Source organism: Mammaliicoccus sp. C-M13 (assembly GCF_022386845.1).
Classification (GTDB): domain Bacteria; phylum Bacillota; class Bacilli; order Staphylococcales; family Staphylococcaceae; genus Mammaliicoccus; species Mammaliicoccus lentus.
Map to the genome: position 1 here is coordinate 1 of NZ_JAJNHQ010000004.1, position 57671 is coordinate 57671.

The 57671-nt window shown below is 31.9% G+C and carries 57 protein-coding genes (1 of these 57 running past the window's edge); 17 read left to right on the top strand and 40 right to left on the bottom strand.

The window, feature by feature from the left end; translation table 11 throughout:
* Nucleotides 1-242 precede the first annotated feature (242 nt).
* Entirely contained in the window at nucleotides 243-1010 is a 768-nt protein-coding gene (yidC, locus tag LQ615_RS04175; protein ID WP_064205039.1) for a membrane protein insertase YidC, read from the bottom strand.
* Nucleotides 1011-1045: 35 nt separating this feature from the next.
* The gene (locus LQ615_RS04180) at nucleotides 1046-1315 is read right to left on the bottom strand and encodes a hypothetical protein (RefSeq protein WP_016999860.1); all 270 of its coding nucleotides are present in this window, start codon (nucleotides 1313-1315) and stop codon (nucleotides 1046-1048) included.
* Nucleotides 1316-1479: 164 nt separating this feature from the next.
* On the opposite strand from LQ615_RS04180, the gene LQ615_RS04185 reads away from it, so the two are divergent.
* The gene (locus LQ615_RS04185; protein ID WP_016999859.1) at nucleotides 1480-2403 is read left to right on the top strand and encodes an ABC transporter substrate-binding protein; all 924 of its coding nucleotides are present in this window, start codon (nucleotides 1480-1482) and stop codon (nucleotides 2401-2403) included.
* Nucleotides 2404-2527: 124 nt separating this feature from the next.
* Here LQ615_RS04185 and LQ615_RS04190 read toward each other — a convergent pair whose 3' ends face one another.
* From LQ615_RS04190 to LQ615_RS04215, 6 genes are all read right to left on the bottom strand, one after another.
* Nucleotides 2528-3493 (bottom strand): FecCD family ABC transporter permease, encoded by a 966-nt coding sequence (locus LQ615_RS04190; RefSeq protein ID WP_016999858.1) that lies wholly within the window; start codon nucleotides 3491-3493, stop codon nucleotides 2528-2530.
* Nucleotides 3493-4476: a FecCD family ABC transporter permease gene (locus tag LQ615_RS04195; RefSeq protein ID WP_016999853.1), complete on the bottom strand. Its 984-nt coding sequence runs from the start codon at nucleotides 4474-4476 to the stop codon at nucleotides 3493-3495. The genes LQ615_RS04190 and LQ615_RS04195 overlap by 1 nt, the downstream gene beginning before the upstream one ends.
* Before the next feature lie 72 nt (nucleotides 4477-4548).
* Nucleotides 4549-5505, bottom strand: a complete 957-nt coding sequence (locus LQ615_RS04200; RefSeq protein ID WP_064205042.1) for an ABC transporter substrate-binding protein — start codon at nucleotides 5503-5505, stop codon at nucleotides 4549-4551.
* A gap of 221 nt (nucleotides 5506-5726) precedes the next feature.
* The gene (locus LQ615_RS04205; RefSeq protein WP_214269592.1) at nucleotides 5727-6104 is read right to left on the bottom strand and encodes a hypothetical protein; all 378 of its coding nucleotides are present in this window, start codon (nucleotides 6102-6104) and stop codon (nucleotides 5727-5729) included.
* Between the two features lie 387 nt (nucleotides 6105-6491).
* Nucleotides 6492-6788 (bottom strand): NDxxF motif lipoprotein, encoded by a 297-nt coding sequence (locus tag LQ615_RS04210; protein ID WP_064211795.1) that lies wholly within the window; start codon nucleotides 6786-6788, stop codon nucleotides 6492-6494.
* Nucleotides 6789-6826: 38 nt separating this feature from the next.
* Complete coding sequence (locus LQ615_RS04215) at nucleotides 6827-7126, bottom strand: hypothetical protein (protein ID WP_064211794.1); 300 nt, start codon at nucleotides 7124-7126, stop codon at nucleotides 6827-6829.
* A gap of 262 nt (nucleotides 7127-7388) precedes the next feature.
* Here LQ615_RS04215 and LQ615_RS04220 point away from each other — a divergent pair, with 262 nt between their 5' ends.
* The gene (locus LQ615_RS04220; protein WP_239703757.1) at nucleotides 7389-8750 is read left to right on the top strand and encodes a CitMHS family transporter; all 1362 of its coding nucleotides are present in this window, start codon (nucleotides 7389-7391) and stop codon (nucleotides 8748-8750) included.
* Between the two features lie 115 nt (nucleotides 8751-8865).
* On the opposite strand, the gene LQ615_RS04225 is transcribed toward LQ615_RS04220, so the two are convergent.
* From LQ615_RS04225 to LQ615_RS04235, 3 genes are all read right to left on the bottom strand, one after another.
* Nucleotides 8866-9801, bottom strand: a complete 936-nt coding sequence (locus LQ615_RS04225; RefSeq protein WP_016999842.1) for a mechanosensitive ion channel — start codon at nucleotides 9799-9801, stop codon at nucleotides 8866-8868.
* A 209-nt stretch (nucleotides 9802-10010) separates the two neighbouring features.
* Entirely contained in the window at nucleotides 10011-10496 is a 486-nt protein-coding gene (locus LQ615_RS04230) for a GNAT family N-acetyltransferase (protein ID WP_064205047.1), read from the bottom strand.
* 18 nt (nucleotides 10497-10514) lie between these two features.
* Nucleotides 10515-11228: a GntR family transcriptional regulator gene (locus tag LQ615_RS04235; protein ID WP_016999840.1), complete on the bottom strand. Its 714-nt coding sequence runs from the start codon at nucleotides 11226-11228 to the stop codon at nucleotides 10515-10517.
* Nucleotides 11229-11362: 134 nt separating this feature from the next.
* On the opposite strand from LQ615_RS04235, the gene LQ615_RS04240 reads away from it, so the two are divergent.
* The 3 genes from LQ615_RS04240 to LQ615_RS04250 are packed head-to-tail and all read left to right on the top strand — an operon-like array spanning nucleotide 11363 to nucleotide 14859.
* The gene (locus tag LQ615_RS04240) at nucleotides 11363-12706 is read left to right on the top strand and encodes a family 4 glycosyl hydrolase (RefSeq protein WP_016999839.1); all 1344 of its coding nucleotides are present in this window, start codon (nucleotides 11363-11365) and stop codon (nucleotides 12704-12706) included.
* Entirely contained in the window at nucleotides 12703-13434 is a 732-nt protein-coding gene (chbG, locus tag LQ615_RS04245; protein WP_239703756.1) for a chitin disaccharide deacetylase, read from the top strand. Before LQ615_RS04240 ends, chbG begins: the two co-directional genes overlap by 4 nt.
* A 21-nt stretch (nucleotides 13435-13455) precedes the next feature.
* A complete protein-coding gene (locus LQ615_RS04250; RefSeq protein WP_016999837.1) occupies nucleotides 13456-14859 on the top strand; it encodes a PTS transporter subunit EIIC in 1404 nt (467 codons plus the stop codon).
* Between the two features lie 53 nt (nucleotides 14860-14912).
* Here LQ615_RS04250 and LQ615_RS04255 read toward each other — a convergent pair whose 3' ends face one another.
* A complete protein-coding gene (locus tag LQ615_RS04255) occupies nucleotides 14913-15254 on the bottom strand; it encodes a DUF4889 domain-containing protein (RefSeq protein ID WP_070045197.1) in 342 nt (113 codons plus the stop codon).
* A gap of 192 nt (nucleotides 15255-15446) precedes the next feature.
* Between LQ615_RS04255 and LQ615_RS04260 the strand changes: the two genes are divergently transcribed.
* From LQ615_RS04260 to LQ615_RS04285, 6 genes are all read left to right on the top strand, one after another.
* Nucleotides 15447-16337, top strand: a complete 891-nt coding sequence (locus tag LQ615_RS04260; protein WP_016999835.1) for a fructose bisphosphate aldolase — start codon at nucleotides 15447-15449, stop codon at nucleotides 16335-16337.
* A gap of 169 nt (nucleotides 16338-16506) precedes the next feature.
* On the top strand, nucleotides 16507-17796 hold the full coding sequence (locus tag LQ615_RS04265) for an MFS transporter (RefSeq protein ID WP_064205070.1): 1290 nt from the start codon (nucleotides 16507-16509) through the stop codon (nucleotides 17794-17796).
* Nucleotides 17797-17801: 5 nt separating this feature from the next.
* On the top strand, nucleotides 17802-19229 hold the full coding sequence (locus tag LQ615_RS04270; RefSeq protein ID WP_016999833.1) for a glycoside hydrolase family 32 protein: 1428 nt from the start codon (nucleotides 17802-17804) through the stop codon (nucleotides 19227-19229).
* Nucleotides 19230-19415: 186 nt separating this feature from the next.
* Complete coding sequence (locus LQ615_RS04275) at nucleotides 19416-20393, top strand: LacI family DNA-binding transcriptional regulator (protein WP_016999832.1); 978 nt, start codon at nucleotides 19416-19418, stop codon at nucleotides 20391-20393.
* 135 nt (nucleotides 20394-20528) lie between these two features.
* Nucleotides 20529-20783 (top strand): autorepressor SdpR family transcription factor, encoded by a 255-nt coding sequence (locus LQ615_RS04280; protein WP_016999831.1) that lies wholly within the window; start codon nucleotides 20529-20531, stop codon nucleotides 20781-20783.
* 19 nt (nucleotides 20784-20802) lie between these two features.
* Nucleotides 20803-21444: an SdpI family protein gene (locus LQ615_RS04285; protein WP_016999830.1), complete on the top strand. Its 642-nt coding sequence runs from the start codon at nucleotides 20803-20805 to the stop codon at nucleotides 21442-21444.
* A 636-nt stretch (nucleotides 21445-22080) separates the two neighbouring features.
* On the opposite strand, the gene LQ615_RS04290 is transcribed toward LQ615_RS04285, so the two are convergent.
* The 3 genes from LQ615_RS04290 to LQ615_RS04300 all read right to left on the bottom strand — a co-directional run bounded on the left by LQ615_RS04290 (nucleotide 22081) and on the right by LQ615_RS04300 (nucleotide 24352).
* On the bottom strand, nucleotides 22081-22350 hold the full coding sequence (locus LQ615_RS04290; protein WP_239703755.1) for a hypothetical protein: 270 nt from the start codon (nucleotides 22348-22350) through the stop codon (nucleotides 22081-22083).
* A 125-nt stretch (nucleotides 22351-22475) separates the two neighbouring features.
* Complete coding sequence (locus LQ615_RS04295) at nucleotides 22476-22880, bottom strand: universal stress protein (RefSeq protein ID WP_017000093.1); 405 nt, start codon at nucleotides 22878-22880, stop codon at nucleotides 22476-22478.
* A gap of 20 nt (nucleotides 22881-22900) precedes the next feature.
* The gene (locus LQ615_RS04300; protein WP_239703754.1) at nucleotides 22901-24352 is read right to left on the bottom strand and encodes a SulP family inorganic anion transporter; all 1452 of its coding nucleotides are present in this window, start codon (nucleotides 24350-24352) and stop codon (nucleotides 22901-22903) included.
* A 93-nt stretch (nucleotides 24353-24445) separates the two neighbouring features.
* Between LQ615_RS04300 and LQ615_RS04305 the strand changes: the two genes are divergently transcribed.
* Nucleotides 24446-24988: a recombinase family protein gene (locus tag LQ615_RS04305; RefSeq protein ID WP_017000092.1), complete on the top strand. Its 543-nt coding sequence runs from the start codon at nucleotides 24446-24448 to the stop codon at nucleotides 24986-24988.
* Nucleotides 24989-25100: 112 nt separating this feature from the next.
* Here the strand turns inward: LQ615_RS04305 and betA are convergent, their stop codons facing one another.
* Both betA and betB read right to left on the bottom strand, forming a co-directional pair.
* On the bottom strand, nucleotides 25101-26783 hold the full coding sequence (gene betA / locus LQ615_RS04310; RefSeq protein WP_153021222.1) for a choline dehydrogenase: 1683 nt from the start codon (nucleotides 26781-26783) through the stop codon (nucleotides 25101-25103).
* Between the two features lie 39 nt (nucleotides 26784-26822).
* A complete protein-coding gene (betB, locus tag LQ615_RS04315) occupies nucleotides 26823-28313 on the bottom strand; it encodes a betaine-aldehyde dehydrogenase (protein ID WP_017000090.1) in 1491 nt (496 codons plus the stop codon).
* A 207-nt stretch (nucleotides 28314-28520) separates the two neighbouring features.
* Here betB and cudC point away from each other — a divergent pair, with 207 nt between their 5' ends.
* Nucleotides 28521-29078: a choline uptake/conversion transcriptional regulator CudC gene (gene cudC / locus LQ615_RS04320; RefSeq protein ID WP_017000089.1), complete on the top strand. Its 558-nt coding sequence runs from the start codon at nucleotides 28521-28523 to the stop codon at nucleotides 29076-29078.
* 435 nt (nucleotides 29079-29513) lie between these two features.
* Here the strand turns inward: cudC and cysC are convergent, their stop codons facing one another.
* The 13 genes from cysC to LQ615_RS04385 form a co-directional block, all read right to left on the bottom strand.
* Nucleotides 29514-30113: an adenylyl-sulfate kinase gene (gene cysC, locus LQ615_RS04325; RefSeq protein WP_017000088.1), complete on the bottom strand. Its 600-nt coding sequence runs from the start codon at nucleotides 30111-30113 to the stop codon at nucleotides 29514-29516.
* 24 nt (nucleotides 30114-30137) lie between these two features.
* A complete protein-coding gene (gene sat, locus LQ615_RS04330) occupies nucleotides 30138-31316 on the bottom strand; it encodes a sulfate adenylyltransferase (RefSeq protein WP_064211723.1) in 1179 nt (392 codons plus the stop codon).
* A gap of 15 nt (nucleotides 31317-31331) precedes the next feature.
* Entirely contained in the window at nucleotides 31332-32240 is a 909-nt protein-coding gene (locus LQ615_RS04335; protein WP_017000086.1) for a sulfite exporter TauE/SafE family protein, read from the bottom strand.
* Nucleotides 32228-32875: an NAD(P)-binding protein gene (locus LQ615_RS04340; RefSeq protein WP_017000085.1), complete on the bottom strand. Its 648-nt coding sequence runs from the start codon at nucleotides 32873-32875 to the stop codon at nucleotides 32228-32230. Before LQ615_RS04340 ends, LQ615_RS04335 begins: the two co-directional genes overlap by 13 nt.
* Nucleotides 32876-32880: 5 nt before the next feature.
* On the bottom strand, nucleotides 32881-33645 hold the full coding sequence (locus LQ615_RS04345) for a sirohydrochlorin chelatase (RefSeq protein ID WP_017000084.1): 765 nt from the start codon (nucleotides 33643-33645) through the stop codon (nucleotides 32881-32883).
* 14 nt (nucleotides 33646-33659) lie between these two features.
* The gene (gene cobA / locus LQ615_RS04350; protein ID WP_017000083.1) at nucleotides 33660-34430 is read right to left on the bottom strand and encodes a uroporphyrinogen-III C-methyltransferase; all 771 of its coding nucleotides are present in this window, start codon (nucleotides 34428-34430) and stop codon (nucleotides 33660-33662) included.
* Between the two features lie 14 nt (nucleotides 34431-34444).
* A complete protein-coding gene (cysI, locus tag LQ615_RS04355; RefSeq protein ID WP_239703753.1) occupies nucleotides 34445-36151 on the bottom strand; it encodes an assimilatory sulfite reductase (NADPH) hemoprotein subunit in 1707 nt (568 codons plus the stop codon).
* Between the two features lie 15 nt (nucleotides 36152-36166).
* Nucleotides 36167-37984 carry an assimilatory sulfite reductase (NADPH) flavoprotein subunit gene (locus LQ615_RS04360; protein WP_239703752.1) on the bottom strand — a complete coding sequence of 606 codons (1818 nt, stop codon included), beginning with the start codon at nucleotides 37982-37984 and terminating at the stop codon, nucleotides 36167-36169.
* A 94-nt stretch (nucleotides 37985-38078) separates the two neighbouring features.
* The gene (locus tag LQ615_RS04365; RefSeq protein ID WP_070045207.1) at nucleotides 38079-38795 is read right to left on the bottom strand and encodes a phosphoadenylyl-sulfate reductase; all 717 of its coding nucleotides are present in this window, start codon (nucleotides 38793-38795) and stop codon (nucleotides 38079-38081) included.
* A 234-nt stretch (nucleotides 38796-39029) separates the two neighbouring features.
* Nucleotides 39030-40652 carry a BCCT family transporter gene (locus tag LQ615_RS04370; protein ID WP_017000079.1) on the bottom strand — a complete coding sequence of 541 codons (1623 nt, stop codon included), beginning with the start codon at nucleotides 40650-40652 and terminating at the stop codon, nucleotides 39030-39032.
* A 330-nt stretch (nucleotides 40653-40982) separates the two neighbouring features.
* Nucleotides 40983-41684: an acetolactate decarboxylase gene (gene budA, locus LQ615_RS04375; RefSeq protein ID WP_017000078.1), complete on the bottom strand. Its 702-nt coding sequence runs from the start codon at nucleotides 41682-41684 to the stop codon at nucleotides 40983-40985.
* A gap of 28 nt (nucleotides 41685-41712) precedes the next feature.
* On the bottom strand, nucleotides 41713-42402 hold the full coding sequence (locus LQ615_RS04380; protein ID WP_017000077.1) for an LrgB family protein: 690 nt from the start codon (nucleotides 42400-42402) through the stop codon (nucleotides 41713-41715).
* Nucleotides 42402-42782 carry a CidA/LrgA family protein gene (locus LQ615_RS04385; protein ID WP_017000076.1) on the bottom strand — a complete coding sequence of 127 codons (381 nt, stop codon included), beginning with the start codon at nucleotides 42780-42782 and terminating at the stop codon, nucleotides 42402-42404. The genes LQ615_RS04380 and LQ615_RS04385 overlap by 1 nt, the downstream gene beginning before the upstream one ends.
* Before the next feature lie 352 nt (nucleotides 42783-43134).
* Here LQ615_RS04385 and LQ615_RS04390 point away from each other — a divergent pair.
* Nucleotides 43135-44276, top strand: a protein-coding gene (locus LQ615_RS04390) for an IS3 family transposase (RefSeq protein WP_239703751.1) whose coding sequence is annotated in 2 segments (ribosomal slippage) — nucleotides 43135-43405 and nucleotides 43405-44276 — 1143 coding nt in all. Because the reading frame shifts where the segments join, the coding sequence is not laid out codon by codon here.
* Between the two features lie 349 nt (nucleotides 44277-44625).
* On the opposite strand, the gene cidR is transcribed toward LQ615_RS04390, so the two are convergent.
* Together cidR and LQ615_RS04400 are read right to left on the bottom strand one after the other, a co-directional pair.
* Entirely contained in the window at nucleotides 44626-45501 is an 876-nt protein-coding gene (gene cidR, locus LQ615_RS04395; protein ID WP_017000885.1) for a cidABC operon transcriptional activator CidR, read from the bottom strand.
* Between the two features lie 35 nt (nucleotides 45502-45536).
* Complete coding sequence (locus LQ615_RS04400) at nucleotides 45537-46871, bottom strand: sodium-dependent transporter (protein WP_135021707.1); 1335 nt, start codon at nucleotides 46869-46871, stop codon at nucleotides 45537-45539.
* A gap of 493 nt (nucleotides 46872-47364) precedes the next feature.
* Between LQ615_RS04400 and LQ615_RS04405 the strand changes: the two genes are divergently transcribed.
* The 3 genes from LQ615_RS04405 (at nucleotide 47365) to LQ615_RS04415 (ending at nucleotide 49396) form a co-directional block, all read left to right on the top strand.
* Entirely contained in the window at nucleotides 47365-48060 is a 696-nt protein-coding gene (locus LQ615_RS04405) for a hypothetical protein (protein ID WP_064204437.1), read from the top strand.
* Between the two features lie 145 nt (nucleotides 48061-48205).
* Nucleotides 48206-48472 carry a type II toxin-antitoxin system Phd/YefM family antitoxin gene (locus LQ615_RS04410; RefSeq protein WP_064204436.1) on the top strand — a complete coding sequence of 89 codons (267 nt, stop codon included), beginning with the start codon at nucleotides 48206-48208 and terminating at the stop codon, nucleotides 48470-48472.
* The gene (locus LQ615_RS04415) at nucleotides 48473-49396 is read left to right on the top strand and encodes a nuclease-related domain-containing protein (RefSeq protein ID WP_228064685.1); all 924 of its coding nucleotides are present in this window, start codon (nucleotides 48473-48475) and stop codon (nucleotides 49394-49396) included.
* A gap of 164 nt (nucleotides 49397-49560) precedes the next feature.
* On the opposite strand, the gene LQ615_RS04420 is transcribed toward LQ615_RS04415, so the two are convergent.
* From LQ615_RS04420 to LQ615_RS04455, 8 genes are all read right to left on the bottom strand, one after another.
* Nucleotides 49561-50529, bottom strand: coding sequence for a sugar phosphate isomerase/epimerase family protein (locus LQ615_RS04420; RefSeq protein ID WP_064204435.1), 969 nt, complete (start codon nucleotides 50527-50529; stop codon nucleotides 49561-49563).
* A gap of 25 nt (nucleotides 50530-50554) precedes the next feature.
* Complete coding sequence (locus LQ615_RS04425) at nucleotides 50555-51595, bottom strand: Gfo/Idh/MocA family protein (protein WP_064204434.1); 1041 nt, start codon at nucleotides 51593-51595, stop codon at nucleotides 50555-50557.
* Between the two features lie 11 nt (nucleotides 51596-51606).
* Complete coding sequence (locus tag LQ615_RS04430) at nucleotides 51607-52323, bottom strand: ThuA domain-containing protein (RefSeq protein WP_064204433.1); 717 nt, start codon at nucleotides 52321-52323, stop codon at nucleotides 51607-51609.
* 20 nt (nucleotides 52324-52343) lie between these two features.
* On the bottom strand, nucleotides 52344-53420 hold the full coding sequence (locus LQ615_RS04435; protein ID WP_017001008.1) for a Gfo/Idh/MocA family protein: 1077 nt from the start codon (nucleotides 53418-53420) through the stop codon (nucleotides 52344-52346).
* A 298-nt stretch (nucleotides 53421-53718) separates the two neighbouring features.
* The gene (locus LQ615_RS04440) at nucleotides 53719-55371 is read right to left on the bottom strand and encodes a Na/Pi cotransporter family protein (protein WP_017001007.1); all 1653 of its coding nucleotides are present in this window, start codon (nucleotides 55369-55371) and stop codon (nucleotides 53719-53721) included.
* A gap of 158 nt (nucleotides 55372-55529) precedes the next feature.
* A complete protein-coding gene (locus LQ615_RS04445) occupies nucleotides 55530-55898 on the bottom strand; it encodes a Na-translocating system protein MpsC family protein (RefSeq protein ID WP_017001006.1) in 369 nt (122 codons plus the stop codon).
* 34 nt (nucleotides 55899-55932) lie between these two features.
* Nucleotides 55933-56424, bottom strand: coding sequence for a carbonic anhydrase (locus tag LQ615_RS04450; protein ID WP_064204431.1), 492 nt, complete (start codon nucleotides 56422-56424; stop codon nucleotides 55933-55935).
* Nucleotides 56425-56461: 37 nt separating this feature from the next.
* Nucleotides 56462-57671 carry the 3' end of a DUF2309 domain-containing protein gene (locus LQ615_RS04455; RefSeq protein ID WP_064204430.1) on the bottom strand. 1367 nt of this gene lie beyond the right edge of the window, so the window shows 1210 of its 2577 coding nt (coding positions 1368-2577); its start codon lies off the right edge, out of view; its stop codon occupies nucleotides 56462-56464.

Consider the following 57671-nt stretch of genomic DNA (forward strand, 5'->3'; position numbering starts at 1 on the left):
CTCCATATAATTTATACCTCTGGTATTTTTCACTTAATAATCTACGATTTGTATTCAATGACAACATTTTTATAACGTTTAAGAAGCTATAGCCTTGTTCATATAAATCAAAAGCTTCTAATAAAGTATTGATATCTATTTTAATATTTCTAGTCATAATAAAACTCCCTGCTAAATTTTCACTATTTAAGTGTTTACTTAACAGGGAGCATATCAGATTGGAAGGGTCTTTTTGTTTTATATTATGACGTACTTGTTTGTACTTCAATTTCTTCTTCGTGATAATTAAAGTATTTATTTGATATATATTGCTGAATAATTAAGACGATTGCACTAGCGCTCCAATATAATGGTAATGCTGCTGGCATATTCAAGCTCACAATAAATATCATAATTGGACTTATATACATAATATATTTCATTTGGTTATTAGATTCATCTGGTAAATAACGTGTTGATAAATATGCTTGTAATAAATATAATCCACCTGCAATCAGAGCCATGTATATATCTGGTGTGCCTAGATTAAACCAAGCAAAGTTATGACTTGCTAATGCGTCATTATTATATATTGCAAAGTATAATGCCATTAATATTGGCATTTGTATCAACATCGGTAAACAACCCATGTTTAAAGGATTTACATCATTATCTTTATATAAAGCCATCATTTCTTGACTGTATTGTGCTTTTTCATTTTCATCTTTAGCTGATTTCATTTTCTTATTAATTTCGTCTATTTGTGGTTTAAGTTGTTTCATTTTAAATTGCATTTTCTTCTGCCCTTTAAAAGAACGTAACATGAAAGGCATTACAATCAATCGTACACATAGCGTTACAATGATGATACCTATTCCGTAACTATTACCGAAAAATGATGCAAAGAATTTAATAAGATGAACAAATGGTTCAACAAATGTTGAATGGAACATGCCACCTTCTTGTGGTGCACACCCTCCTAGTATTAATGATATTGCTAAAAATGCGATTACTGTGTATAGTTTTTTCAAAAAATTTTCCTCCAATATATTAAATAAAATATGATTTAATATATTGGCAACGCGTCTTCTTCATCGACTGTTTTCGACAGGCATTTTATTCTCCATCTTAATATAGGTACCATCCATACAAAGATATACTGATCTTGTACTTCAGTAGATGGTTGTACATGCCATGTCTCGTTCAATTTGATACTTGCTTGCATTTCTAAGTATACAAATAGAAGCGTTAATAATATTGGAATGAAGTAATGTATACTAAACGTTAAATAATTAAATAATATATCTTCTCCTAGTAACCCTATGAGCCATTCCATTATTATCTCACTCCTTTCAAGTATCGATTCTTTTTTAATTCTACTTGTTTTTACCTAATTCTTCAAATGTTTCCTATTTTAATTTTCCAAAAATTTATTGTAATGGTTTTTCAATTTGGTATAATTGAGAAGAATTATCATTTACAAAAAATAGGAGGACGATGATGAAAAAATTATCCGTTTTTATGCTTGTTTTAGTTATGCTTTTAGCAGCTTGTGGGAATAGTAACACTGAAGAAAATAGTAAAGAATCAGAAGGCAGTAAATCTGATACTAAATCATTTACGAATGATTCTGGAGAAAAAGTTGAAGTTCCAAAAGACCCTAAACGTATCGTTGTATTACATCCAACATACGTGGGCGCATTAGTAAAATTTGGACATAAGCCAGTAGCTGTACCAGAATTTGTTAAGCAGAATAAAGTATTAAATGATGTTACAAAAGATGCTAAGAAGATTGATAACACAAACGTTGAACAAATTGCCAAAGCAAAACCGGATTTAATTATCGCAACATCTCAAGACAAAAATTTAAATAAACTTAAAAAAATAGCACCTACTGTTACTTTCGATAACATGAAATCTACATATGAAGACAATACAAAACTGCTAGCTGAATTAGTTGGAGAACAAGACAAAGCAGATAAATGGCTTAAAGAATGGAAAGCACAACTATCTAAAGATAAAAAAGAACTGGAACCATTAATAAAAGGAAAAACAGCGACTATTTTACAGCAAACACCTAAAGGGCTCATTGCATTTAACGATAAGATGGGCAGAGGTGGAGAAATTATATTTGATGGTTGGGGATTAAAGTTACCTGATGAATTAAAATCAGCAACTAAAAAGACAAGCACACTCACTATCACTCCAGAACAATTTGATCAATATTTAGGAGACTATGTTATTATAGCTGCCAATGGCGACCAAAAAGCGCAATTTGAAGAAACAAATGTATGGAAAAATACAGATGCTATGAAGAACAATCATGTGGTGAAATTTGATGTTACAGAAACACAATATAATGACCCAATCTCATTAGAGAAACAAAGAGAAATATTCTACAAAGCATTTAAAGAAATGAAATAACTTTATAAAAAGACCTTTCCATCATATTTAGATAATGGAAAGGTCTTTTTGTAACTTTCGATCTGTTTTTAGACTTCCTTCTGTCTGAAGTAAGACAACCCTCACACTCACCTTCTCTACATACTCATTTCTCTTTTTTAAGTAAGAATAAAAAGTATGGTGCGCCAATTATTGCAGTAATAACCCCTGCTGGGATTTCCACAGGTGGTGCAATACCTTTACCAATAGCATCGGCTAAAAGTAAAAATATAGCCCCTATAATAGATGATAATGGTAAAAGACTTATAGCTTTTCTTCCTATTAATAACCTTGCAATATGAGGAGATATTAAGCCGATAAAACCAATAGTACCTGTAACAGATACGACGGAACCAATACATATTGCTGACATGAATAAATAAGCACTTCTAATAATACTTACCTTTTCTCCTAAACTTATGGCCGCTTCATCACCTAAACTTAAAATATCCAACTTATTTGCGAATATAAATATCAATGGTAATATACATACACTCGGTATAAAATTCCACAAGTCATCAAAATCTCTACTCCATACACTACCCGACAGCCAAAGCAATATAGTATTGATATTATCTGGATAGCGTATCATAAAGTACTGAATACCAGCTTGGCATATAGCACTTAAAGCTACACCAATTAAAGCTATCGTATAAGTTGTGGCTTGAAAAATCCTCCCCAAGAACATAATGATTATAATCATTATAACCGCACCTAGAAATGAAGAAATACCAAGATAATAGAATGGCAACGCTGGTAATAGTAATGACTGCGCAACGGCAAATAATCCAGCTCCTTTAGTAACACCTATAATATCAGGGGAAGCTAATGGATTTCTAAGTAATATTTGTACAATAGCACCTGCTAATCCTAATAGTAAACCTGAAATTAAAGAAATGACCATTCTTGGTATTCTATATGTATATAATACAAATGCATAATCATCATTTGTTCCAGCAACCGTGTTTAATGTATCTTTAAATGAAATGAATTGTGATCCGACTTGTACATGTAGCAAGATACTTATAATCAGAATAATTATCACAATGATAAACTTCCATTTATACTTCATTATTTAAGACCACTCCTTCCATTTTTACAAAGATATAAGAAGAATGGTCCCCCGATTAGTGCTGTTACAATTCCAACTGGAGATTCATATGGATAAGCAATGATATGTGATAACGTATCTGCATATACGAGAATAACTGCGCCTGTTAATGCGGTGAAGTATAAGTTCTTCTCATACCCTCCACCTATTAATCTTCTTGAAATATGAGGTGCAATTAGACCTATAAATGCAATTGGTCCTGCTACAGCTACAGACGAACCAGCTAATATAATCACAATAAAACTAAAAATTAAATATTTTAGTTTCTTATGAAGTCCTAAGCTCGTTACAAATATATCCCCTAATGATAAAACGGTTAAGTCTTTAGCTAAAAATAAAGCAACAGATACACCTATTACAAACCAGGGTAATAAGATTTGTACACCATCCCAATCCTTACCATTTAATGAACCCGTTAACCAATACAAAACATCAGTAGAATTCTCATTAAGTATTATCAACACTTCAGTTATGGAAGATAATAATAAATGGATTGTCATACCTGCTAATGCTAATCGTACATGATTATTCTCGTGTCCATAAATAAACGTATATACTATCAACCCACCTACAATTGCACCTAAAAAAGCAATATAAGGATTAATTGTATCTGAATGGCCTGGTAAATATACAATTGAAGCAACAAGTAACAATGCTGCTCCTGCATTAATTCCAAATGTTTGAGGCGATGCCAAAGCATTTTTAGTTAAAGCTTGCATAATAGCACCACCTACAGCTAAACTTATTCCTACCATTATAGCAACGAATAATCTTGGCAAACGAATCGTATTAATAATCAGCGCATCTTTAGAGTGATCATCTGCTACAATGGCATTAAATATCGTCTTTAAACTCATAAACGTTGAACCTATACTCAAATTCAATACCATACCAATCACTAATATGATAATCATGACCATTGTTATAATAGACTTTCTCTGCATCATTTCACCAACTAAATATTGAAATGATGGAACAATGAATACATAAAACTACACACTCATTGTTCCATTCAATTATTTATTATTTTTCTCTACATCTTTCATGATGTATTCATTTGCTTTGAAACCTCTAAATCTAGTCCAATAATCTCTATCCACTTCTTGAATTTGACCCTTTTTATAAGCACTTAACTCTTTCCAAAGTTCTTTATTTTTCCATTCATCAGTAATCGGTTTATCTTTATCAGAAGTAATAATTAATTTATCCGGATTTACTTTAGATAGTGTTTCTAAGTTTACTTCTTCATACGCTTTATTAGATTCAATCGCATTTTTCATGCCCATTTTCTCTAATAGTTGGCCTACATAAGAATGAGAGGTATGTGCTTGGAATGCATCTTCACGCGCAACAGCAATCATAACTTTTTCATCTTTATTAGAAGCTTTTTCATTTTTTGATTTAGCTTCTTTTAATTTATCTTCTAAATCATTCAACATCTTTTTGACTTCATCTTCTTTGCCCATTGCAGTTGCTACTTTTTCAAATGAAGCATTTACATCGTCAAAGCTTGCTTCTCTACTCTTTAATATCATTGTTGGTGCAATTTTCTTAAGATCTTCATAAATGCCTTTATGTCTTTGAACATCTGCAATAATTAAATCTGGATTTAATGAACTAATCGTTTCTAAGTTAGGTTGTTTACGTGTGCCTACCGAAGTGTATTTAACTTCTTCTCCATATAACTTCTTAATAATTTCTTTTTTATTGTCATCAGCGATACCAACTGGTATCGAACCTAAATTCTTAACAGCATCAGCAAATGAATATTCTAATACAACTATATTTTTAGGTTTATCTTTAAGTTGAACCGTACCCAATTCATCTTTAATTTCTATTGATTTTTCTTGTTTAGGTTCCTCACCTTTCGCCTCTTTATCTTTATCTTTTGATTTATTACTATCACTACAAGCTGTTAAAAATAACGCACTAGCAACAAGTAACATAACTAATAACCTCTTATAATTATTCATATTTTTCCTCCTTATGTAATTGATAACCGTTATCAATTATAAAATATATGGAAATAAATGTCTATATGTTTTGATATAAAATTCTGAAAATACTATCGTTTCAATTAAATATCAATATTTTTATTCAACAACATTACAAGAAGTTTATTTTTTCTATATAAAAATAAATAAAAAATACGCCTGCGGATGTATTACAAGCGTATTTTTATAAAATTTATCTCTTATGAATTTGTTTCATTATTAGTGTTTTTAATTAAATATTTCTTTTCAATATAACTGTGAACGAATCCAATGATAGTGTAAATAATGATATAAAAAATACTCAAATTACTATTAGACTTCCAAAATAGAATAAAATATGATAATGCGATACACATTATTATGATAGCTAGTCCCATTTTAAATAACATAAATTTTTTAATATTTTTAGCTACCTTTTTAGCTCTTAACCATTCGAAGAATAAATACGAAATTGTAGCGATAAAAATAATAATATAAGTACCTTTATCTAAACCAAATATTTTTATTACGCCTAGACTTATAAATATTGTAACTACCCTCATTAAATCTATATTATTTAGCATTCTATTCATTAACATACTCAAAACCTTGTATTTTATATATTTTTTTATTGAACATTATAAATATAACTAGTGCTACAATCCCATATATGAGAACACCAATAAAACTTTCCCAATAATTACTATAGTATACAGTCACACCTAGTAATAAGAATATTATTGATTGAAATATTCTATATTTTACGGATACCAATGGTTTACGTTGATATCTGGCCATCCTAAAATCAGAGGCGATAAAAAACAATGAATATAAACAAGTCGATAACGTGATCACAATTGAATAAGCAAATTGTATATCCAACTTCGAACTTAATATAAAATAAACTAATAGAATGGCGAACCCTAATATATGTCTACAGTCATCTAAAAAAATTGCTAACTTCATTTTATTCATTGGTAATTCAATCACCTTTCAAATGCTTTTGTTTTAATATCAATGCTTTTAAGAAACTTTTCTATTTTCTGTTGTTGTTTACCACTAACTTTATTGCTATCTGGTATTATATCTTTCACTTCTTTAAATGGGATTTCACCGTCATTAGCCTTTTTTTCCAATTGTTGAATACTATTATCAAGTTTACTTAAAGTATCATTATAGGCTGTAAAGTACTCACTTATTCTATATGTATCTTTTTTGTATTCGCTTGGTAATTTATTATTTTTTAAATAATTAGAGAAGTTTTGATCATTCTCGTCTAACAATTTACGAGCTTCTTCTAATTGCTTAGTTTCTTCATTTGTTAAATTTTGTTCATCCCATACTTTTCTTCAATTTTTGAAGTCACATTATATACTGATTCATTTGTATTAAGATATTTTTGAATACTTTTCTTCACATCATCTTTAGTTAATGATTGATTGTTTCCATCTGATTGAAATACATCTTTAGGCAATTTTGCCTTTTCTTCTTGTTTTGATTTTACAACTTTCTCTGAATCATTTTTCTCTGATGAATCCGTCTCTTTGTTGCTATCTTTTGAGCATCCTATAAGCGTTAGAGTAATCATGATGCTAAATAGTGCTATTATGTATTTATTCATTTTTTATACCTCTACAATATATGTTTATACAATTAAAAACTTTATATATTTCTTTAATTACTTAAATTATAACATAATATGGAAAATATCAAACCATAATTAAAAATTTTATAATATCAAAAACTAAAAATTCTTAAAATTCAGTACATTTTTACTTTCTATAATGATATACTAATTAAAGCTTTCTATAAGAGTTCATTTTGCATAGAAAGTTTTTGTTTAACATTATTTGTAAGCGCTTAATTAAAGAGGGGAATCATTCATGGAAGAAGCAAATACAATGTTAACAATTGTGGGGCTTATTATTATAATATCCATTGTCACAATGTTAATTTTTAAAAAGGTCAGTCCAGTAGTCGGTATGACAATAATACCTATTATTGGCGCATTAGTTCTTGGACATGGTTTCGGAGATATACGAAAATATGTAGATTCTGGTTTTGATCAAATATTTAATGTAGCAGTAATGTTTATTTTCGCGATTATATACTTTGGAATTATTTCAGATAGCGGCTTATTTAGACCGTTAGTTAAAGGCATGATTAAATTAACACGTGGAAATATTATTATCGTAGCAATTGTCACAACCATTATTGGTACTTTTGCACAACTTGATGGTGCTGGTGCCACTACTTTCTTATTAGCGATTCCTGCTTTATTACCTTTATATAGAACACTTAAAATGAGTCCTTATTTATTAGTGTTACTACTTGCGCTAAGTGCCGCTATTATTAACATGGTGCCTTGGGGCGGACCTATGGCTCGTACTGCTTCAGTTCTAAAAGTAGATAATATTAATCAACTTTGGTACAACATCATACCTATACAATTAATAGGTATAGTCTTAGCAATTCTATTTGCTATTTATTTAGGCTTAAGAGAAAAGAAACGTATTGCAAGAGAATTTCCTGATGAAGAAACAATTAAAGTAGACATGAATGAAATTATTGAAAATTATCAAAAAGTTCAAGAAGAAAATGCTTCAATTAAAGGTGAAGCTAAAAAACATACTTATATTCTTTGGCTCAATCTTATACTTACAATTATTATAGTTGCAATGATGTTATTAGACATCGTTCCACCAGAATTAGCATTTATGATTGGTGTCGGTATTGCATTACCATTAAACTTCAGAGATGTTGACGAACAAATGGATCGCTTACGTGCACACGCACCTAATGCTTTAATGATGGCCGCGGTTATTTTAGCTGCTGGTGTATTTTTAGGTATTTTAAATGAAACAGGCATGTTAGAATCAATCGCGTTATCATTGATTGATATAATACCAACAGCAGTTGGACCTTATCTACATATTATAATTGGTATGCTAGGTGTTCCATTAGATTTATTAACTAGTACAGATGCATATTACTTTGCTGTGTTACCAATTGTAGAATCAACTGCAAGTCAATTTGGTGTACCTTCACTATCAACAGCCTATTCATTAATGATAGGAAACATAATCGGTACATTCGTTAGTCCATTTTCACCTGCTCTTTGGTTAGCAGTCGGGCTAGCTGAAATTAATATGGGTAAATATATTAAATACGCATTCTTCTGGATTTGGGGATTTTCAATCGTTATGCTATTTATCGCAATTTTACTAGGTATCGTAACAATTTAAATATAAAACTCGTATTTAATAAATAATAACCACCTTGGGATATAAGTCCCTAAATCAAAATATAAGAGGCTAGGCAATTATTTTAGCCCAGCCTCTTTATTTGGATTCTTCAATATTATTTATCAGAGTCTGCTTTGTCTTCAACTTTTCTTAAAGTTTTTTCTGCGAATGACTTACCACCGATACCGAATGAAATAGCAAATGCTACTGCAACAGCACCTAAGATAAGTAAGAATGCTACGTTAACAATACTTTGAGCAAAGTTTAATTGATCTAGTGTCATAAATACTGAAACAACAATTACTAAATACTTAACAATTTCTGCTACAAGACCATTGCCTGTAGATTTTTTGATAAGTTTAGATAATAAGTTACCACCAACAAAACCGATTACTAAGATAATAGCTGCTGAGATAACTAATGGTAAGTAACCAATAATTGCTTCACCAATTGTATTTAACACTTGTAAGTTTACAGTGTGTAAAGCTTCAACAACAAAGAATAAACCAATTATTGTTGTAAGAATCCAGCCTGTAGCTGAAGGAATATCTATACTTTCTTTGTTTTCACCAAAATTAACATAATGGTTATAACGACTAACATTTAAATTAGTTAATAAGTTTTTAACTAATGTACCTAATACTTTAGCAATAAATAAACCAACTATTAGTATTATTACTGCTACTATAACTCTAGGTAAGAAGTTTAAAATACTATCCATCATATTTTTAATAGGTGTTGATACTGATGTCATATTTAATGCATCAAACACTGATGGCAAGAATAATAGGAAAATAATGAAGTAAGCTAGTTTACCGAATGTTTGAATTAAACCTTCTGATTCAGATTTACCACTACCTGCTTCAGTTAATCCTTTTTTCTCTAACCATTTTTCAAATCCAATAGCTCTTAAGCCTTTTACAATAATCGTTTTAACAATTACTGCAATAATCCAAGCTACGATTAATAAAATAATCGCACTAATTAAATTTGGAATAAATCCAATAATGCTATCTAATGCATTCATAAATGAATCTGTAATTTTACTCATATATATATCCTCCTTTTTTAGTATGTTACCCTAGTATTATATTAATAATCATATTTTTATTAATAATTCTAAAAAAACTTTAAAAAAATTTAATCTCGTTGTTTATTCTTAAATTCCAAAAAATTAATATCCTAATATATTAAAGTGTATGTAATCGATATATAAAATAAAAAACCATATTGCGATATTCATTTATCGCAATATGGTTTTTATAAATCTTTTATCATACGGGTTTCACGTAAAACAACACCATGTTCACTTAATTCTACTTTTCCATCTTTTTTAAATCCACACTTCTCATAAAAATTCACTGCTTGTAAATTATCTTCAATTACCCACAGACTTAATTGATCATATTCCTGTTTCATTTTCTTCTCAGCTTCTATCATTAATTGAGTACCTACACCTTGGTTTTGATATGCTTCAAGTAAATAAATGACGAGTATTTCTCCACAATTTTCACTAGTATCATCATCTTTATCTTTTGCATACATTAAAAAACCTACTATTTTATTATCTATTTCAGCAACAATACAAGGTGCATTAAATTTATAATGATTTTCTATGTAAGACTCCAAAGTAATTTCATCTAAATAACTCTCAGGAATAATTCCTTTATACGTTGAAAGCCATGACTCATAATGCACTTTAGCTAATTCTTCAATATCAGATTCTTTCTTCTCTCGTAATAACATAATAATATCCCCTTTTTGTTATCTTGATAATTCTAATTTAAATTTATATTTTTTAGGATGATACAATACCTCAGAATATTCAAATATTTCATCATTACTTAATATAGAATGTGCTCTTAATTCTAATAAAGGAGTATTAGATTTTATATTAAAAATTTCCATTGTATCTTCACTTGGTAACCTAGGTATAAACTCTTCTACCCTTTTTTTTATAACATATCCCTTTTCTTTTAAATAACCATATTTTGATTTAGTCATCGCTTCAACAGAAAGATCAGGAAATAGTTCAAACGGTATATAAGCATTTTCTATAATTAAAACTTCACCGTTCAATTTTCTAATCCTTTTTATGTTATATACTTTTTCTTCTTTGTTGAGGTTAAGTATTTCTTGTATTTCTTCATTTGGTTTTATAAGTCTAAATTCTATCACTTTGTTTTTAATAGAATCATGATAAGGTTGCATTTCTTCAGTAAATCCTTGTAACTTAAATAAATTATGTTCAAATTTTGGGAAAGCTACATAAGTTCCGCTCCCTTTAATACTGTATAATATTTCTTTTTCTATTAGTCTTGAAATAGCTTTTCTAATAGTTACCCTACTTACCTGATATTTTTCTGATAAAGCCTTTTCAGTAGGTATAACATCTCCATGCTCTAGCCCTTGATTTTTAATATAATCTTGAATATTTTTCATGATTTTTTGATATAAAGGCATTTTCTTATTGCTCATAAAAACCCCTCACCTTCATAGTTTATTTTAACACTTCAAACTCAAAAAGCATACACATTTAAAATATGTATTATATTTGTATTGATTTTTACAATACATATTATATAATGTTACTTGAAAGGGGTTACAAAATAATGAAAAAGAGTAAATTAACAATAGTTGGTGGCGGAAGTACATATACGCTAGGTATATTAATGAGTTTAATTGAAGAATCGAATCATTTACCACTAAGTCATATTACGCTATACGATACAGATACTTCGCGACAAGAAAAGATAGGACGTGCTGCTTCTATATTATTGAAAGAACATTACCCTTCATTAGAAAATTTTAAATACACTTCTAATAAAAAAGAAGCCTTTAAAGATACTGATATTATATTCGTCCAAATTCGTACTGGCGGTCTAACTATGAGAGAAAAAGATGAACAAATACCTATTAAACACGGATTAGTAGGACAAGAAACATGCGGCGCTGGAGGCATGGCTTATGGGTTACGATCAATACCTGATATGATTCAACTTGTCGATGATATTCGTTCATTAAATTCAGATGCTTGGATTTTGAACTATACAAATCCTGCTGCAATTGTTGGCCTAGCATTAGATAAAATCTTCCCTGACGATAAACGATTATTAAATATATGTGATATGCCTATAGCAATTATGAAAAGCTATTCAGACATATTGGAAGAAGATATATGGAATTTAGAAGCTGATTATTTTGGTTTAAACCATTTTGGATGGTTTACGAGTATACGAAATAAGCAGGGTTATGATTATACATCTCAGCTCAAACAACTTATTCTGGATAATGATTTTAAACCTACAGATAAATTAATTGCCAATGACCCTTCCTGGCAAGCTACTTTTAAACAAGCTAAACAAATGATACAAGACTTTAATGAATATCTACCTAACACGTATTTACAATATTATCTTTATCCTAATGAATTATCTAAAAAGGAACCTATGGACAATACTCGAGCTAGACAAGTTATAAATGGACGAGAAAAAGAGGTTTTCACTGACTGCGACGTTATCATTAATCAAAATAGTACTCAGAATATTGATATTTCTGGTGATATACATGGTATATACATGATTCGTATTGCCGCTTCGCTTGTTCATCACTTAAAAGAACGGTTTATTATAATGACAAGGAATGAAGGGATTATTTCTAATCTACCATATGACGCCCTTGTAGAAGTTCCCGCTTTACTTGGTAACGAAGGTGTAGAGCCTTTTAAAATAGGTGAAATATCTACATTTTATAAAGGATTACTAGAAAATCAATACGCGTATGAAAAATTAATAATTGAGGCTTACTTTGATAATGATTATGAAAAGTTATTGCAAGCCCTTATTTTAAATAGAACTGTCATAGACACGAATAAAGCGAAAGAAGTCTTAAAAGATTTATTTGAAGCGAATAAAGATCATTGGCCCGTTTTAAATAAAAGGGAGGAAACATTATGAAGCTTATCATAAATGCAGATGATTTCGGTTATTCAAATGGGGTAAATTACGGAATTATCGATGCTTTTAAAAATGGCATACTTACTTCAACGACTTGCTTAACAAATATGCCAGGTTTTAACCATGCAATCCAACTTGCGAAAGAAAACCCGAATCTAGGCATTGGCATTCACCTAACTTTAACTTGTGGGAAACCATTAACACATAATTTATATACTTTAGTAGATAGTGATGGAAATTTTAGAGATTTATCTCATTACGAAAAAAAATTTTATATAGACACAAATGAACTATACAACGAATGGAAAGAACAAATCGAAAAATTTTTAGAGACTGGAATTACACCTACTCATATGGATACTCATCATCATGTAAATAATTTAGACATAATAGAACCAGTATTTTTAAAATTAGCATCTGAATATCAACTGCCTATTCGAAATAATTTAGGAGATAAAAAGAATTATCCTAATTATAAAATGGTTGATTACTTTGAGTATCACCCTGAAACAATTTTAAACCCTATCGAAATCATCAGAGAGAAATATCAATTATATAAAACTGTAGAAATAATGTGCCATCCAGCATATATAGATAAATTTTTAAGAGATCATTCATCTTTTGTCATGCCAAGAATTGAAGAATTAGATTTATTAACAAGCGAACATGCAAAATCTACTTTTAATAAAGCGAATGGGATAACATTAATCAATTATTCACAATTGTAATGTCAAAGGGGGACATTTGTTATGATGAGATTCTTACAAAAGCTTGGTAAATCAATGCTGATTCCAATAGTAGCTTTACCTGCAGCTGGTATACTTTTTAGAATTAGTTCAGAAGATTTACTGGACTGGAAACTATTTCAAGCATCCGGAGCAATATTTAATAATATTGATATCCTTATAGCAATAGGTATAGCGATGGGGTTATCAAAAACTAAAGATAGAGGAATCCCTGCACTAGCTGGTTTTATTGCAATATCTATACTAAAAGAAGGACTTAATTTACTTGATTCTGATTTGAACATGAGTGTATTTGGAGGACTCATTTCAGGGCTTCTTGCAGCTTGGGTCTACAATAAATTTAAAGATGTAGAACTACCAAAAGTCTTTTCATTTTTCTCTGGAGAGAATTTTCCCATAACTGTAATTATAGTACTTATGTTACCTGTAACAGGTATATGTTTTTTAATTTGGCCTTATGCTCAGTCTTCAATTGATTGGCTAGCTCAATCACTAGTAACTTTAGGAGGACTAGGAGTATTTATAAATGGATTTTTAAATAGATTTTTACTTCCATTTGGATTACACCATGTGTTAAATACTTATATTTATTTTGGTCTTGGAGACTTTAAAACATCAGGAGGAGAAGTTGTTCATGGAGAAGTTACAAGATTTTTAAACGGAGATCCTACAGCAGGTTATTTCCTAAGTGGATATTTTGTCTCAATAATGTTCGGTGTACCTGCCATTGCTCTTGCCATATCCAAAGCAGCAAAATACAATAAACAAAATACAAAAGCTTTAATGGGTTCTGGTAGTTTTACAGCTATAGTCGCAGGTATAACAGAACCTATTGAATTTACATTTCTATTTACCTCACCATTTTTATACTTTATACATTCTGTATATACTGGATTAGCAGGAATGACCTTATACTACTTGCACATTAGGGAAGGATTCTCTTGGGGTGGCAGCATCATTGACTATGTATTGAACCTAAGTTTATCAGATAAAGGCTGGATGATAATTCCAGTAGGCATAGGATTTTTCATACTTTATTTTATTACTTTTTACTTCTATATTATTAAGCGAAAAGTTTCAATAATCGGCCAAATTGAAGACAATAATTTTGATGAAGAAAAGTCCGAAGAAGAAAAAGATTTATCTTTATCGCATAACCAATATCAATATATGTCCAAGAAAATATTAGAAAATATAGGTACTAAAGAAAATGTGATAGAATATGAAAACTGTATCACTAGATTAAGATTAGAACTTAAAGATACCTCACTGATAAACAAAGAAAAAATAATGCAAACTGGCGCTCACGGTGTTGTAATCATTGATAAACATAATGCTCAAATAATTATCGGACCAGAAGTAACTAAACTTGTTAAGGAATTTAATAAAGAAATGGATAACACCTAATTAACATTATTTTATAAAAAAACGCCAAAATCATTTAGATTTTGGCGTTTTTATTACATGTCCATGTCCATATCCATTTCATGTATTTTCATCATAAGACCATGGGGAATATCGTCATGATCTACTATATCTTTTTTATAATAAGTTTTACCGTCATCATTAGAAATAAGTTTTACAAAGTCACCTTTTTTAGGTTTAAAGTCTTCTGTATTCTTAATTTTAACATTTTCTGTTACTTTATTATCTTTTTCACTTACTACTTTTTCAGCTGTAGTGCTATTTTCCATGTAACCATAATAAGTAGATTTTTGTGTTGAAGACATCAACAATACGGCTACAGCGATTGCTACGAGAGCTAAACCAGAAATAAGTGCAATTGCGTATTTTTTATTCATTGAGAAACCTCCCTATCCTCTATAATAAAGCGTCAGTCCAATTTATGAAATGACATAGCCTTAAACTTCTTAAATTCGACATAATTGTAGAAACTAATTTATACATAATATTTTTCATGAAACTTAAATACTTGCGATAACTTTTATTATTCATCATACTGTACATGTAGAAAATCATAAGGAGTGGAAAAAATGAGCCAAGAACAATTTGATAAAATTAAAAACGGTAAAGGTTTTATAGCAGCACTAGATCAAAGTGGTGGTAGTACTCCAAAAGCATTGAAAGACTACGGTATTGATGAAGATCAATATAATAGTGAAGATGAAATGTTTACACTTGTTCACGAAATGAGAACACGTATCATAACATCTCCAGCATTTAACGCTGATAAAATTTTAGGTGCTATATTATTCGAGCAAACGATGGATCGTGAAGTAGAAGGTAAATATACATCTAATTATTTAGCTGATAAAGGTATTGTACCATTCTTAAAAGTAGACAAAGGTCTAGCTGATGAAGAAAATGGTGTTCAGTTAATGAAACCAATAGAAGGTTTAGACGAACTATTAAAACGCGCTAAAGATCGCAATGTTTTCGGTACTAAAATGCGTTCAAATATTTTAGAAGCTAATAAAGAAGCTATTACTAAAGTAGTACAACAGCAATTTGAAATTGGAAAACAAATTATCGAAGCAGGTTTAGTACCAATTATTGAACCAGAAGTTAATATCAACGCTAAAGATAAAGAAGAAATTGAAGATATTTTAACTGAGGAAATTGCTAAAGAATTAGATAAATTAAACGATGATCAATTCGTGATGTTGAAATTAACAATTCCAACAAAACCAAATCAATATAAATCATTAATAGAACATCCAAACGTAATTCGTGTTGTTGCCTTATCTGGCGGTTATTCAAGAGATAAAGCAAACGAATTATTAAAAGAAAATGAAGGCTTAATCGCTAGTTTCTCACGCGCATTAGTTACAGACTTATTCGCAGGACAATCAAAAGAAGAATTCGATAAAGGCCTAGCAGACGCTGTAGAATCAATCTACTACGCTTCAGTTAATAAAAATTAATATATAAAACTCATATTTAATTTAGTATCAATCATTTTGAATTCCATAAAAATGATTGATACTATTTTTTTAATTTTATATGTTAACCGGTTGACATATTGTTTATTTAAATATACACTTCTTTATAGGAAAGCCCTTTCAAGGTTCAGGAGGTATTATTTAATTGCAAATGTTTCAAACTTTTAAGAACAAGTCTTACTTGCAGTCTTCATTTACTTTATTAATATTTTTCGCGTCATGGTCCATTTGGTGGTCATTCTTTCAAATTTGGCTTACCTCAGAAAAAAATGGTCTAGGTTTATCTGGTAGTGAAGTTGGTACGATATATTCAGCCAACTCATTCGTAACTTTAATTCTAATGTTCGCATATGGTATTCTTCAGGATAAATTAGTATTGAAGAGAAGTTTACTTATTTTCTGTGCTACGATGTCAACGTTAGTAGGTCCATTTTTCATATGGATTTATGCACCACTCATTCAAAATCACTTTACGATTGGAATAATAGTTGGTTCACTATTTCTATCTGCTGGCTTCCTTTCAGCCGCTGGTATTTACGAAGCTGTTTCTGAACGTTTTAGTCGTTATTTTGATTTTAAATATGGTCAAGCGAGAGCATGGGGTTCGTTTGGTTACGCTATATCAGCTTTAGTTGCAGGATTTTTATTTGTTAAAAACCCAGAGTACAATTTCTGGATAGGTTCAATTTTAGGTTTATTTTTATTATTAAATTTAATATTTTGGAAACCTAAACAAGAAGATAAAGCTAAAGATGAAATTCGCGATGAGGATGTTGATAGTTCTATTCCGAGTTTCAAAGAGATGCTCGATTTACTTAAGTTACCCCACTTATGGGTAATCGTTATTTTTATTATGTTCTCATGGTCGTTCTATACAATTTATGACCAACAAATGTTCCCGGATTTTTACACACAATTATTCAGTTCACCTGAAACCGGCCAACAAATGTATGGTACGTTAAATTCTATTCAAGTATTTTTCGAAGCTTTAATGATGGGTGTTGTGCCTATCATCATGTATAAATTAGGTGTTAGAAATACTTTATTGCTTGGTGTTTGTGTAATGGTTGCTAGAATCGGACTCAGTGGTGTATTAACTACGCCATTTACGATTTCAATTATTAAAATGATGCATGCTATTGAAGTACCATTATTTATGCTTCCAATGTTTAGATATATTACGCTACATTTTAATCCTAAGTTGTCAGCCACTTTATATATGATTGGGTTCCAAATAGCTGCCCAAATTGGACAAGTTATATTATCAACACCTTTAGGAACGCTAAGAGATAACATAGGATACAGCAACACATTTTTAGTGATTTCAGGAATTGCTTTAATATCAGGAATTTTTGCGATATTCGCATTTAAAAAGGATGACGAAGATGTTTATGGTGATCCATTTATTCGTCAAAATCAAATAAAAAGGAAAGAGGTATAATTGACATGACAAATGAACAAATACAATTAACAGATGATAGATATAGGTTAGGCTACCACGTGATGGCCAAATCTGGTTGGATTAATGATCCTAATGGATTTTGTTATTTTAATGGCTATTATCATATTTTTTATCAACATTATCCATATAGTGCAGAATGGGGTCCAATGCATTGGGGACACGCAAGAAGTAAGGATTTAGTACACTGGGAAGACTTACCGATAGCACTTGCTCCGGGTTCTCCAGAAGATAAAGATGGTTGCTTCTCAGGAAGTGCTATTGTTAAAGATGATACTTTATACTTATTCTATACGGGTCATCACTATTATGGCGATGGTGACCCAGATAACTTCTGGCAAAACCAAAACATGGCTTACAGTAAAGATGGTATAAACTTTACTAAATACGAAAATAATCCAGTAATTGCTTCTGAGCCAGAAGATAATACTCATCACTTTAGAGACCCTAAAGTTTGGAAAGAAAATGATAAATATTATATGGTACTAGGAAGCCAAGAAAAAGATGGTCTAGGTAGAATTATTCTTTATAAATCTGACGATTTATTAAATTGGGAATACATTGGTGCACCAAGTAAATCTAAAGGCTTAAAAACAGAAGGCTTTATGTGGGAGTGCCCTGATGTATTTAGATTAGATGGCAAAGATATTTTATTATGTTCACCTCAAGGTATAGACAAAGAAGAGAAAAAATATTTAAACTTATTCCAAAATGGTTATTTTGCTGGTCAATTCAATGACGACAACACAGAGTTTAATAGAGGTAATTTCCAAGAATTAGATTTTGGACATGATTTCTATGCAGCTCAAACAACTCAAGCGCCTGATGGTCGTAGAATCCTCATTGCTTGGATGGCGATGTGGGAAAGCGACATGCCTGAAAAAGAAGATGGCTGGGCTGGAGCATTAACTTTACCAAGACAACTACACATTAAAAACGAAAAAATATATATGAAACCTGTTGAAGAATTGAAATCACTAAGAAATGAAAAACTAAATTCAGACAGCACAGAATTAAAAGATGACCTTTTATTAATAGACGATTCTTCTCATGTAGAAATTAATTTAGAACACAAATTCACATCAGAACAAAATGCTGAAACATCATTTTATTTAACTGATAAAAATGGCAATAGCATTTTAAACTTGAAATATAATTCTAACACTAATGAATTTGAGTTATATCGCAAAGATACAGATGATACAAGATATGCCAACATTCTTAGCGATGACAAAGTTAACTTGCGCATATTTATCGATACAAGTTCTATAGAGATATTCATTAATGACGGAGAAGCTGTGTTCACAGAAAGATATTATTTAGAAGAAAATCCACAAGTTTGGATAAATGCTTCAGAATCAGTTTCAACGAACTACGAAATTTATGAACTAAATAATCAAGCAATCAAATTCTAATATACGTATTTACAAAACCATCAAAGTTTTCACTTTTAGTGCCTACTTTGATGGTTTTTTCGTTTATATAACACACCATGTTTATAATCCAGTATGATTTTCATTTAGTATTTAACGATACAAATACTAAATGTTTGATATAATGATGAATAATGAATTTCAATACTATGGCGAAAGGATTAAAATATGAAACCTAAATTAGATGATGTTGCTAAATTAGCCAATGTATCAAAAACTACAGTATCTAGAGTATTAAATAAACGTGGCTATTTAAGTCAAGAAACAATCGATAAAGTATACGATGCTATGGAAAAATTAAACTATCAACCTAACACTGTCGCACGTCAGCTTTATAATAAAAAGACTAATATTATAGGCCTATTATTCCCTGCAGTAAGTAATCCTTTCTTTGGAGAACTTGTAGAAGAATTAGAGAAAAAGCTATATTCCCAAGGTTATAAAGTTATAATTGGGAACTCAATGAATGATCCTGAAAAAGAGAAAAACTATTTAAATCAACTTTTATCAAATCAAGTCGACGGTTTAATCGTTGGTACACATAACCAAAATATTCAACAGTATCAAAATGAAAACCTTCCTATAGTAGCAATCGATAGAATTATGAACCAAGACATACCAGTAATCGAATCTGATAATTACTCAGGCGGTAAACAAGCTACAGAAAGATTAATTCAAAAAGGTGCTAAAAAAATCATACATACAACAGGTCCAGATACTTTAGATACACCTGCAAACAGAAGACGAGAAGCATATGAAGAAACAATGACATATCATGGACTTCAACCTATTCACTATTCTGTAGATTTTAATATCTCTTACACAGAGAAAACTGGAATCTTCAACCAAATATTTATAGATCACCCAGATGTAGATGGTGTATTCGCTTCAAACGATGTAGACGCGTTACTTATCATGCAAATTGCTAAAAAGTTCAATAAAAACATTCCTGAAGATTTATTTATTGTCGGATATGATGGTTCTAAAATTATGCGTAATATGTTTCCAAACCTAACAACAATAGTCCAACCTATTGAAGAAATAGCCAACAAAGCACTTGAAGTCTTAAATCTAAGGCTTGAAAAACAAGAAACACTATCTGAATATATACTTCCTGTTTCAATTTGGAATGGAAGTACATGTTAATAGTAAGTATGAAGGAGTCTGAGACATTTTTTATGTCTTAGGCTCTTTTTTGAAATTATATTGACAATTTTCACTTTATATTTTATCATTTAAGTAAATACTTAAATGATTAATTGAAAGGAAAGGTGGGGGTTCATGAGAGACATATTTAAAGCTTTATCAGACAAGACAAGGCGAGATATTTTAGAAATGCTTAAAGATGAGAAACTAACAGCAAGTGAAATAGCAGAACAATTTGATATGAGTCAAGCAAGTGTATCGCAGCACCTTAAAATTCTTAAATTTAATGACTTAATATATGCTGAACGTAAAGGTAAATATATCTATTACCATTTGAATTTATCAGTATTTGAAGAAGCAATTAACTGGATTATTAAGTTTAAAAACTAAAATATAAAGGAGTTTTATTATGAAAGACATATTAAAAAACACAAAAACCGCCATTTTCATCATTGGAGTAGCTATTTTAACGTGGTTGATTTCATTCGCTTACTTACCAGATTCTATACCTATGCAATACAGTAATAATGGCTCAGTAAATTGGACAGCTAATAAGTATATTGCTGCCTTAATAATGATAGCCGTTATGATATTTTGTTATTTAACGTTTATATTTTCTACAAAAAAAGATCAAAAAAGGAAGAATTATTCGAACTTAGTTAATTTAGACCAATTTTTCTCTTCTTTAACACAAGGATTTTTATATATCATTTCTCTTATTATGATATTTAATGCACTTGGTCAGAACATTTCTATCAACTATGTTATCCCGCTTGTATTAGCTGTAATTCTTATCATTATTGGTAACTACTTACCTAAATTACCACAAAACAAAAGTTTAGGTATCAAAAATAAATGGACTCTAAAAAGTGAAAAGAATTGGAAACAAACTCACCGATTTACATCTCGAATATATATTATAGTTGGACTTATATATTTATTACTCGGAGTATTTGGTAAAATTAATTCGTTCGTTACAATACCATTAGTTATCGCCCTCGTTATCGTGCCATACTTATTTTCATATATTAATTATTCAACAGCTAAATAACATAAGCATCCCTAAAAGTTTATTTTTGGTTCAACTTTTGGGGTGCACTTCATACTTGGATTTTTGTCATCGTTAACCAATAAAAGTATGTCTACTTGGATTTTTGTCATCGTTAACCAATAAAAGTATGTCTACTTGGATTTTTGTCGTCGTTAATCCAACAAAAGTGTGATTACTTGGATTATTGCGATCGTTAATCCAACAAAAGTATGGTTACTTGGATTATTGTCGTCGTTAATCCAATAAAAGTATGATTACTTGGATTATTGCGGTCGTTAATCCAATAAAAGTATGGTTACTTGGATTTTTGTCCTCATTAATCCAATAAAAGTGTGATTACTTGGATTTTTGTCGTCGTTAATCCAACAAAAGTGTGGTTACTTGGATTATTGTCGTCGTTAATCCAAGAACAATATCAATTCTTGCTTTTTTGATCTCTCCCATCCCCAAAATGAGCTAAAGATTTATCTCCCTAGCTCGTTTTTTTTATACATTCATCAAACCTGATAAATGATTTCTTTTAAATGTTGCCAAACATCATATAATTGTAGCCACATCGCAACGTGCAACATGATGACTAATATACAAGCGATAATATGAATAATAGCGTATTTTTCTTTTATATTTATTATTTTTTCAATTATAATCACAAGTGCGCATATCATGATAACGATAGATAAATATGGTGCTATGATATAAACTTACTTTCCATGTGTTGAACCTAAAGAAATAAGCCATACCAAAAAATATAACTAAACAAGCTATAATCACAATAATAGTAGCTAATGTCGCCTTTCTCTTTACATGAACCATTTCGCCCATTGCTAACTTTAATGGATGATATACAACAACATGTACAAATGGATATACAGAAATTATAAGTAAACATAACCATAACCAGTTCACTACCACACCCTCAAAAGTGTATATGTACAATTAACTGTATATAAATGCGATATATAAAGCAATACCAAAAAGAGCTTAAGAAATAAATCCTAAGCTCAAAATAATTATTCTAATCCCTTTGATATTTACTTTACAATTAAAACTGGTATTTTTGATCGTTTAGCTACTTTATGAGAAACACTGCCCATCATCATTTCTTGAAAATTATTCAAGCCTCTTGTCCCTAGTACGATAATTTCATGTTGATGACGATTTGCTTCATTAATGACGGTTTGTGCTGGTTCTCCATGTTTTATTTCGATTTTATGTTTTATATGATTTTCTTCTAGAAATTGAGTAATCTGTGAAAGTTTTTCTTTTTGTTGCTGATTTGAATTTGCCCCATGTAAAATCACTGTTTTTGATTCGTCTATTTCTACTACATTTAATACTGTTACGTGAGCTTCTGATTCTGCAATATTTAATATTTGTTGAGCTGCTCTATAACTATTTTCTGATCCATCGGCAGCTAATAAAATAGATTTATACATGTTACTCTCTCCTTTGTATATTAGTTTAAATGTCTTTCATTTAATTGACTAAGTTCAGAGATGATTTTTCTACTATCAGCATTTAATTGTTTAACGTATACACTATTTTGTTTATCTTCAAACTTTTTAACGATGGTAGCAATTGCATCAACTGCTGAATCATCCCATAAATGTGCATCTGTAAAGTCTAATTCAATATGACTGTTTTCGATTGTAAAATCTAATTGCTCCATCATTGAATCTATCGAAACAAAAAATATTTGTCCTTTAAAATAATATAAATAACTTTTATCTTGTTGGTTTAATTCTACTCTAACGTTAGATATTTTTGTAGCAAAGAACAATGCACTGAAAATGACACCTACAACGACACCAATTGCAAGATTATTTGTGAATAAAACGATAATAACTGTGAGTAACATGACTACTGCATCAGATTTTGGTGCTTGTTTAATATATTTAAATGATTGCCAATCAAATGTACCAACCGATACCATTATCATAATACCTGCTAGTATAGGCATTGGAATTTGCACGACGATATCTCCTAATACAATAATAAGGAAAATAAGGACGATGCCTGCTGTAAACGTTGATAAACGGCTGTTAGCACCAGATCTAACATTTATTATAGATTGTCCAATCATAGCACAACCACCCATACCACCAAATAAACCTGTAATCACGTTTGCTATACCTTGTCCACGTGACTCTTTATTTTTATTACTATAACTATCAGTAGCATCATCTACTATTTTTGCTGTTAACAAGCTTTCAACTAGCCCAACAACAGCCATTGATAATGAAAATGGGAAAATAATTTTAAAAGTTTCTACATTAAATGGAACATCTGGTATAAGAAAATGAGGAAAAGCTCTCGTTATAGAACCTAAATCTCCTACTGTTCTTACATTTGCTCCGGTATACATATAAAGAGCGGTTAAAATGATGATTGCAATTAAAGGTGCTGGAATAGTTTTGAAGAATTTTGGAACAATATATACGATTAATAAAGTAATAATGAGATACATATAAGTACTAATTGATATACCGAATATATGTTCAAGCTGAGACATAAATATTAAAATAGCTAAAGCATTCACGAAACCAATCATTACTGATCTAGGTATAAATTTCATAAGCCTACCGATTTTGAGAATCCCTAATATTAACTGTATAATACCCATAAGTATTGTTGCAGCAAATAAATATTCAACGCCATGATCTCGAACTAGTGGTGTAACAATAAGAGCCACTGCACCAGCAGCACCTGAAATCATAGCAGGACGACCACCTACTATAGATGTAGTAGTCGCAATAATAAATGCTGCATAAAGCCCCACCATAGGGTCTACACCTGCTATAATTGAAAAAGCTATTGCTTCAGGTATAAGTGCTAAAGCCACTACAATACCTGCTAGAATGTTTTTACTAGGATTTGAAAACCATTCTATTTTTAAATTTTCAAACATAATCTAAACTCCTATTTTTATATTTTTAATAAAGTCATTATAAACAAAAGAGTTTCAAATGTATACCTTTTTGGAACTATCGAGGTGAAATATATGAAGTATGGTTATACAAGACCAGTAGAAATTTATGATTCTTTAGAACAACAAAAATTAAAATTATCCAATCAAGTTGATAAATTAATTGAAGAATCGCATTCCAACACAGAAAACCGTAAAGAATTAAATTCTTTATTTTATAGTAAGTTAAACGATGGCGACCATTTATACATTACCGATTTATGTATTCTAGCTGATTCAGTTTCACAACTTGAAGAACTTATACAAATTGCCCAAGAAATAAATGTTACTATTTCTGTTGAGAACATTAACCTTACAATTAGCCCGGATTATCATACGACTTTTATCGAATCGCTCAGCAAAGTGATTCAATTTCAAAATGATATCATCAAATTTAGAACAAAAGTTGGTATGGAGAAGGCCAAGACGAGTGGTAAACGCATTGGTCGACCTCAACGAGATGACATTAATTTAAAAAACGCGATAGAAATGTACCACTCTAAAAAATATACACTAGAAGAAATTAAAGCAGAAACGAACATTAGTAGAGCCACTCTATATAGACATTTAAATAAATAATATAGTTTTTCATAAATAAATGAGGCTGAGCTCTAATTCATCAGTATTATTACTGAATGATTTTTGGCTCAGCCTCATTTTATTTTTTGGTTTTTATGATTTATATTTTCTTTTATTTTATTACGCCAGCATCTTTAGGATGCACGCCATGTATATAGTAATCTATTTCGTCTGGCTCTAATGGTTTTCTTCCTCTTATGATGTCTGCTGCTTTTTCTGCTAACATTAACACTGGTGAATGTATATTTCCGTTAGTTGTACGCGGCATTGCTGATGCGTCTACTACACGTAAGTTTTCCATTCCATGTACTTTCATTGTTAATGGGTCTACAACTGCCATAGGATCTGAAGCAGGTCCCATTTTCGCACTACATGATGGGTGTAATGCTGTTTCAGCATCTTTTTTAACCCAATCTAGGATTTCTTCATCTGTTTGTACAGATGGTCCTGGTGATATTTCACCATCATTGAAAGGTTTAAGTGCTGGTTGTGCTAATATTTTTCTTGCTATTCTTATTGCTTCAATCCATTCTTGTTCGTCTTCTTTTGTCGATAAGTAATTGAAGACAACTTTTGGTTTTTCAAATGGATCTTTAGATTTAATTTTCAAACTACCTCTTGAATTTGAATACATTGGTCCTATATGTACTTGGAAGCCGTGTTCAGTATCTGCTTTTTGCCCATCATAGCGTACTGCTAAAGGCAAGAAGTGGAACATTAAGTTAGGATATTCTACTTTATCGTTAGATCTTACAAATCCTCCACCCTCAAAATGGTTACTAGAAGCTGGACCTGTACGACCAAATATCCATTGTAAGCCAATGAAAGGCATCTTAAGTTTATTTAAGCTTGGTTGTTGTGAAACAGGTTTAGAAGATGCATGTTGTACATATACTTCTAAGTGGTCTTCGAAGTTTTCACCTACACCAGGTAAATGAACACGTGTTTCAATACCTAATGAATTTAAGTGTTCTGAATCACCTATACCTGATAACTGTAATAATTGTGGCGTATTGAAAGCACCACCACATAATATAACTTCTCCAGCTCCTACTGTATGTTTCTTACCATTTTTCTTATAAGTCACACCAGTAGCTTTTCTACCTTCATAGTTAATTTCTGTAACGAACGCACGTGTTTGAACAGTTAAATTTTTTCTCTTCATTGCTGGTCTCAAATATGCTGTTGATGCAGAAACTCTTCTACCATTGTGAATTTGGCTGTCAAAAGGTCCAAATCCTTCTTGTCTAAATCCGTTAACATCAGGTGTTTTGTTATATCCCGCTTGTACACCTGCATCAAAGAATGCTTGGAATAATGGGTTCTTTGCTGGGCCTCTTCTTAATTTAATTGGACCATTTTTTCCTCGGAATTGATCAGACTTATCGGCACCAAATGTTTTTTCTAATTTTTTAAAGTAAGGAAGACAGTTAGCATATTTCCATGTTTCCATTCCTTCAACTGAACCCCAACCTTCATAGTCTAATGGGTTACCTCTTTGATAAATCATACCATTGATAGAACTTGATCCACCAAGCACTTTACCTCTTGTATGTGATACTTTTCTACCACCCATATGAGGTTCTCCTTCAGTTTCATACTTCCAGTCGTAAAAACGATTACCTGAAGGATACATTAATGCTGCTGGCATTTGAATAAGTAAATCCCAAGGGTAGTCACTTCTTCCTGCTTCCAAAACTAAAACTGTTTTATCTTTATCTTCACTTAATCTACTTGCTAATACTGAACCGGCACTACCTCCGCCGATAATAATGTAATCATAAGATTTTTTCATCATGTTATCCTCCTGCATTTTACACTTCATTGTTGTATTTTATTTACTAAACCAATTAACCGGTTCAGGTTTTGTATTGGTAAATATATGTTTTGAAATTAAATATTCTTCTAATCCTTCTTTACCTAATTCTCTACCAATTCCTGATTGCTTATAGCCGCCCCACGGTGCTTGAGCAAAATATGGATGGAAATCATTTATCCAAACTGTTCCCATTTTCAATTTATTAGCAACTCGATTTGCTTTAGCTATATCTTCAGTGAATACACCACCAGCTAAACCATAAATAGAATCATTTGCTAAACGTATAGCTTCACTTTCATCAGAGAACCCTTCGATTGTAACGACAGGTCCAAACACTTCTTCTTGAACAATTCTCATAGAAGTATCACAGTTTGTTATAACTGTCGGTTCAAAGAAGAAACCATCCTTTAAGTCTTCTCTATCTGGTCGCTTACCACCAACAGCAATTGTTGTACCTTCTTCTTTAGCGACTTCTATATATTTTTCAACTTTATCTCTATGTTCACTAGAAATAAGTGGTCCCATTTCTGTATCTTTATCAAAACCATTACCTAGTTTGATTTTTTTCACGCGATTAATAAAAGCCGTTTCAAATTCATCTTTAATGTCGTTGTGAACAATAATACGAGAACCCGCAGAACAAACTTGTCCAGCATGGAAATACCCGCCATTTAATGCTTGATCTACCGCTAGTTCAATGTCAGCATCTTCGAAAATAACATTAGGATTTTTGCCGCCAAGCTCTAACGCAATGTTTGTAACATGATCTGCAGCCTTTTTCATAATATGTTTACCTGTTTCAATTCCACCTGTAAATGAAACCAAATCTACATCTTTATGTGATGTTAATGTATCTCCTACTTCTGAACCTTTACCAAGAACTAAATTGATAACACCTTTTGGAATATTAGCTTCTTCCATTAATTCGAAAATTTTAATAGTCGTTAACGGTGTAATTTCACTTGGTTTGATTACTAACGAACAACCCGTCACGAGTGCCGGAGCTATTTTCCATGAAGCTTGTAGTAATGGATAGTTCCAAGGTGTAATTTGAGTTACAACCCCAACTGGCTCTTTCACTACTTTACTTTCTGAATTAGGGATAGGTGATTCGATAATTTCACCACCATCATTACCTCCTAGACCAGCAAAATACATAAACACATTATGAATATCATCCATGTCAGCATATGATTCTTCTAATGTTTTACCTGTATCTAATGTTTCAAGCTCTGCTAATTCATCTTTGTTTTCTTTAATTAAATCAGCGATTTCTCTTACTTTTTGACATCTATTTTCACTTGTTTCATCAGCCCACACACCAGATTCAAAAGCATTTTTAGCTGCTTGAATAGCTTTAGCCGCATCTTCTGCTGTACCTTCCGAAACAGTTAGAATTACTTCCTGATTATATGGATTTACGATGTCGCGAGTAGCATTATTTGAAGCTTCTACCCACTGGCCATCAATATATTGACGCGTAGACAAATTATTTACATATCCCATAAAACTTACCTCCGTTAACTTTGTTAAATTTTTATTTAACGAACTTTACAAACTTATGTTAGCATATAAATTGAAAGGTCGTCAAATTACCTTTTAATATTTGAAGCATGGCGTATCACTGTATTTCAAATAGACAAGCTAAACAAAAGCAACTACAATGTAAAAGAATTCATGATACAATTAAAGTAATTATTGGAGGTGTAGGTAGTGGCAAGTTCAGATAACTACAAAAAACAATTAGACCAAGCTAAAGATATCGTAATAAATGGCATCGGGGAGACGATGGATTTATACGGTGTTAATAGAAGTGTTGGCAACCTATATGGCACAATGGTTTTCCAAGGTAGTATGACACTAGATGAAATGCGGGAACAACTTCAAATGAGTAAACCGAGCATGAGTGCCGGCGTGAAGAAACTACAAGAGTTCGATCTTGTAAAACAACAATTCACTAGAGGCAGTAGAAAACAACACTTCATGGCTGAAAAAGATTTTTTCATATTCTTTAACAATTTCTTCCCTAAAAAATGGGATAGAGAAATTACGATTAATATGGATTCACTAAAAGAAGCAGTGGTATTACTCCAAAAAATTATTGATGCAGATGATGTTGACGCAGAAACTAAAGAGGATGCGATTGCTATTCACACACAACTAATAGAGTCCAAAAATTATTACAAGTGGCTCTCAAATATTAGTGAAGCCTTCAAAACAGGAGAAATTTATAAATACTTCCCAATACCAGAAGACGAAAACGAAGATTAATTTCAAATAAAAGCTCTACCCATTAGTTCGGATATCTAATGAGTAGAGCTTTTTTATGTATCGTCTCAGTGTCGCGACATATTGAATATTGCACGTGATGCCCGTCTTGCAACTTAGACACCCAGTATGTTGCACGTGACACTCGGCTTGCAACTTAGGACACCAGTATGTTGCACGTGAACCTCGTCTTGCAACTTAGGACACCAGTATGTTGCACGAGATGACCGGCTTGCAACTTAAGACACCAGTATGTTGCACGTGATGACCGGCTTGCAACATTACATCCAATTACATTCTAAATCCAATAAAAACAGAGAACATCCTTTACCGTCTCAGGAGGTCCTCTGTTTTCAATCTTATGGATTATTATTTAATATATTATTTAAGGGTTGCTTACTTGCCTAGGGGTATGGTTTCGTCTCTCAAGCTTCTTACTTACAAATATTTATGTTCTTTCAAATAAGCTACTATTTCTTCTACCGCTTCTTCTACGCTATGTTGTTCTGTATCTATTATAATTTCTGGATTAGATGGTTCTTCGTATGGTGCGTTGATTCCAGTAAATTCTTTAATTTCTCCGCTTCTTGCTTTTTTGTACAGACCTTTAGGATCTCTTGCTTCACATTCGTCTAAACTGCATTTTGTATATACTTCTATAAACTCTCCATCTTCTAATATATCTCTCACGATATTTCTATCTTCTTCGTATGGAGAAATAAATGCTGTCATTGTGACCACTCCTGCGTCGACCATCAACTTTCCTACTTCGCCTATGCGTCGTATATTCTCTTTTCTGTCTTCAGGACTGAATCCTAAATTTTTATTTAAACCATGTCTAATGTTGTCGCCGTCTAAACGATATGATGTAATCTTCTGTTCAAATAATGCCTTTTCTAACGCTACTGAAACTGTAGATTTTCCTGATCCGGATAATCCTGTGAACCATATTACGACGCTTTTATGTCCGTTTCTTTCTTGTCTCTCGGCTTTTGTAACTTCGGAATCATGCCACGTTATGTTAGTAGATGTACTCATACTTTTTATTCGCTCCTTGCAAGATTAATTTTCTTTCAAACCTCTAATTAATACTTCAGCTACTTCTGGTCTTGAAAATTCTTTCGGCAATTGTTCACCGTTGCGTAATTTCTCTCGAACTTTAGTACCGCTAAGATGTACATGGTTTGATTTATCGTGAGGACAAGTTTTTGCTGTTGTCATGTTTTCACAAATTGTGCAGTAAAATGCATGTTCGAATTTGAATATATTAATATCTATTTCATCTTCATATTGTGTGATTAATTCTTGTGCTTCGTAAGTGCCATAATAGTCACCTACACCAGCGTGATCACGGCCCACTATAAAATGCGTACAACCATAGTTTTTACGTACTAAAGCATGTAAAATCGCTTCTCTAGGACCTGCATAGCGCATTGCTGCTGGGTATATTACCAATCTTGCTCTATCTTCTGGGAAGTAGTGTTTTAAGATAACTTGATAACTTTCCATTCGAATGTCCGCTGGTATGTCATCTGACTTTGTTTCTCCAACTAATGGATTTAGCAATAAACCGTCTACCGATTCTAAAGCTATTTTTTGAATATATTCATGTGCGCGATGTACAGGATTTCTCGTTTGGAATCCTACTACTGTCTTCCATCCTAATTCTTTAAAAAGTGCTCTAGTCTCTGTAGGATCTAAATGAAAATCATTAAATTCGTCATGTTTAGGACGAGCCACTAATTGAATAGGACCAGCTAAATAAACATTTCCTTTTTCATATACACGTTTAACGCCTGGGTGATCCACTTCTGTTGTACCATATACATTTTGTGCTTCTTTAGCTTTATCGTAAGTATATTTTTCCTCAAGTTTTATAACACCGTATAAATGGCCATCCTCACCATAAAGTGCAACGTCATCTCCAATTTCTAATTCATCAGCTTCTTCTTCTGTCACTGGTAAAGTAATCGGGATACTCCATACAAGTCCATTTTCTAGTCGTAAATTGTCTACTACACTTTCATAATCTTTTTGTCCTAGAAAACCTGTTAATGGACTGAAACCGCCTATAGCAATTAATTCCAAATCAGAGATACTCCATGGATTTAAAGTTATCTTCGGAAATGTTTGTGCTGCTTCTATTAATTGTTCTTTTTCGTTACCTTCAACTTGACGATTAATTAATTGACCACCGTGTGGCTTGATCGTTTCTTCTACAGTTTGAGTTGTTGATGTCATCATGCTTCACTCCTATTAGTTAATTTGATCTACTTTACTAGATTTTTGAGTTTGTACATTGAACGGGAATTTTTGATGTTGGTAAAGTGTAAATAATACTAAACCTGCCCATACTATAATGATGCCGATTTTGACGATTGTTATCGTTACAGCACTGTCTACAAAAGCATTTAAAAGTAAATTGCTATTTGTAAATATAATTAGCCCACCTACACATACAGCAAGTATGTATACAGGTAAAGTTTTTACTAACCATGCTGCGAATGGTGCCGCAACTACACCGCCTAAAGCTAAAGCCGCTACAAGTGCGATGTTAATCTGACTCCACCCAAGGAATATAATAAATCCAAGTGAAGTAGAAATCGTGACAAAGAATTCGCTCGTTGAGACTGTTCCAATAACATATCTCGGTTCTATTTTATTTCTAGATAATAGTAACGGAGTGTTAACTGGGCCCCAACCGCCACCACCAATCGCATCTAAAAAACCTGCAATAGCTCCTTGTGGAACAAGTAAAAATCCTGATAATTTACCTTCATTGAGCTCATTATTTTTTTGCTTTTTAAATACGAATTGATAAATGATATAAATCCCCATAGAGAGTAAAAATATTGCGATAAACGGTTTAATAAATTCACTGTGCAAATTGCTGAGCACGGCAGCTCCAATAAACCCTGTAATTGCACCAGGTAAAGCGAGTTTTAAAATAATCGATTTATCAACATTCTCAAACTTTAAATGTGATAGCCCTGATGCTGCAGTCGTTGCAACTTCTGAAAAATGTATCGTAGCAGAAGCAATTGCTGGTGCGATTCCAAATGTTAACAACAATGAAGACGAGGTAGCTCCAAATCCCATTCCAAGAGATCCGTCAATCAATTGTGCTAAGAACCCCACGATTGCAAATATCGTTAATTTTCGCATATGTTACTCCTTTCTTTAGTCATTTTCGGTTGTAACGTTAACCACTCTATAAATTCTCGCTGTTTATTTTTATCAAAATATTTATCTGAAAGTATGATTTCTAATAAATGATTTTGTTCTAAACGTTCTATATTTAGTCCTTTAATGATTGATCGACAATTACTTAAAAAATCTACATATTCACCATAATCATCTGGATAATCATCTTCTAAATTTCTTAATATCGACGATACAAGCTTAGGGCTTGCGCCTCCGCTTGAAACACTTATAGTCAATTTACCTCTTTTAAATGTCCCGGGAAATATAACATCTCCCTCTTGAGCGTTACTCGTCATATTAAGCAAAGTGTGTTTAGGTACTTCCTCTTTCAGACGATTGTTTACATCTGCTTCATCTGTTGCGACAACCACTAAATCCGCATTCGTTAAATCGGTAGACGTTATTGCTTTTTTGTGCCAAATAATTTTTTGTTCACTTTGCATTCGATATATATAATTAGAAACGTCTGGGCTAATAACGTGAATTTTTGCGCCACTATTTATTAACTTTCTAACACGGCGTTCAGCAATGTTCCCACCGCCTGCTATAACAACTGTCTTATTGGATAAATCCATCAATATTGGCACGTAAGCCATCTACATCATCCTTTATTTAATGCAAATTCTCGAATTTCTTCATGGTGTATCGTTTCAAGCACTCGATCTTTCAATGCTTCTTGTATCGCTTCATGGTGACCTAAATGCTCACAAACAATGATATCGCTATTTGATTTATGATTTTGAACAGTGCTCTCAATATGTTTTTCCAGTACGCCTGTAAACCATAGATAAGGCGCAATATATATTTGAGAATGACCTTCATCAAGTGCGGATTCTAGCGCATCTTCAAAAGATGGTTCACATGCTGCTAAGTAACAAGCCTCTACATCATCAAATGGAGTTGTTTCATATAATGTTTCAGTTATTGCCGAAATATCAATTTTAGTTTGAGGATTATAACTACCCCGTCCAACGACTAACAGTTTTGCATCCGAATGAGGTAACACATGCGTTTCTTTAAGACGGTCATTAATGATATTCGTTAATCTAGGTTGAACGCCTAAAGGTTGACCATATGTAAACACTACATCTGGATGCTTCACTTTAATTTCGTTTAAAACTTCAGGTATATCTTTAAAATAATGACCAGCACTTAATAAAAGAACTGGTATGACAGATATTTCTGTCGCACCTTTTTCAATTAATTTATGCATACCTTGATGAATTGTAGGTTCTGCTAGTTCTAAGAAACATATTTCTTGAAGAGATACATCTACCTTCTCTTTCACTGTTTCAATAAAAGAAATTGCTTCTTCCGTTGCTTCTTTTATTCTGCTACCGTGACTGACGTATAGTACACCTTTCATTGTATCCCTCCGATTTAATGCATGAGTTCTGGAATATGTTTATCTTGAGCGACTTCTTCGAACCAATTTATTTTTTCTCTTAATTTAACGACTTCACCAATTACAATCATTGCTGGATTTTGAATTTCTCTAGCTCTATCAACAATATCTTTTAAAGTTCCTGTTACTGTAATTTGTTGATTGGATGTTCCGCAATGAATTAAAGCAACTGGCGTATTAGGATTTCTACCGTGTTTTATTAATATATTTTTTATTTCCGGGAGTTTTTTTACGCCCATATATATACATAATGTTTCCGGTCCCAGTGCTAGATGTTTCCAGTATTCATCTTCATCTACTGAGTCTTTAATAACGCCTGTTACAAAAGCAACTGAAGAACTATAATCTCTGTGTGTAACAGGAATGCCAGCATATGCTGGAGCTGCTACACCAGCTGTTATACCTGGAACTACTTCAAATGGTATGTCATGAGACTTTAAAGTTTCCGCTTCTTCTCCACCTCTACCAAAGATAAAAGGGTCTCCCCCTTTTAACCTTGTAACTGTCTGGCCCTCTAAAGATAAAGTAACAAGTAATGCATTGATTTCTTCTTGTTTTAGTGAATGATTATCTGGGCTTTTACCACAGTATATGAGTTTCGTATCTTCAGACGCATATTCGAGTAATGCTTTATTTACTAGTCGATCATACATAATGACATTTGACTGTTTAATTGCTTTAATACCTTTAATTGTGATTAAGTCTGGATCACCCGGACCGGCGCCAACCAAATATACTTTGCCCATTTTTCCACCTCTTTTTATTGACTATGAAAATCTTGACCTGAGTATGTTTCTTTAATAATGTCTTTACGAATAACAAAGTCTCCAAAATGTTCGCCTTCATCTTTTTCTTTTCCATACTGGATAAGAATTGGTTTTAGACTTTCTAATATTTCATCTTCACCAATATTTTCTTTAAATAATTTGTTTAAACGATCTCCTGCGAATCCACCGCCAAGGTACATATTATATTTACCTGGCGCTTTACCGATAAATGCAATTTCTGCTAGTGCTGGTCTTGCACATCCATTAGGGCAACCCGTCATACGAATTGTAATTTCCTCTTCATTTAAGCCAGCTTCATCTAATAGTCCTTCTATTTTATTGATTAAAGTTGGTAAATAACGTTCAGACTCTGCCATCGCTAAACCACATGTTGGAAAAGCTACACAAGCCATAGAATTTCTTCTTAATCCTGTGTAATGTTCACCATCAGTAATACCATATTCATCAATAATTTTTTGAATGTTATCTTTATTTGATTCATCAACATTAGCTATAATTAAATTTTGGTTTGGCGTTAAACGTAAATCACCGTCGTGAATTTCAGCGATTTTTCGAAGTGCTGTTTTTAACTGATAATCTTTAGTATCTTTAACTCGACCATTTTGTACAAACAGCGTAAAGTGCCATTTACCACTACCTTCAGTCCAACCATAACGATCACCATTATGTTCAAATTCAAATGGTTTCACTTCTTCAATTTCCCAACCTAAACGGTTATTCAGTTCATTTCTAATCCAATCAACACCGTATTTATCCACTGTATATTTGAAACGAGCGTTTAATCTGTTTGTTCTGTTACCATAATCTCTTTGAATCGTTAAAATAGCTTCAGATACTTCTACCGCTTTATCTTTATCAATATAGCCTAATAATCTTCCAACTTGTGGGTATGTGTCTGTATTACCGTGCTTCATTCCCATACCGCCACCAACTGTTACGTTAAAGCCGACTAATTTATCGTCTTCAATGATGGATATTAGTCCAATATCTTGAGAAAAAACGTCGATATCATTTGAAGGTGGAACTGCAATGCCAATTTTGAATTTACGTGGTAAATACGTTTTTCCATACATCGGTTCTACTTCTTCTTTTGTATCAACTACTTTTTCACCGTCTAACCATATTTCATGATAAGCACCAGTTCGAGGTGATAAATGATCGCTAATTTGACTAGCTAATGTATCTACCTCTTTATGTACATCAGATTGATAAGGGTTTGGATTACACATTACGTTTCTGTTAACGTCACCACAAGCTGCTAGTGAGTCCATAACCGCTTGGTGAATACTTTGCATAGAACTTTTTAGATTTCTTTTCAAAATGCCATGAAACTGAAATGCTTGTCTTGTCGTTAACTTAATTGTTCCATTTGCGTATTGATCGGATATATCATCCATTGCAATCCATTGATCTGCCGTTGCTGTACCGCCCGGAACTCTTACTCTAATCATAAAACTATAAGCTGGTTCTAATTTCTGTCTTCTTCGTTCGTCACGTATATCTCTATCGTCTTGCATGTAACTACCGTGGAACTTTAGTAACTTCGTATCATCATTTGCGATAGCACCAGTTATTTCATCATCTAAACCTTCTTGTATGCTACCTCTTAAGTAATTACTTCTATATTTTATATGCTCTAATTCATCTAATTTCTCAGATAGTTCTGTGTGAGTGCTCATATATTTTGCCCCCTCTTAATAAATATCTCTTTGATACTTTTTATCTTTCTTTAATTTCGTTAAAAATGTTTCCGCTTCTTCTTCGTTATAATGACCTTCTTTTTGGATAACGTTTAATAGAGATTGATGTACATCTTTCGCCATATTTTTCTCATCTCCACAAACGTATATTGCTGCACCTTCTTTAATCCATTGATAAAGTTCTTCGCCATTTTCTTCAATGCGATGTTGTACATAAACCTTTTCTTCAGTATCCCTTGAAAATGCTAAGTTCATCTTAGTTAACACACCATCTTTTAACCATGTTTGCCATTCTGTTTGATATAAGAAATCCGTTGTAAAGTGTTGTTCTCCAAAGAATAACCAAGATTTATTTCCGAGCTCTAATTCTTCTTTTTCTTGAATATATGATCTAAATGGTGCAATACCAGTACCTGGGCCAATCATAATAACTGGTGTATCTTCTGTTTTAGGAAACTTAAAGTTTGGATTCTTTTTCAAATAAATAGAAACTTTGTCTCCTGGCTCTAATCTTTCAGCAAATTGAACAGAGCATACACCTTTGCGATCTCGTCCATTGGCATGATATCTAACGGCTCCTATTGTAAGATGAACTTCATCTGGATTTGCTTCGTAACTGCTAGCAATCGAATATTCTCTCGCTGGTAATTTTCTAAGAATTTTATGCAGTGCTTCAGGTTGTAAATCTTCTGGTGGGAAATCATTGATTAAATCTATAAAATCTCGACCTTCTACATATCCATATATCCATCTATCTTTTTTCACTTTTTCTGATAGCACACCGTTTTCAAAAATGTCAGCTGCCTTTTTAATAATTGGTTTTGTTAATTTTGTAATTTCAAAGTAATTAGTTAAAGCATCACGTAAACTCAGCTTATCTCCATCTTCGTTAATCGGCACTTCTTCATCTGCATTCCATACGAGTGTTTCGATCAATTCTTCAACAAATTCCGGATCATTTTTCGGGAAGATACCAATACAATCACCCGGTTCAAATGCTTCGCCAAAACCTTCTAACGATAACTCAATGTGTCTTACTTCTTTATTAGATCCACGTCCATTTAAATTAATGTTCTCAAGAATTTCAGCCTCGTAAGGATTTGTTCTAGAATAAGTCTGAGTTGTTGAAATATGTTCTGGATCGACTTGAGCTGGTATATCTGATGTATTACCTGCTTCCACTGCCAAAGCATTTAATATATCTTCCATCCATTTCTCAGCTGGTTCATCAAAATCTAAATCACAATCAATACGTGGATGTAACCTTTCAGCTCCTAATTCTTCTAACTTTTTATCAAAATCTTTTCCTGTTTGGCAGAAAAATTCATAAGATTCATCGCCAAGTGCAAGTACAGAGAATCTAACGTCATTTAACTTAGGCGCCTTCCTACTATGTATAAATTCATGGAATGTGATGGCATTATCTGGAGGGTCACCTTCACCGTGAGTAGCAGTAATAATAAATAAATCTTCTACTTTCTTTAAATTCTTTGGTTTGAAATCTTCCATACATTCAAGCTGAACATTAAATGACTGTTCTTTTAATTTATTTTCTAATGTTTCAGCTAATCCTTGTGCATTTCCTGTTTCAGAACCGTATAACACTGTAATATCTCTTTGTTTCGGTAGCGTTGCAACGCTCGTTTCTGTTGTAGGTTCTAATACTGCTTGATTTGAATCATTTTTAAATTGTGAAGCTGTCAAATAACCACTCAACCAAACTTTCTGTTCGGGTGTAAGTGTTGAAAGTAATTGAGTAATGCTTTCTGACTGCTGTTGATTAAATGGGCTATTCGTTACTGTTAACTCCAAAAATGTCACCTCATCCTGTCCAATTTTTATTTAAAAAACTAATTAATCTTATTGGTATACTATGTTTCAATGTTAAAAATTTTAGCTTGCAGTTTTACTTTGTGTGCAAGCCACATTCTGTTTTGTTAAAGTTTGTCCATCTACCTTCTCTAGAATCCCCTGATGAAGAAACTTGTGATGTACAAGGTATGCAACCTATACTCGGATATTGAAAATCATGTAGTTCATTGTAAGTTAAATCATGTTTTTCGATGTATTCCCACACATCATCCCATGTCCAATAAATTAATGGGCAAACTTTAATTGATTTAAATCTTTCATCTTTGTTAATAAAATTTGTGTTTTGTCTGCTTGGAGATTGTTCTCTTCTCAATCCAGATACCCATGCAGTAGCACCAGATAGCACTTCTTCTAAAGGTTTTATTTTTCTAATATAACAACACTGATTAGGATTACTCGTCCATAAAGCAGGTTCATATTGATCAGCTTGTTCCTCTAGTGTGAGATCTGGTTTTTTAAGTTCAATATTTAGTTTTGGATATCTCTCTTTAACACGATCAATTAAGTCGTAAGTTTCTTGAAAGTGTAAGTCTGTATCTAAAAATACGATTTTAGCATCGTTTTTCACTTTAGATATTAAATCAATGAGAATCATACCTTCAGCACCAAAACTACATGAATAAACAATGGAATCTCCATAATGTTCATACGCCCATTTAATAATATGATAAGCGCCCTTTGTTTCGTCATCAGCATTTAAATTTTCAAACGGGTCCGTTTCAAAGCGTTCATAAGTTAACACTCCAGTCATGACTTAAATAACCTCCTTTTACATAAAAATGGTTTATTTTTAAACATAGCTATTTCTGAAAAATATTTTATTCTGATATGTTTACTAGGAATAATAAATTATGATGATTAGCTTACCCGATAGTTACATACATGTCAACAGTTCTTTTTTTAATTTTCTGTTAATTGAAGATAAGTAATATAAAAAAAGATTGTCAATAAGCCAATGTTTGACTTATTAACAACCTTAATTATTTTACAAATTATCATCTTCTCTTTTTTCTCTAACCTGAACAATCCTTAAAGAACGTCTTTCAACTTCTTTCAATTTATCAGCACGTTCTTCTAGTTTTATCCGATCGCCTGATAAAGTCCTTATAAAGGATATCATCATCATCACAAATATACCTATTAAAGGAACACTTGCTAAAATGGAAGCAGTTTTTAAAACTTCTAAAGCTTTTTCTCCTCCTACAAGCATTAAAGAGAATGGTAATAGACATAAAGCAAATGCCCAGAAAAGACGGTTCGCTTTAAGTGGTTCGTCTATAACTTTTTTCTGTGTTGCAGCAGCTAAAATATAAGAACCCGAATCAAACGTAGTTGCTAAATATAGAAACGCTGAGATTAAGAACAATACAACCATCACTTTAGGTAATGGTAATTGATGCATCACTTCAATAATGGTAGCTTCAGGTGTATGTTGATTTAAGAACTGAATAACATCGAATTGTCCTGATAATTGAAGAAATACTGCATAGTTACCTAAAATACCAAAGAATAATACGCACCCTAAAGTTCCATAAATAATTGTTCCTAAAATAACTTCTTTCAAAGTACGTCCTTTAGAAATTCTTGCAATAAATAGTCCTATGAATGGTGCATATACGAGCCACCATGACCAGTAGAACACAGTCCAGTCTTGTGGGAAGTTCGTTTCTTTTCTTCCTCCTATGCCACCAAATGGCTCTAGCCAAGTACTCATTTGGAAGAAGTTTTTCAACATATTACCTAAACTAGAAACTGTTGTTTCCATTATAAAGACAGTTGGTCCGATAATAAGCACGATACCTAAAATAATAAATGTTAGCCAAACATTTATGTCACTTAATTTTTGAATACCTTTCTTCAAACCAGTATACGAGCTAAATGCGAATATGACTGTAATGATAAGTAATATAATACTTCGCATCACCATGTTCTCTCCGTCTAGCCCTGTCAGTCGCTCTATACCAGCCGCAATCATTGGCACACCTAGCGCAAGTGATGTTGCCGCTCCGCCAAGCAAACCAAATATAAATAAAATATCTACTGTTTTACCAAGAAATTTATCAGTCTGACCTTTTAAAATTGGTCGACAAGCATGACTAATTTTATAAATGGGCTTTTTCTTAACGAATACTAAATACCCAATAGGCAATGCTGGTAATACATATATTGCCCAAGCAATTGGACCCCAATGGAACATGCCATACATCGTAGCATATTCTAACGCTTCATCAGTCATACCTCTTGCACCATAAGGTGGTACTTGATAATAATAAGCCCACTCTATAACGCCCCAATAAAGTATATCGGAACCTATTCCAGCACAAAAGAGCATAGAAGCCCAACTGAAATTATTGAACTCTGGTTTATCGCTAGCTTTCCCAAGTGTTACTTTTCCGTACTTACCAAAAGCTATGTATAACACAAATCCAAATACTACTAATCCTAGTAATAGATAGACCGAGCCTAATGAATTAGAAATCGTTTCATTAATCTGTGTAATAACATACTGACTCGTTTTTGGGAAGACTATCATCGGTACTACGGCAAATAATAATACTGCTACCGTACCAAGGAACGTCCACCAGTCCATAATTTTATATTTTTGCAATCCTGAACACCCCTCGTTGTCGGTTATTATGTATCGTAAATTGGAATCATGATCAATGATTAATGAATACGACAAAACAAATCACAATGATGAGGTTATACAAGTTTTAATAATAATGCAAATTTCATACAATCTATTTCTGATGTTATTTTGAATAATTATATAAATTCCATTAATTAAAATGTGAACAAATATCGCTATAACAACTGTGTTAAGTTAACATTTAACGTACTGAACAAATTTAATTAACTTTAATAACGTATTTTTATGCATTTTATATGAATAAAAATTTATATTAAAAAAGAGCTAGAAAATGAATTTCCAGCTCTTTTATTCTGCTTCTGAAATTTCTGAACCTATATTATTATAATCAATATCTGCTTCTAAAAATGATTGATTATCTGAAGGTAAATGTTGTTCAAATGTATCAAAGTTTTGTATTTCGATACTACCTACTTCTAATTCAAAATCTAAAACATGTCCACCAAAACTTTCAAATTCATCAATAAAATGAACGTGAAAACCACTAGCTCCAATTCCATGAAATAGTTCTGGTGTATAGAAACCTATAATTGTTCCTCTAACTTCAGGAACTACTTTTTCAGGTTGGCGTCTTGCGGATTCTATTAAACGTTGATATGGAGGTTCTTGCTTAGGCATCCATCTTACATGCATATTCTTAAATGTTCCTGTTATTTTTATAGCAGAGAACAAATTTTTACTTTTCATGTTGTTCAATATTTCATCAAATACTTGGTCAGATTTTTCGTGTGCAGCATAATAAGTCTTATCTGCGCTGAATCTTGTAATTGTAGAAAATGGTGTCATTTCATTACCTTCTAATGCTTTAAACTCTCCAAATTCATTTGCATGAAATGCTCTTCCGTCTAAATATATAACTTCTCCATCTGATCCAGTTAATGTCCCTATACCTGAATCACCATGTTGTAAAATCTCATCAATTGTTGCTGTTCCTTCTAAGTGACCAGCCATCAAAGTAGCTAACGTGCCATGCTGATATAAAGTTTGCATAAATAAGACACCTCCTCTTTCGTACTATTTATATATAAGTTGTGATTAAATACATTAATGGCAGTATGACAGAACTGATTACAGCAGTTAATATCATACCAATCGTACTGAAAGCTCCTGCCTCAAAATTAGCTTCTAAAGCTTTTGCAGTACCAAATGCATGAGAGGCATTACCGTATGTCATACCTTTTGCTAAATCACTTTGAAAACGTCCTTTTGTAATAAAGAAATTCCCTAATATACTACCAATAAGACCAGTAGCTATAATAAACATAACAGTTATCGTATCTGTTCCACCCATTTGTTCTGAAACTTCTATACCGACTGCCGCTGTCATAGACCTTGGTAGTACTGTCACAATCGTTTGACTAGGGTACCCCATTATATATAGCGCACCGTAAATGACTATAAAATTCATCATAATGCCTGTCATTACACTTGTAATAATAACTTTGAAATTTGCTAAAATGAGTTTTCTAAATTTATATAAGGGATAGGCTAAACTTACAACAGAACAATCCAAGAAATTATGAATCCATGTTCCGCCTACCATATAATCAGTGTAGTTCAAACCGAATATAAGTAAAACAAAAATGATTACGATTGAAGCAATTAAAGCAGGGTTCAATAGCGGATGCTTATATTTAACTTGCAGTTTCTTAGCTGCAATATAAGTTATTAATGTTAGTACAATCATGCCTATCGCTTGAATAATCATCACATGTCCTCCTTACTTGATGGTTTAATTTTTAATAATTTTTCACTAACATAACCTGAAGATAATGCCACTAAACTTGTACTAATAATGATTAATATCGCTAGAAAAATATATGTGGGATCAATTTGATTTGCGATATCCATTATGCCAACAATTGAAGGTACAAAAAAGAGCACCATCACATTGATCAGTTTATTAGCACCAACTTCTATCCAATGTTCAGGTATCACTTTAAATAGTAACAAACAAAATAATAATGCCAATCCGACAATACTACCTGCTATAGGTATATGAAGTAATTCTCTTAACCACATGCCTAATAACGTAATGCCATATATTAACGTGACTTGTAATATTATCTTTATAAGTCGTCTCATCATATTTAATCAATCCCTTTTACTTTAAACTCTTAATCTATATTATATGAGATTACTATGTATTAATAAAATACATAATATCGATTTCTAGTATTCTGTTATGGAATACTTAAGTTTTAAAGAAATATATAAGGATAATAAACAGGACTAATGTAAGCGTTAAACCTATTGATGTATAAAGGTTTAACTCAGAGTTATAAAATACATTTAAATTATCATATAATAATATTTTTTATGTTAGAAAAAATAAAAAAGAACTTAGGAAATAATGCACTAACCCCAGGATGTGGGAGTAAAATAAAAACACTTTCGTTGAATTCATATTAAAATGAATTTATACGGAGGTGTTTTTTCTATGAAAAGAGTGGCATATTCAGTTGAAACAAAATATAAAGTAGTAGAAATGAAACTTAAAGGATATAGTACAAGAGAAATTATGGATACTTTAAACATTAAAAATAAGTCCCAAGTTGATCAGTGGTGGAAATGGTATAGAAATGGTGAAACACATAGGTTCAATCAACAAGTAGGAAAACAATATTCCTACGGAAAAGGTATCGAAGAGTTAAGTACTGTTGAAATACTTAAAATTGAGTTGAAACGTAAAGAAGTAGAGAATAAAATTTTAAAAAAGTACAAAGAATTGGAAAGGAAGTGGTCCCAGAAGTAGTTGTCGAGTTAGTAAATGAATTGAAATCTAAATATACAGTGAAACTCATTTTAGAAGCTTTAGATATTCCAAAATCTAATTATTACAGATGGAAAAACAAACATTTCAATATATCTGAGGATGAAAATGAAATTATAGAACTATGTAAGAAGCATCGTTTTACATATGGCTATAGAAAAATAACTGCCTTGTTAAATAGAAAAAATAATAAAACAATTAATCACAAGAAAGTACAAAGAATTATGCAAAAACATAATTTAAATTGTAAAGTACGCGTGAAGAAATCGAAAAGACCAGGGAATCCATATTATAAGACACATAATCTATTGAATAGAAATTTTAAAGCAGAGAAACCTTTAGAAGTACTTTTAACAGATATCACTTATTTACCCTTCGGGAATACAATGTTGTATCTTTCATCTATCATGGATGCTTACAATGGTGAAATTGTGGCATATAAAATTGGTAAAAACCAAAATCAAGAACTAGTAAATGAGACATTAAAACAACTTCAATTGGAACCAGGGACTATATTACATAGTGATCAAGGAAGTGTGTATACCTCTTATGAATACTATGCCTTATGTACAGAAAAAGGCATTACCAGAAGCATGTCCCGTAAGGGAACGCCAGCTGATAATGCCCCAATAGAATGTTTTCATGGCTCTCTAAAGAGTGAAACATTCTACTTAAACAGTGAGCTTAGAAGCTCTAATACTATTGTAATAGATATTGTCGAAAATTACATTGAAAACTATAATAAAGTTAGAATTAAACAAAAACTAGGCTACTTATCCCCTATAGAATATAGGGAATTAGCAGCCTAGAAAATAGTGTTTTTATTGAACTCCCTTAATAAGGGTGCAGTGCCATAAACCCCTTGCTCTTTTTTTGGAGATGGAACTTATAAAATTAAGAGCTGACACTGCTTTATTGGATTAAATATTGCACAAACTCACATAGAGCACTTCTTATTGGATTATAAAGGTAGAAAATCCAATAAAAGTTGTCTATTTGGATTATTGTTATAGAAAATCCAATAAAAGTATGTGTACTTGGATTATTGTCGTAGTAAATCCAATTAACCATTTCGTAAACTAACGAATTCACTTTTATTCTGATACAAATTTAAAAATAAGAGGCTGAGACATAAATACATGTCTCAGCCTCTTATTTTTAAAGGTCTTGCTTTAAGAATGCCATCCACTCTTCTGTTACTTGATTCATATATGAACCTTTTTTCCATATTAGGCCGAGGTGCCAATATATTTTCTCGCCTGCGAGTTCAATGGCTCTAACTTCGTCTCCCATTTGATCTGCGATACTCTTTGGTACAATCGAAATTCCTAGACCTCTTTTAATCATATTATCTATAAAAGTTAACTGTGAGATTTTAGCTACCGTTTTAGGATAAAATCCTGCTTTACGACAGTTTTCAATTATCATATCTCTTAAATAATAATCGTCGTGTAATAAAACGAACTCTTCATCTACAAGTTCATGTATAGCAACTTTTTTCTTATGAGAAAGTTTATGAGATTGATTAAGCACTAAAAAGAGTTCTTCTTTATAAAGCGGCATACTATTAAATTTTGAAGAGTCTACTGGTAAAGCAGTCACACCGATGTCTATTTCATCTTGGCTCAAGTAATTTTCGACTGCTTTACCGCCTCCTTCAAGCACTTCGTATGTTACATCAGAATATTTTTTATGGAATTTTTCGAGATTATCTGTAATCAAATTCACTTTTATCATAGGGGATAATCCTAATCTGATATGGCCCTTTTTAATTTCAAATATATCATTCAATTCCATTGTTAATTTATCAAATAATGTAAGGAATTCAACTGCTTTTTCGTAAAAAACTTCACCTGTATCTGTTAATTTGATATGGCGTTGTGAACGATCAAATAATGTAATATCAAATTCATTTTCTAAATTTTTAACGGCTTTACTTATTGTAGATTGAGCTACAAATAAATGTTCAGACGCTTGTGTCATACCACCATTTCTCACTATTTCTACAAAATATTTTAACTGTTTAAATTCCAAATTTTACACCTCATTTTTGGCATAACATCACGACTTTATAATGAGAAAATAAATACAATTATAATAATAATCGGTATAATATATCTCATTAAAACTCTCCATAATTTAAACCATTTTATAGATAAATGATTCCCCATACGGAATTCTTTTTCTACAAGTTCTGGATTCATTCTGAAAGATATAAATATTGCGATTAATAAACAACCTATTGGTAATAATATATTACTCACTAAATAATCTGTCGCATCAAATATAGATTTCCCAAATATTGATACGTCACTTAAAACACTATAAGACAATGTAGATGGAATACATGCTATAAACGTCAGTAATCCTAATATCCAAACAATCTTCTTTCTAGAACGTTTACCATCTTTTTCAAATGCTGAAATAATGATTTCGAACTGACTGAATGAAGAAGTTAAAGTCGCGAATAAGAATAGCAATAAGAACAATGTTAAGAATAAAGTGCCAAATGCCATTTGTCCAAAAACATTTGGTAACACAATAAATAACAATCCTGGTCCTTCAGTAGGTTCTAATGAAAAAGCAAATACGACTGGAAAAATAGCCATACCAGCTAAAATAGAAACTAAAATATTCATTCCTGATACTAAAGCTGCTGATGTCGGTAAGCTTTCTTTCTTACTTAAATAAGAACTATATGTAACCATACAAGAAAATCCAACTGCTAGCGCAAAGAACGATTGACCAAGCGCAAATAGTATACCTTTTGCACTAAAATCAGAAAGATTAAATTTAAAGAAGAACGCTAATCCCTCAGATGCACCTTCTAATGTTACTGCTCTTACAACTAAAATAAGGAAAAAAATTAGTAACAATGGCATTAAATATTGATTCGCTCTTTCGATACCATTTTTAATACCAAAATTTAATACGAGTACATTCATTAATATAAATACAAGTACACCTAATAATGCAATAAAGGGATTCCCAATAATTTCTTCGAACATTTTCCCATAATTTGCACCATCTGAAATCAAGTTACCTGTAATGCTCATCGTTGTATAAATCGTTATCCATCCACCTACAACACTGTAGAACGATAACAATAAGAAACAACCAATAACCCCTAATCTTCCTGTTATACGCCATGGTGACTTAGGTGCTAACGTGTCGTATGCCGATACAGCCTCTTTATTCGTTGAACGACCAATGATGAATTCTGAAATCAACATTGGTAAACCTATAAATAACGTAAAAATGATAAATATAAGTAAAAACGCGCCTCCGCCATACTGACCAGCAACGTATGGAAACTTCCATATTGCACCTATTCCAATCGCTGCGCCTGCTACTGCCATCACAAAACCTAATTTAGAAGACCATTGATCTCGTTGTTTATTCATGTCATCACTCCATTCAAATCTCTTAGTAGAAGTATAACGTATAATCGTATACTACACAGTAAGAATTTTTATGAATCAATAAATATTTATATTTCTAGTTTTATATTGACATTTTTATAAAAATTCCACTTTCTAGTTTATCAATTCAATCCAATAATTCATAATACTTTTTTATCAAAGTTAATCCCAATAGTTAATCTAACCATACCTTAAAAATTAGTACTTAATAGTTCAGTAAAACATCCCTATGATGATAGTAACTAACTTTATTTTAATTAACTGTTACATTTATAAACACATGAAATTTATTGTTTTTTTATTTTTATACTTAAAATAAAAAAACTAGAATATAATATCTAGTTGCTCTAAGTATTATGAAAATATTAGATTTTATCAGTGTTTATTTTTTAAAAAATATATGATAATCTTAATTCAATATTAAACAAGAGTGATTAAAAATCATAAAATATTAAAACAATTGGAGGAATTTAATATGTGCGAGATCATTAGTCAAAAAATTTCGAAGGAACAAAATTTATCCAATCGAGGTATTAACGACATAGCATCTATCATAAAGAATAACGCCATAACAATAAAACAATTAAAGTTAATAACAGGGCAATTTTCAAGTACTTTCTATACAACCCTAAACAACGATAAAGCCAACAACACAATCAAAATGAGAGGTATAAGCCAAAGAAGTGTTACAGTTTTCTATGATCATAAATCTAATGTCAAAAGAAGCAACCTTCAGGCTCAAGAAAAAACTAGCTATGTTGCGTTCTTCTTTCAATATAAAGGATTAAAGGTAGGTAACTTTGTTTTTGATGAAGATAAATTAGCTTTTGATGTGGCCACTAATGAAAGGCATATAATGCCTTTAGTATGTATATATGTTGATAGGAACACTATTGAAAATATCGATTTAAGTTTCTATGAGAATTATATTTTGTGTGTGTGCGTTGATATTCGCTTTGAAAATGAAGTCATGGAATCACTATATAGAAAAGAGTTCAATCATTTCTTTATTTTCATCTTTGATGATTTAAATCAAGTCTTTATGCCATACATTTTTGACTTTGTTAGTGAAGAAAAAAATTTGATAAATGATAAAAGCATAAACGATTATGAAGAGGTAATACATATGGTGGATCCAGTCATTGTAGAAAATATAGATAAATATTATTGAAATATCCGAATAAAAACTATCGAATTAAATATTTAGAGCTATCTTTATGTTTCTACATACTAATGCGTTATATTATTTTTTTATAAAAGTCTATAATGTTATAAATCCAAAGAAAAATTAATCTATAATTAAAAGGAGGGAAACAATGATACAAAATGACACATTAACGCCAGAGTATGCTAAAAAACATTTTTATAACTTGCTTAAAAAGGTAAATGAAAATCATAAACCAATAATTATTAGTGATAAAAAATCACATAATAGTGCAGTAATAATTAGTAAAGATGAGTGGGACAGTATACAAGAGACATTTTATTTAGAAGATATAGGAGTTATGAATAAAGTCAGAGCTCGCGAACAAGATAATAGTCTATTTACTAATGTTGATGATATAAATTGGAATAATTTATAGATGTTATTTACTGAATATATATTATATAATAATTGTAAAAAAATAGGAGGCAGGTATATTGAATATGTCACTTATTTAAAAGCGCTAGACGGTCGCTTAGAACAAAATGAAACAACTCGAGAATTATTTAGACAAATAAAAGGAATAGAAGGAGAAGAATTAATTAAACAAATATTAGATCAAGAACTTAAGTTAAATTATGTGCATGATATCGAATTGGATATAAACAATAAAGTTCAAATTGATTTTTTAATTGTCGACGACGAAAAAATTATGAATTTAGAAATTAAACACTACAAAGGTGACTACTATATAATTGATAACCAACTTAAAAATAGCTATGGAAATATATTTCAAACACCTTTTCAGCAGATGAAGCGGGCTGAGTATGAACTGGAACTTATAAAATCTAAACTTGATATCAAACGTACAGTTGAATCCTATCTCGTCTTTACTAACCCTACATTTACACTTCATACAGAAATCCCTCATCGCAATCAAGTACTACTACCTACAGAATTACACAAAATCCCAAAACTAATTAAAAATTATAAAATAGAAGAAAATAAAATTATTTTGAATAGAATAAAGACCTTGAAGAAAGATTTTTCGAAAATCTATCCAAAGAATTTATTACCTTTTGACCAAATAAATCCTGGATTATGGTGCCCACAATGCAGAAAAATAGGACACATACAATTAAATAGTCATAAGAGGTTTGGTGAATGTATGTATTGTTCGAAGAAAATTGCAAGACAATTACTATATTTAGAAAACTTAAAAGAATTATATATATTGAAAAACGAACCTTTTACTTTGAAAGAAGCTCAAATATGGTGTGATGGAAATGAATGGGCAATTAGAAAATTATGTAACCAACACTTCAAAAAAGAAGGTCAACGAAAAATTCAATATTATATTTGATGTTTTCAATAAAAACCACCATTGTTGTAAGAGCAGCATTCTTATTGGATTTTCTACCTCAATAATCCAAATACACACGTCTTTATGAAGTGCACCCAAAAGTTCAACCTAAAATAAAACCATGACCTTAGCGAGTTTTACACTCGCTAAGGTCATGGTTTTCATCATGCCCACCAAATATTTTCGAGTATTTCGTTTATATTTACGTATTGTAGATTTTGTACTGCTTTTTGGAAGCCTTCTTCTACGGACATTATAGGATCTTCATGTTCAATACTCACGACGTAATCATATCCATTGATTCTTAATGCGCTTATTATATCACCCCATACTTGAGGGCTATGTCCATAACCGACAGACCTAAATGTCCATGCTCTAGATTGTACGGAGCCATATGGTTGCATGTCTGTTAATCCGTACATATTTACATTTTCCTGATCAATGTATGTGTCTTTTGCATGGAAGTGATGAATAGCGTTTGCTTTGCCCAGTATTTTTATAGCAGCTACTGGATCAATACCTTGCCACCATAAATGACTTGGATCTAGATTCGCACCTATTGCATCGTTAGTTGCTTCTCTTAATTTTAATAACGTATGTGGTGTGTGCACCGAAAATCCAGCATGTAATTCTATTCCGATTTTAACGTTATGATCTTTAGCAAATTGTGCCGCTTCTTTCCAATAAGGTATCAGCTTCTCTTCCCATTGCCATTCATAAATTTCTGAGTATGCTGTTGGCCATGGTGTGACTGGCCAATTTGGATGTTTGGCATCTTCATCTGATCCTGGTATACCTGAAAATGTATTGACTACAGGCACTCCTAAAATCGATGCAAGCTTCACTGTTTTAATAAATGTATCGTGTGCTTGTTTAGCATGTTCTTCATCCGGCGAAACTGGATTATCGTGACAACTAAACGCACTAATTTCTAATCCGCGTTGTTTAATCGCATCCATGAAAGATTCACGTTTAGCTTCACTTTCTAATAATGCATCAACATCACAAAAATGATTTCCCGGGTTACCACCTGTTCCGATTTCTACCATCTTCAAACCTGAATTCGCGACATAATCTAACATTTCCTCAAATGATTTATCTTGAAAAAGTACTGTAAACACACCTATTTTCATATGTATCGCTCCTTTATATTTGATATTAAATTAATCTAACACTACGTCCTTCTTCACTGCTTCTATATATTGCATCTATAATGAGACTGACTTTTCGAGCTTGTTCTGGTTGTACAATTAAAGATTCTAGTCCTAAACAACTGTTCACAAAATTCATGGCTTGTCTCTGTGCTGCTAAATCTTCATTATGTTCTGCTACAGCTTTTTCATTAAAAAAGTTACCAAATTTAGGTTGATATATTTCAAATGGATACACATTCAATCCTCCATCAACGCCTGAAATACTTAAATGTATGTTATCTTCTTTAATGTTCGCTGACCAAGAACACTCAAATTGCATCGTAGACTGATCGTCAAATGTAATAAAACTAGAAACATGATCGTCCACTTCAAAAGTACTACTATCAAATGTTCCCCAGTCATTAATTTGATTAGGTGTTTTACTTAATCGGTTATAAGTTTTACCTAATACTTCAACAGGTTGGACATCCTCAAGTAACCAAAGTGATAAATCTAATAAATGACAACCGTAATCTATTAGACTTCCACCACCTTGTAGTTCTTTATTCGTAAAAACTCCCCATCCAGGTACTTTACGTCTACGCATTGCTTGAACTCTTGTAACAAGAGGACTCCCTACAGTGCCACCTTCAATTGCTTTATGAGCTGTAATAGCAGCATCTGTAAATCGATAATGGTATCCAATAGCTAACAATTTATTTGCTCTATTAGCCGCTTCAATCATCGCATCACATTCTTCTTTATTCATGGCCATTGGTTTTTCACAAAATACATGAACACCTGCATTTAACGCCGCAATACTTATTTCTGCATGAAACTTATTCGGTGTGCATATTACAACTGCATCTATTTCGTTAAACATTTCTTCATAATCTTTAAACACATGAGGTATCATATGTTCTTTAGCTACTTGTTGTGCTAAATCATAGTTAATGTCTTGAACACCTACAATTTGAGCAGTACCTTTTAATTGTTTAAATGCAGGTATATGTCTGTTTTGAGCAATACCTCCAACGCCTATCATACCTAATTTTAATTTGTCCATAATTCACTCACCTATTTCTCACTGATATGCTCTAACGGTTGAGCATTACCATATTGATGTTTAGGAGTGTTACGGTTTTCAGCCCATTCCACTGCATTTTTAATAACGTGCTGTATTTGTGAGTTATAATATGTAGGATAGCTTTCATGTCCAGGTCTAAAATAAAATATTTTTCCGTTTCCACGTTTGAAAGTTGCGCCACTACGGAATACTTCTCCGCCTTCAAACCAACTTATAAATACTGTTTCATCTGGTGCTGGTATATCAAAGTGCTCGCCGTACATTTCTTCTTTTTCTAATTCGATATATGAGTCTAAACCTTCTGTTATTGGGTGAGTAGGATCTACAACCCAAAGTCTTTCTCTATCATCTGCTTCACGCCATTTTAAATCACATGTTGTCCCCATCAAGCTTTTAAATATTTTAGAGAAATGTGCTGAATGTAACACAATTAATCCCATTCCATCTAGTACGCGCTGCTTTACTTTTTCAACAATTGAATCTTCTACTTCATCGTGAGCTTTATGTCCCCACCAAATTAAGACATCTGTCTGATTTAATACATCATCAGTTAAACCGTGTTCTCGTTCATCCAATGTTGCTTTTTTAACATTGTGTTTTTCACTTAAAAATTCAGCTATGACATTATGAATGCCTTTTGGGTAAACTTTCTTAATTTCTTCGCTTTCTACTTCGTGACGAAATTCATTCCATACTGTTATATTCATTTAGACATCCCCTTTAGTTATTATTCAAAATAAACAGCTTTTCCTGTTTTCGCAGATTTATATATACCTTCTAATATTTGAGTGATGACAATAGCTTCTTCAGGTTTTACGACAGGATCAGTATCATTCAAAATACTATCAATCCATGAACGCGCTTCTACTTCTGCTTCATCAACTTGTTCTCCTTCATAAAAGTCCACGCCTTTATTTTCAAGTTCAACTTGAGTTGTATATAGTGAACCAAAGTCTTCACCATGTATTCTTAAGCCATCTTTCATGTCTGCTCCACCTTCAGTTCCTGAAAGTTCACATTTAGCTTCATCTACATTAAGTGAATTAAGCGCCCAACTTGATTCTAAAACGATTGTTGCACCATCTTTCATCTTGATAAATCCAAATGCAGAATCTTCTACAGTAAATTCCTTAGGATCCCATGGTCCCCAAGCATTTGCTGCATTTTCTTTTTTACCTAATTTATGAAAAGTTGACCCCATTACTGATTCAGGTTCATAGTTATCCATCATCCATAATGTTAAATCAAGTGCATGTGTTCCAATATCAATTAACGGGCCTCCACCTTGTTGTTCTTCATCTAAGAATACACCCCACGTAGGCACTGCTCTTCTACGTATAGCATGTGCTTTACCATAATATATATCCCCTAAATCTCCACGTTGTGTTGCTTGACGTAAGTACTGGCTATCTGGTCTAAAACGATTTTGATAACCAATCGTTAATTTCTTACCAGTTCTTTTAGCTGCTTCAATCATTTCTTGTGCTTCTTCAGTTGTCTTAGCCATTGGTTTTTCACACATCACATGCTTGCCTGCTTCCAATGAAGCAATTGTTAATTCTTTATGCGAACTATTTGGCGTACAAACGTGAATAACATCAATCGTTTCATCTTTCAACAACTCTTTATAATCTGCATAAGCCTTTGCTTGTTCAGTACCGTAATAGTCTGCTGCTACTTCAGCCTTCTCTACATCTATATCACAAAATGCTACAATATTTACTTCTTCAATTTTCTGCAAGCTTGGTAAATGCTTGCCATTCGCTATACCACCACAACCTATAATACCTACATTTAATTGCATCGCTATTTCCCCTTTTCAATTATAATTAATTTTCATTTTAGCAAACGCTTACATTTAATGTTATAAAAATTTATAAATATTACTCTTTATACATATCGTAAATTAAATAATGATAAACACCAATCAATAACACTTGTTTAGAAACTTATTGTTCGTATTAGAATATATTTTCATCTGATGAAAATATTTCCGCGATTTTTTAGCTTATTCTCAATATTCTCGGACATAAATTCTAACTCAAAATAAATAAGCATATCACTTTTAAACTGAAATAATCAGTTAAGTGATATGCTTATTTTTATAATCTTACTTCAGATGTTTGAGTATACGTATCTTCTCCAAGGTTAATCATTGATTCTGAAATGTTCCTTGAATGATAACCTATACGCTCTAATATTGAGATCATATCTATATATACAAGACTGCCTTCTGGTGAGCATTCCCCAGAACTTAAACGTTTAATATGTTTCTTTCTTAAGTCATGTTCTAATAAATATGAATCTTCACTTCGTTTTACAACCTCATCTTTTTTAACATAATCATATACATCAAATGCTTCGAATGTTTTTTCATATGAAATTTTAACATGTTCATAAAGTCTATCTATACTTTGCTCAGCTTTTTCTGAGATTCGAATATCAGATGATTCTTTTTTCTGCAGTTCATCTAAATAAGATTCTGTTAGTGCTGATACTTTCAAAATTGTTCTATTCACATCATATAATACAGATAGACGTTCTCCGTCTTTTGCTGATAATTTTTTCTCTGACAATTTATTTAAATATTGTCTAACATTATCATACATATTCTCGATGGCAGCGTGTTTTTGTTTATGTTTTTTAACAGCTTTATCATCTGTGTGATCTACTTTTTCAAGCATAGACATTGATAACTTTCCGATGTTTCTAATTTCATCTTGCGCTTCTTGCAATGCAATACTCGGCGCTCTATTGATTAAGTTATTATCTAAATATTTAGGTTTATATTTTTCATTTAAATCTTCACCAGGAATAATTTTTGTAACTAACCACGCTAATACAAAAATAAATGGTAATTGAATCAATGTGTTTGTAATGTTAAATGTACCATGTGCAAATGCGATTACCATTTCTGGATTTAATCTAAATGCACCTTGCATCCATGTAACAGCCGCTTCATAAATCGGTAAAATTAATAAGAAAATTGCCGCACCGATTAAGTTAAACAATACATGTGTAACTGCAACGCGTTTAGCTGCTAATGAACCTGCTAAACTTGCCAATATAGCTGTAATTGTTGTACCAATGTTATCGCCTAATAAAATAGGCAAAGCTCCGTGTAATGATATTAAATCATTCGCAAAGAATCCTTGCAATATACCAATTGTTGCACTAGAACTTTGAACGATTAATGTTACAAATGTTCCTGCAGCAACACCTAGTATCGGTGTATGAGACATATTTAGCATAATATTGTGGAATCCATCTAAATTAGCTAAAGGTTTTACTGCGCCACTCATTAGCTCTAACCCATAGAACAAAGAACCGAAACCAAAGAATATCATACCAACATTCTTAACTTTACGTTTTTGAACAAAGAATATTAAAAATGCACCAATTGCTAATATAGGTAAAGAATATTCCCCAATATCAATACCAATAATAAATGCAGTAACAGTTGTACCGATATTTGCACCCATTACGACACCAATTGCTTGTCTTAGCGTCATAAAGCCTGCGCTGACTAACCCTATCGTAATAACTGTTGTACCTGAACTACTTTGAATCAAAATTGTAACAATCATACCAGCTAATACGCCCATTATTGGGTTGCTAGTAAATCTATTTAAAATACTTCTCAGTCTATCTCCTGCTGCAGCTTGTAATCCGTCTCCCATTTGCTTAATACCATAAAGAAATATACCTAGACCACCTATAAAAGTGAAGATAATTTCTAGCGCCGACAATTCCATAAGACACCTCAATTAAATTTTTTGTAACCATTGTGAATATTAAACGATAATTGTTAATCTAATGTAAATTTTATATTAAGTTTCGTTTAATTCAACTATTTTCTTTTAAATACAAAAGAACTATGAAATTGTCGCAAATAAACATTTACAAATCAACCCTATTTATTAAATAAATCTTCAATATTATTGTACATTTTAAAAATCATCATACGTTCGCCAGTACGAGAACTTAAATCAGTATGAAAACTGTCAACTTTTTCATTAGTTATATTAAATATTATTTCATAAAGATGTGAAACGTCTGATTCCACTAAAGTAGATCTCGTGCGTTTAATGGAAAGTAAACCTTCCTTTGTTTCAGAGACTTTGTATTCAGCAGGTGTTAAAATACCTTGTAAATCTACAATAATCATATCTCTTAATATATCTGTCTTCACTGACAAGGAACCTCTGCCTAAATATTCTTTTTCCCATTGTGTGATAGCTTTACTTATTGTAGATTCACAGTACCCTTTCGTCATGTCCATATCTTTCATCTCCTCACAAATTGATAAATACTCTTTAAGTTGTTTCTTGAATAATTGTTTCTGCATCATTTTCTTTGAATATTATCCCGGAAATTTTAATATTTTCCGGTACTAATGGATGGTTATAAATCTGGTTAACACTTTCTTCAATTCGTTTATGAACATCACGTTCACCATTTAACCAATCTATAATACTTTCACCATTCATTTCTGGCTTACAATTCTCAAATAAATAGTCTATCGTTTTTAAACGATTTTCCATGCTTTTAATCATTTCAGGTAAGTCAATATTAGGTAAATTATAAGCCTCGTCTTTACCAATGATGTATATTTCTCGAATGTCTTTCTGATAAATCGATATAATGATTGATCTCATAACTTCTCCATATGCTTGCGCTATTTCTGATTGATAACTATTTATAGTAAACACATGAGCTGTCTTATCAAACACTTGTCTAACAAATTCGTCTTCTGAATGTGTATTTAATTCACCTAATATCAATATATTATTTTCTTCGTTCATCATTATACATCCTCTCAGCAAAAAATTGCTCCCTATCTGTTTACCATTTAATCCATTCTCCATGTTCATTAATACTTGAAATTAATAACCAACCATTTTTCAATTTGGTGTTTAACACTTCATTTTCATTTAATAAACGTTCAATGTAATGATTAGGCGCTTGTATAACGATTAATAATCGAATCGGTGAATGATAAAAATCTTCATCTGATTTCATAACAGATTGCCACGGTAACCCTGTTAATAAATCACTAGCATTACCTTGCATTACACCAATGCCCGAAGTAACTGTTTGAGTCGCTTTACTGCCACTTCCATAAAAGTGTGGAGCAACTGTCGAAGCGTAATATTGTAGGTTTATCCATTGGGAAACAGTCGCTGGTCCTGTCAAAATAGTATTCAATAAAACGCCATCTTGATCCTTTCTCCAATCATAATTGTGCAAGAACGACCTTCCATTTAATTGTCGCTTCTTAGTTAATTGTCTTTGACCAATTATAAATGATGCATTTCGTGCTAATCCCCATTCAGGACGCACTTCACTCCAGTCACTAGATATTTTCTTAGCTTCTTTAGTAGCATTTTTCTTATCGTAATGAATGCCTGGTAATTGTGTTAATCTCAACTCGTTAGCTTTGCGACTCACTTCTGGAATTGTATTTTTTAATAATATATATGATTCTTCAGCTTCTTTCGATAATTCCGGAACATATATCCATTCAAGCTCATCAATTGTTGTACAATGTTCTGCTGCGATAAACACTGTCTCTTCAGGTATAAAAATATGATGTTTAAGCAGTCCTGTTCTAACTTCAGGTAAATTACATAACGTCGCTAGTACTTTAGCATTGAAACCACTTGCTGAACCGCCACAAGCACCACAATCTAGAGAAGCTGAATAAGGGTTGTTAGCTGTGTGACTACCATGACCGCATATCACAACTAGCGGAGCAAAACCTTCAGTTAAACTCATTAATTTTAAAGCTTCTGCCGTATAATTGATTTTTTCTTTTTCTGTAAAACCAATTGGCAAACTATCTTGTTGTCCATGATTATGTTCATGCTCGTTAATTGTTAATGTTGTTTCAGGTTTTTTCAAAAATGTATCGTTAAATTTATTAATGATACTACCTGAACTTTTCGGCATAAAGCTTCTTGTAATAGTTTGAATACTAAGCCATGGTCCAGTTAGTTCCGGTAATAATAAACTAGGTAATACATTTTGTTTCATCTTTTTAAAAGTATAAATT

Excerpts from the sequence above, each read along its gene's own strand:
- LQ615_RS04400 (WP_135021707.1), bottom strand. The coding sequence starts at position 46,871 with ATGAATAAACAACGAGATCAATGGTCTTCTAAATTAGGTTTTGTGATG.
- LQ615_RS04430 (WP_064204433.1), bottom strand. The coding sequence starts at position 52,323 with ATGAATATAACAGTATGGAATGAATTTCGTCACGAAGTAGAAAGCGAA.
- sat (WP_064211723.1), bottom strand. The coding sequence starts at position 31,316 with ATGACATCAACAACTCAAACTGTAGAAGAAACGATCAAGCCACACGGT.
- LQ615_RS04415 (WP_228064685.1), top strand. The coding sequence starts at position 48,473 with ATGTTATTTACTGAATATATATTATATAATAATTGTAAAAAAATAGGA.
- cysI (WP_239703753.1), bottom strand. The coding sequence starts at position 36,151 with ATGAGCACTCACACAGAACTATCTGAGAAATTAGATGAATTAGAGCAT.
- LQ615_RS04200 (WP_064205042.1), bottom strand. The coding sequence starts at position 5,505 with ATGAATAATTATAAGAGGTTATTAGTTATGTTACTTGTTGCTAGTGCG.
- LQ615_RS04365 (WP_070045207.1), bottom strand. The coding sequence starts at position 38,795 with ATGACTGGAGTGTTAACTTATGAACGCTTTGAAACGGACCCGTTTGAA.
- LQ615_RS04410 (WP_064204436.1), top strand. The coding sequence starts at position 48,206 with ATGATACAAAATGACACATTAACGCCAGAGTATGCTAAAAAACATTTT.
- LQ615_RS04295 (WP_017000093.1), bottom strand. The coding sequence starts at position 22,880 with ATGTATAAATCTATTTTATTAGCTGCCGATGGATCAGAAAATAGTTAT.
- LQ615_RS04215 (WP_064211794.1), bottom strand. The coding sequence starts at position 7,126 with ATGAATAAATACATAATAGCACTATTTAGCATCATGATTACTCTAACG.
- LQ615_RS04335 (WP_017000086.1), bottom strand. The coding sequence starts at position 32,240 with ATGCGAAAATTAACGATATTTGCAATCGTGGGGTTCTTAGCACAATTG.
- LQ615_RS04180 (WP_016999860.1), bottom strand. The coding sequence starts at position 1,315 with ATGGAATGGCTCATAGGGTTACTAGGAGAAGATATATTATTTAATTAT.
- LQ615_RS04230 (WP_064205047.1), bottom strand. The coding sequence starts at position 10,496 with ATGTTATTACGAGAGAAGAAAGAATCTGATATTGAAGAATTAGCTAAA.
- LQ615_RS04195 (WP_016999853.1), bottom strand. The coding sequence starts at position 4,476 with ATGCAGAGAAAGTCTATTATAACAATGGTCATGATTATCATATTAGTG.
- LQ615_RS04225 (WP_016999842.1), bottom strand. The coding sequence starts at position 9,801 with ATGAGTAAAATTACAGATTCATTTATGAATGCATTAGATAGCATTATT.
- LQ615_RS04265 (WP_064205070.1), top strand. The coding sequence starts at position 16,507 with ATGTTTCAAACTTTTAAGAACAAGTCTTACTTGCAGTCTTCATTTACT.
- LQ615_RS04240 (WP_016999839.1), top strand. The coding sequence starts at position 11,363 with ATGAAAAAGAGTAAATTAACAATAGTTGGTGGCGGAAGTACATATACG.
- LQ615_RS04275 (WP_016999832.1), top strand. The coding sequence starts at position 19,416 with ATGAAACCTAAATTAGATGATGTTGCTAAATTAGCCAATGTATCAAAA.
- LQ615_RS04220 (WP_239703757.1), top strand. The coding sequence starts at position 7,389 with ATGGAAGAAGCAAATACAATGTTAACAATTGTGGGGCTTATTATTATA.
- LQ615_RS04185 (WP_016999859.1), top strand. The coding sequence starts at position 1,480 with ATGAAAAAATTATCCGTTTTTATGCTTGTTTTAGTTATGCTTTTAGCA.
- betA (WP_153021222.1), bottom strand. The coding sequence starts at position 26,783 with ATGAAAAAATCTTATGATTACATTATTATCGGCGGAGGTAGTGCCGGT.
- LQ615_RS04435 (WP_017001008.1), bottom strand. The coding sequence starts at position 53,420 with ATGCAATTAAATGTAGGTATTATAGGTTGTGGTGGTATAGCGAATGGC.
- LQ615_RS04340 (WP_017000085.1), bottom strand. The coding sequence starts at position 32,875 with ATGGCTTACGTGCCAATATTGATGGATTTATCCAATAAGACAGTTGTT.
- betB (WP_017000090.1), bottom strand. The coding sequence starts at position 28,313 with ATGGGATATGTAAATAATTTGTCTACGCGTCAATATATTGATGGCCAG.
- budA (WP_017000078.1), bottom strand. The coding sequence starts at position 41,684 with ATGCAAACTTTATATCAGCATGGCACGTTAGCTACTTTGATGGCTGGT.
- LQ615_RS04300 (WP_239703754.1), bottom strand. The coding sequence starts at position 24,352 with ATGTTTGAAAATTTAAAAATAGAATGGTTTTCAAATCCTAGTAAAAAC.
- LQ615_RS04450 (WP_064204431.1), bottom strand. The coding sequence starts at position 56,424 with ATGATGAACGAAGAAAATAATATATTGATATTAGGTGAATTAAATACA.
- LQ615_RS04205 (WP_214269592.1), bottom strand. The coding sequence starts at position 6,104 with ATGTTAATGAATAGAATGCTAAATAATATAGATTTAATGAGGGTAGTT.
- LQ615_RS04305 (WP_017000092.1), top strand. The coding sequence starts at position 24,446 with ATGAAGTATGGTTATACAAGACCAGTAGAAATTTATGATTCTTTAGAA.
- LQ615_RS04385 (WP_017000076.1), bottom strand. The coding sequence starts at position 42,782 with ATGATGAGACGACTTATAAAGATAATATTACAAGTCACGTTAATATAT.
- LQ615_RS04250 (WP_016999837.1), top strand. The coding sequence starts at position 13,456 with ATGATGAGATTCTTACAAAAGCTTGGTAAATCAATGCTGATTCCAATA.
- cysC (WP_017000088.1), bottom strand. The coding sequence starts at position 30,113 with ATGAGTACATCTACTAACATAACGTGGCATGATTCCGAAGTTACAAAA.
- LQ615_RS04380 (WP_017000077.1), bottom strand. The coding sequence starts at position 42,402 with ATGATTATTCAAGCGATAGGCATGATTGTACTAACATTAATAACTTAT.
- cobA (WP_017000083.1), bottom strand. The coding sequence starts at position 34,430 with ATGGGCAAAGTATATTTGGTTGGCGCCGGTCCGGGTGATCCAGACTTA.
- LQ615_RS04270 (WP_016999833.1), top strand. The coding sequence starts at position 17,802 with ATGACAAATGAACAAATACAATTAACAGATGATAGATATAGGTTAGGC.
- LQ615_RS04260 (WP_016999835.1), top strand. The coding sequence starts at position 15,447 with ATGAGCCAAGAACAATTTGATAAAATTAAAAACGGTAAAGGTTTTATA.
- LQ615_RS04405 (WP_064204437.1), top strand. The coding sequence starts at position 47,365 with ATGTGCGAGATCATTAGTCAAAAAATTTCGAAGGAACAAAATTTATCC.
- LQ615_RS04345 (WP_017000084.1), bottom strand. The coding sequence starts at position 33,645 with ATGAAAGGTGTACTATACGTCAGTCACGGTAGCAGAATAAAAGAAGCA.
- LQ615_RS04285 (WP_016999830.1), top strand. The coding sequence starts at position 20,803 with ATGAAAGACATATTAAAAAACACAAAAACCGCCATTTTCATCATTGGA.
- LQ615_RS04440 (WP_017001007.1), bottom strand. The coding sequence starts at position 55,371 with ATGGAATTGTCGGCGCTAGAAATTATCTTCACTTTTATAGGTGGTCTA.
- LQ615_RS04420 (WP_064204435.1), bottom strand. The coding sequence starts at position 50,529 with ATGAAAATAGGTGTGTTTACAGTACTTTTTCAAGATAAATCATTTGAG.
- LQ615_RS04235 (WP_016999840.1), bottom strand. The coding sequence starts at position 11,228 with ATGAGCAATAAGAAAATGCCTTTATATCAAAAAATCATGAAAAATATT.
- LQ615_RS04280 (WP_016999831.1), top strand. The coding sequence starts at position 20,529 with ATGAGAGACATATTTAAAGCTTTATCAGACAAGACAAGGCGAGATATT.
- LQ615_RS04255 (WP_070045197.1), bottom strand. The coding sequence starts at position 15,254 with ATGAATAAAAAATACGCAATTGCACTTATTTCTGGTTTAGCTCTCGTA.
- LQ615_RS04190 (WP_016999858.1), bottom strand. The coding sequence starts at position 3,493 with ATGAAGTATAAATGGAAGTTTATCATTGTGATAATTATTCTGATTATA.
- LQ615_RS04445 (WP_017001006.1), bottom strand. The coding sequence starts at position 55,898 with ATGGACATGACGAAAGGGTACTGTGAATCTACAATAAGTAAAGCTATC.
- LQ615_RS04425 (WP_064204434.1), bottom strand. The coding sequence starts at position 51,595 with ATGGACAAATTAAAATTAGGTATGATAGGCGTTGGAGGTATTGCTCAA.
- chbG (WP_239703756.1), top strand. The coding sequence starts at position 12,703 with ATGAAGCTTATCATAAATGCAGATGATTTCGGTTATTCAAATGGGGTA.